Genomic DNA, 49,195 nt, shown 5'->3' on the forward strand with positions numbered 1-49,195 from the left:
GACACCGGGACGGAAGCCCGGCCCGCGCCGGCGCGTCCCGCTGCCGCGCCCGGTGCCGGCGACACGGGCACCGAGGCCCGGCCGCTCCGGCCCGGGGTGGCCGAACCCACCGACGCGGAACCGGCGGCGGCACCGCCACGAGGCGGCACGGACGCCGAACCACCCACCGACGCACGACCACCGGCGGCCGGCGGTGTCACCGAGGCCCGGCCGGGGGGCGCTGCGGGCTGCTCCGAGGCGGACCAGCCGCCTGCACGAGAGTCACCTCCGGGTCGGCGGTACGCGTCGTCCGCACCCGGTCCGGGGTCGCCGTTCGGGCCCGGGTACTGGGCCCGACCGCGCGCAGAACTGGGATCGCCGTACGAGTTCATTCCTCACACCCTGCCGGTCGCGGTGGGGCGCGACTGCGCCGCCACCGGGTTGCCGTGAGTTGCTTCACCCGGGACGTCGGCACGAGGGTGCCGGCTCGCCAAGGTCATTGCAGTATCAATCGGGCCAATCGGACCAACGAGTGGTCGGCCGTCCCGGGTCATGTGCACGGCCCCGGAGCCGGTCGAACCAACTGAGATCACCGTTGCGCCTCTCGCCTCCGCCGACCCGCGCCCTGGGCGCTCGCCGCGTCCTGCTCGCTGTCGCCAGCACCGTCACCGTCGCCCGTGAGACCGTCCCGGCCGAGCAGGTACTGCTCGACGAGATGGTTCCAGTCACAGCCGAGGCACACCTCCACCACGAAGACCTGGAACTCACGTAGCGTCATCGCCAGCACGGGCAGCTCGGTAAGTGTCCGGGCCTGTCCGGCGGACTGCTTGAGTTCGTCCCCGTAAATGTAGTGGACGAGAGTCAGATTCTCGCTGCGACAGATGGGGCAGCGGCGATCGGTCGGTTCGCCGTGGAACCTGGCAGCGTTCTTCAGGTACGGCGACGCGTCGCACACGTCGTACGTGCCGACCCGGCCGGCGAGGAGCTCACGCAGCACCGCTCGCTTCTGAAGCGAGTAGTCGACGACCTGGCGCTGCGTACGCATGCGGAGAAGGGTACGCGGTCCGGCTCGACGAGGCGACCACGGTCACGATCCGTGACGACAGCACCCCGGAACGGGGGTTTGCCCTGGCCCACGCGACCCGCTAACGTGCGATGTATCGGTCCGATACATCGCGGCGGTTACCGCTTCGCGCCGGAGGGTAAAGAGAGGGTGGCTCGTGCTCGAATTCGCCATCCTCGGCCTCCTGCAGGAGTCTCCGATGCACGGCTATGAGCTGCGCAAGGAGCTGACCGCCAAACTCGGCGCGATCCGGGCGGCGATCAGCTACGGCTCGCTCTACCCGACCCTGCGCAGGTTGCAGGCGGCGGGATGGATCACCGAAGCCGCCGAGACGCCCGCCACCGCCGAGGAGGTTCCCGCGCTGACCAGCCGACGAGGTCGGGTGGTCTACAAAATCACCGCGGACGGCAAGGAACGCTTCGCCCAGCTGATCGCACAGGCCGGGCCCGAGACCTACGACGACACGGGTTTCGGTGTGCACTTCGCGTTCTTCGCCCGGACCGACCAGGCGACCCGCCTCCGCATTCTGGAGGGTCGCCGCCGCAAGATCGAGGAACGTCGCGAAGGGCTTCGCGACGTGCTGGGCCGGGCGGCCGAGCGCCTCGACGCTTACACCCTGGAACTGCAGCGCCACGGCCTTGACGCCTGTGAGCGTGAGGTCCGCTGGCTGGAGGAGCTCATCGCCAACGAGCGCTCCGGCCGAGCCCCGACGGTCCCGCACGTGGGGACGGCCGGTGGCCGACGAGAAGACAACAGCCCGCCTCCACCTGGAGAGACCAGGAAAGAGCGGCCGTGACAGAAAAGAAGGAGGCAGACGCTATGGGCTCCGTCCGCGTCGCCATCGTCGGTGTGGGTAACTGCGCCTCGTCCCTGGTTCAGGGCGTCGAGTACTACCGGAACGCCAACCCGAACGACCGCGTCCCGGGTCTCATGCACGTCGCCTTCGGCGACTACCACGTCAACGCCGTGGAGTTCGTCGCGGCATTCGACGTGGACGCCAAGAAGGTGGGCATGGACCTCGCGGAGGCGATCGTCGCCAGCGAGAACAACACCATCAAGCTCTGCGACGTACCGCCGACCGGCGTGTCCGTGCAGCGCGGTCCGACCTTCGACGGTCTGGGCCAGTACTACCGCGAGATCGTCGAGGAGTCCGACGCCACCCCCGTGGACGTGGCGCAGGCGCTGCGTGACGCGCAGGTCGACGTCGTCGTCTGCTACCTCCCGGTCGGCTCCGAGCAGGCCGCCAAGTTCTACGCCCAGGCCGCGATCGACGCCGGTTGCGCGTTCGTCAACGCCCTGCCGGTCTTCATCGCCTCCGACCCGGAGTGGGCCCAGAAGTTCACCGACGCTGGCCTGCCGATCGTCGGTGACGACATCAAGAGCCAGGTCGGTGCCACGATCGTGCACCGCGCCCTCGCGAAGCTCTTCGAGGACCGCGGCGTCGAGCTGCTGCGCACGTACCAGCTCAACTTCGGCGGCAACATGGACTTCATGAACATGCTGGAGCGCAAGCGGCTGGTCTCGAAGAAGATCTCGAAGACCCAGTCGGTCACCTCGCAGATCCCGCACGAGATGAGCAAGAGCGACGTGCACATCGGCCCGTCGGACCACGTGCCGTGGCTGGACGACCGCAAGTGGGCGTACATCCGCCTGGAGGGCCGCTCGTTCGGCGACACCCCGCTCAACGCCGAGCTCAAGCTCGAGGTGTGGGACTCGCCGAACTCGGCCGGCGTCATCATCGACGCGGTCCGCGCCGCGAAGATCGCCCTGGACCGGAAGATCGGCGGACCGATCCTGTCGGCCTCGTCGTACTTCATGAAGTCCCCGCCGGTGCAGTACGCCGACCACGACGCCCACCAGGCCGTGGAGGAGTTCATCGCCGGCGAGGTCGAGCGCTGACTGGCTGAAACACCAGCAGCACCGGCGAGGGCCGGGTCCGCACGGACCCGGCCCTCGCCGTGCACCAGGTTCGCCACCGGGGTACGCGACAGATCAGTGATTCCCACCACCGTTTGCGGGACGGCAGACGATCAGAGCTGCGTCCGACAATTTGCGGCATGACACAGACACCGGGCACGGCAATGCACGTGCACAACCCGGAACGACCGCCTCGACCCCGGATCGTCGCCGTCTCCTGTCTGCTGCTGGCGCTGGCCGCCGTCGCGCAGTTGGCTCTGCTGCCGCTCACCTACTGGTATCAGGAGTTCTTCCATACGGCCGCCGCGTCCTTCGAACCCGAGGGCGGGGTGGCCTTCGCGGCCGTGGGCAGCACCGCCGAACTGGCGGCTGACCTGCTGACCGCGGTGCTGGCGATCGGACTCCTCGCGCTGAGCGTCGCCAACGCCGTCGGCGTGAACGGCGCCCGGATCGCCTCGTGGGTGGCGGCACCCCTTCTCGCGTGCTGCACGACCGTTGGGCTGATCCGGACACCGCGACCGCTCTCGTTCCTGTACTCCTCAGCGGACCTGGACCGGATCGCCGCCCTGGCCAAGGACCGCATGCCGGAGTGGTTGGAACCGCTGCTGCTCACCCTGGGCCTGGCCGTGCCGGTGGCGCTACTCGCCGCGCTGGCGCTGCTGGCCCTGCCGCCGGCCAACGACTTCTTCCGGCGACGGCAGCTGGTCGAGCCCGGCTACCCCGCTGCCACCGTGCCGATGGAATCCACGGATTGAAGCGATCGGCCGACCGGGCTCGCCATCCCGAAGAGGGTGACGCACTGGTCGGGACCGTTCAGGACCAGGCGTGTCGCAGGGCTACTCCCGCCTCCAGCTCCAGCAGCTTGACCTTGCGGGGCAGGCCCCCGCCGAACCCGACCAGCTTGCCGCCCGCGCCGACGATCCGGTGACACGGCACGAGCACCGGGATCGGGTTGCGGTTGCAGGCCACGCCCACCGCCCGTGCCGCGCCGGGATCGCCGACCAGGCGCGCCACCTCGCCGTACGTCAGGGTCTCGCCGTACGGAATGCGGGTCATCTCCCGCCAGACCGCCCGTTCGAACTCGGAGCCGCCCGGCGCCGACACGGGCACGGTGAACCCGGTCAGCTCACCGGCGAAGTACGCCCGCAGCTCGGCGACGGCACGCCGGGCGGCGGCGTCGGCGGGCTCGTCGGCCCCTGACTCCACCCTGCCGAAGTGCGCCGCACGGACCCCCTCCGCGTCAGTGCCGACGGAGAACTCTCCGATCGGCGAGTCGAGCACAGTCCACCTCATCCCGACATTGTCCCGCGCGGCGACCGGCTGCTCTACCGGCGGCCGTACGGGTCGGGCGACTTCGTGCTCGCCGACACGGCGGGTCGTGAGCTGGTCCGCCAGCCACTGCCCGAACAGTTGGTCCAGTTGGAGGTGAGCGTGGCGCCACGCCGAGCCGTTCGGCCGGTCGCCGCCTTTGCACGACGTCGATACCGTGCGGGTCGTGGCCACGGGGACGCTCATCTTTCTGATCATCGGTGGGGCGGGTGTCGGGGTGCTGGCGCTCGCCCTGCTCGGCAGCGAGCTGCTGCACTTCGGGCACGCCGACGTGGACGGACCCATCTCCACCGAGACGGTCGCGGGATTCGCCGGCGCGTTCGGGTTCGGCGGGGCGATCGTCAACGAGCTGCTCGGCGCGCGTACCCCCGCGCTGATCGCGGGCGCGGTGGCCGGCGGCCTGCTCGCGGCCGTGCCCACGGCCTGGTTGGCGTCGCGGCTCAGTCGGGCGGCGCGCAACATGCGCACGGACCCCACGCCCACCCGCGACGATCTGGTCGGCGCGCTCGGCCTGGTCGTGACCCCGGTGCCGGTGAACGGGTACGGCGAGGTGCGGGTACGCGTGGCCGGCCAGCCGGTCAAGCTCAACGCCCGCGCCGACCAGCCGATCCCGGTCGGCGCGCAGATCTTCGTCGTACAGGCGCTCAGCGAGACCAGCGTCCACGTCGAAACCTACTGATCACCTCCTCGCAGACGGGACTTCCCCTCCATGCCCCTGTTGATAGCTGTCGGCGGCGCGGTTCTCCTCGCGCTCGTCCTGGTGTTCTTCGTTCTCTCTCGGATCAAGGTGGCCGGGCCGAACGAGGCGTTCATCGTCACCGGCCGCAAGGGCCGCACCACGCAGACCGCCGACGGTGCCCGGTCGACCGACAACTCCGGGCAGAAGGTGGTGCTGGGCGCCTCGGTCTTCGTGCTTCCGGTGGTGCAGAAGCTCCAGTCGCTCGACCTTTCCAGCCGCCGGATCGACGTCGGCATCCGGGGCGCGGTCAGCAAGCAGGGCATCCGCGCCGACCTGCACGGCGTGGCGATCGTCAAGGTCGGCGGGACCGAGGACGCGATCCGGGCGGCGGCACAGCGGTTCCTGCACCAGCAGGCCGAGATCGACAACTTCACCCGGGAGGTGCTGGCCGGCGCGCTGCGCTCGATCGTCGGCCGGCTCACCGTCGAGGAGGTCATCCGGGACCGGGCGGCGTTCGCCAGCGCGGTCGCCGAGGAGGCCGAGCACTCGATGACCAACCAGGGGCTGGTGCTGGACACCTTCCAGCTCCAGGACATCCTCGCCGAGGGCTCGTACCTGCAGGATCTGGGCCGGCCCGAGGCGGCCCGGGTGCTCAAGGACGCGGCGATCGCCGAGGCGCGGGCCCGGCAGCAGGCCGAACAGGAGCGGCTGCTCGCCGAGGAGGCCATCGCCGAGGCGAACCGGAACCTGGCCCTCAAGCAGGCAGGCATCCAGGCCGAGATCGACGCGGCGAAGGCCAAGTCGGCCGCGGCCGGGCCGCTCGCCCAGGCGGAACGGGACCAGGCGATCCTCTCCGAGCAGCAGAAGGTGGCCGAGCGCAACGCCGAACTCAAGCAGCGTCAGCTGGACACCGAGGTGCGCAAGCCGGCCGACGCCGCCCGGTACAAGGTGGAGCAGGAGGCCGAGGCGGCCCGCAACGCGGCGGTGCTGAACGCCGACGCGCGGCGGCAGGCCACCATCGCCGCCGCGCAGGCCGAAGCCGAGCAGGCGCGGCTCACCGGTGAGGGCGAGCGGGCCCGGCGGGCGGCGCTGGCCGAGGCGAACGCGATCGAGGGCGCCAAGGAGGGCGAGGCCGAGCAGCGGCGGCGCTCCGCGATCGCCGAGGCGGTCGAGCGCGAGGGTACGGCCGAGGCGGCGGCGATCCTGGCGAAGGGCGAGGCCGAGGCCGACGCGATGGCCCGCAAGGCCGAGGCGTTCGCGGCGTACGGAGAGGCAGCGGTGCTGGACCTGCTGGTCAAGGTGCTGCCGCAGGTGGTCGAGGCGGCGAGCGCTCCGATCGGGGCGATCGACAAGATGACTGTCATCTCGACCGATGGCGCGTCGTCGCTGACGAAGTCGGTGGCCGGCAACGTCGCCCAGGGGCTTCAGCTCGGCAGCGACCTGACCGGCATCGACCTGGCCGGCCTGCTGGCGAAGCTGGGTTCGGCGTCCACTCCCGGCAACGGCACGTCGACCGGCAAGGGCGCGGTCTCCGTGGACGGGACGGCCGTCGAGACGCGCTGACGCGGTACGCCGACGGGCGTCACTCCCTGCTCGGGGGTGGCGCCCGTCCGCGTGGTGATCCACTCGGCTTCCTGGAAATCGGGCCGTCCGCAGTGCCCGGACACCGCGACTTCACGAAAACCGAGTCGATCTTCGCGCGGCTCGCAGCGCCTGGCTAGCAGCGCGCGGCTCGTACCGCTAGGTGATCATGCCCTCGGCGCGGGCCCAGCGCAGCAGCTCGGCCTCGGCGGCGTCGCGGTCCAGCGGGCCGTGCTCCAGGCGCTGCTCCTTGAGGTGTTTCCAGGCCCGCCCCACCACCGGCCCCGGCGGTACGCCGAGCAGCTCCATGATCGCGTTGCCGTCCAGGTCGGGGCGGACCCGGGCCAGGTCCTCCTCGGCGGCGATCCGGGCGATCCGATCCTCCAGCGCGTCGTAGTCGGCGGCGAGCTGGGCGGCCTTGCGGCGGTTGCGGGTGGTGCAGTCCGAGCGGGTCAGCTTGTGCAGCCGGGGCAGCAGGTCACCGGCGTCGGCGACGTAGCGGCGCACCGCCGAGTCGGTCCACTCGCCTCGCCCGTACCCGTAGAAGCGCAGGTGCAGCGCGACCAGCGCGGTCACCTTCGCGGTGATCTCCTTGGGGTAGCGCATGGCCTTCATCCGGGCCTTGGTCAGCCGGGCGCCGACCACCTCGTGGTGGTGGAAGCTGACCCGGCCATCGGACCCGACGGCCTTGGTCGCCGGCTTGCCCACGTCATGCATGAGGGCGGCCATCCGCAGGATGAAGTCGCAGCCCTCCTCCTCGAAGGAGACCGCGTTCTCGACGACGGTAAGCGTGTGCTCGTAGACGTCCTTGTGCTGGGCGTGCTCGTCGATCTCCAGCTTCAGGCCGGTCAGCTCGGGCAGGAACCGCTCGGCCAGCCCGGTGTCGACAAGCAGCCGCAGCCCGGTGATCGGGTCGACGCCGCAGAGCAGCTTGGTGAACTCGTCCCGCACCCGCTCGGCCGTGATCCGGTCCAGGTCGGCGGCCATCTCGGTCATCGCCGTGTGCACGTCCGGATGCACGGCGAAGCGCAGTTGCGCGGCGAACCGGGCCGCCCGCAGCATCCGCAGGGGGTCGTCGCCGAACGACTCACCCGGGGTGCTCGGAGTACGGATGACCTTGGCCGAGAGATCGTCCAGCCCACCGTGCGGATCGGTGAAGCGGTGCTCCGGCAGGCTGACGGCCATCGCGTTGATGGTGAAGTCCCGCCGCTTCAGGTCCTCGTCGAGGCTGGTGCCGTACACCACCACCGGGTTGCGGCTGACCTGGTCGTACGACTCGGCGCGGAAGGTGGTGACCTCCAGCCGGAGGCCGTCGCGCTGGAGACCGATGGTGCCGAACTCCCGGCCGGTCTCCCAGATCGACTCGGCCCAGCCCTTGACGATCCGCAGGGTCTCGTCGGGGTGGGCGTCGGTGCAGAAGTCCAGGTCGTCGCCGAGCCGGCCGAGCAGGGCGTCCCGCACCGAACCGCCCACCAGGTGCAACTCGTGACCGGCGCGGACGAAGCGGCGGCCCAACTCGTCGGCGACCGGTGAGACCCGGAGCAGTTCGGCGACGGCGTTGCGCTGCGCGGCGGTGAGTTCGCGGCGGTCGGCGGCGTGAGGAGCGGAGGCTTCGGACATGGGATCGCCAGCTTATCGGGCCGAGGTGTGATCCGATCCGCCGGGCGCGGGTAACGGGCAGAGGTTGACTATGGTCTGTGACGTGCGGGTCGGTGCCCGGCTCGACGTACCCCTGGGAGGCTGGAGATGAGCGGCGGGCTCTACCGCAGCGCGAACGCCGCGCGGGACGGCGGTGCGGGAGCCGACGTCCGCCCCTCCGACGGCGCCACGTTCATTTCCGCCGAGCCACTGAACCAGCCGGCCATGGAGTCGACCGCGCCGCCGCAGGAGCAGGTGGGCGAGGCGAGCGCGGCCGCCAACAGCGCCGTGATGGCGGTCGGCAGCCTGGTCAGTCGGGGTACGGGCTTCCTGCGCAACCTGGTCATCGCGGCGGCGCTCGGCGGCGCGCTTGTCGGTGACGCGTACACCACCGCGCAGATCCTGCCCGGGATGGTCTACGAGTTCCTGCTCGGCGGCGTGCTCACCAGTGTGCTGATTCCGGTGCTGGTGCGCCGCCGCAAGGTCGACGTCGACGGCGGCCAGGCGTACGCCCAACGGCTGCTCACCCTGGCGGTGCTCGCCCTGGGCGTCGCGGCGCTGCTCGCGGTCGCCTTCGCCTCGACGCTCACCTGGCTCTACGGCAGCGGCCCGTCGAGTGGCGATTACTCGCAGCTGGTGACGGGGCTGGCCCGCCTCATGCTGCCGATGATCTTCTTCTCCGGGTTGAGCGCGCTGATCAGCGCGGTGCTCAACACCCGGGGGCACTTCGCCGCGCCGATGTGGGCGCCGATCCTGAACAACCTCGTGGTGATCGGGACGGCGGGTCTCTACATCGCGATCTTCGGCGCGACGATCGTCAAGCCGGAGGAGATGACCACCGGGCGGATCCTGCTGATCGGCGGCGGAACCCTGCTCGGCGTCGCCGTCCAGGCGGCGGGTCTGCTGCCGGCGCTGCGCAGGGTCGGCTTCCGCTGGAAGCTGCGTTTCGACTTCCGCGCGCTCGGCCTGCGCGAGCTGGGCCGGCTCGGGGCGTGGATGATCTGCTACGTCGCCGTGAGCCAGGTCGGCCTCATCGTGCTGTTCAACCTGCTGAACCGGGCCGGCAAGGAGAACGCCGCCGGCCCGCTGATCTACAACAACGTCTTCCTGCTGCTGATGACCGCGCACGGCATCATCGCCGTCTCGATCATCACCGCGCTGATGCCCCGGATGAGCGCCGCCGCCGCCGACGGCCGGTACGCCGACGTCGCCGCCGACCTGTCGCGCGGCACCCGCACGGTCACGGCGGTGCTCGCCCCGATCGCGGTCTGCTACGCCGTCCTCGCCACCCCTATCGCGTTCACGCTGTTCCGTTTCGGCGCGTTCAACGCCACCAACGCCACCGCCACCTCCGTCGTGCTGCTCGCCGCCGCTCTGGCGCTGGTCCCGTTCGCGGTGAGTCAGCTCTTCACCTTCGCCTTCTACGCCCTGCCGGACACCCGCACCCCCGCGCTTATCAACATCCCCGTGGTGGCGCTGCGGATCGGCGTGCAGGTCGTGCTCTTCGTGGCCTTCTCCGCCAGCTTCGCCGGCGCCGGGATGATGATCGGCAACGCGGTCTCCTATGTGGCGGCGGCGGTCGGCTCCGCCTGGCTGCTGCGCCCCCGGGTCGGGCGTATCGGCCTCGGCGAGATCATGCGTACCGCCGGTCGGGTCCTGGCCGCGGCGCTCGGCGCGGCGCTTGTCGGCCTGCTCGTGGTCAAGCTGCTGCCCGGCGACGACACGCCGACCCGACTGCAGGCCATCGTCCAGCTCGTGATCGGTGGCGCGGTGATCGTCGGGACGTATCTGGGTCTCGCCATGGTGCTGCGGATCGGCGAGATCACCGAGGTGGTCGGCATGGTCCGCCGTCGCCTCGGTCGCTGAGGGCGAGCATCCCGGTGCCAGAAGTCCTGGCCGCACGGAACGTGACCGCGGATCACCAGGTTGGGGATGCACCTGTGGATAACTCCGCGATTCGCCGGTCAGCAACCAGATCGGCCTGTGGATAACCAACCGTACGGATGAGCGTGCCTGTCCGATCGGGGGGAACGCGGCCGCTGGCGGAAGCGCCACGCGGGCTCGGCCCCAACGTCGGTCACTTGCAGTGAAGCCGTAGATTGAGCTAGTACATGTGCCAGCAACGTGGCTGACAACGGTCGTAACCGGACGACTTCCCCGACTCCCGGCACCCCGCCGGGTACGGCAAGAAGATGACATGTCGGGGAGACGGGCAACCCGGGTAAGGTCGCTCTCGACGGGTACGGCAGGCGCCGACGCTGCGCGTCGACACCGGTTGGCCGGTTCCTTCGACGGCAGAGCGGGAAGCCACATGCCCAGCAGTGCGGGTCCATCGATCGACACGATCACCGAGGGAGGACGGGTGACCCAGGTCGGCGAGGGTCAGGAGGCGGACGAGAGCGCTCCGCCGGTCATGACCTTCGGTGCTCCCACGGCCGGTGAAATCCTCGCCGAGCGTTACGAGCTGGTCGAGCACATCAACAACGACAGCGCGGGTCGGCTGGTCTGGCGCGGGGTCGACGTCATCCTGCGCCGCCCCGTCGCGGTGGTGCTGCGCTACCCGGGTGGCGACTCCGCCACCGAGATGCTCCAGGCCGCTGTCGCGGCCAGCCGGGTCATCCACCCCAACCTGGTCGGCGTCTACGACGCGATCGACGAGGCCGAGCGGGCGTACGTGGTCCGTGAGTGGGTGGACGGGCAGTCGTTGCGCGACCTGGCCGCCGACGGTCCGCTGGACCCGGCGCGGGCCACCGCGATCGGCAACGCCGTCGCGAGCGCGCTCGCCGCGGTGCACGCCACCGGAATGGTGCACGGCAACGTCCACCCCGGCACCGTCATGATCAGCGACGAGGGTCGCGTGGTCCTGGCCGACGCGCGCACCGACGGCGACGACAGCCAGGAGAGCGACATCCGTGCGGTCGGCGGCGTCCTCTACTTCGCCCTGACCGGTCACTGGCCGCACGCCGAGGCGCCGCTGCGCGGCGCCACCGCCGGCCACGGTCGGGCCGCCATCCCCGACGCGGTCCGCGACGCCGGGGGTGCCCTCGCGGCACCCCGCCAGGTTCGGGCCGGGGTGCCCGCATACCTGGACGACCTCACCATGGACCTGCTCGACGCCGAGATCGCGCCGCCGTCGTCCGACGTGCTGGCAGCCGAGTTGGCCCGGCTGGACGTGCCCGCCGAGGAGGAGCACTACCTCGACAACGGCGGGCCGCTGCGGTTCGCCGCCGACACCGAGGAAGAGCCGTCACCGCTGGCCGCGGCCGGTGGTCGCAAGGTCGCCATCGGCATCGCCGGCCTGCTGGCGGTCGCCCTGGTCGGTCTGCTCATCGGGATCAGCGCGCTCGGCGGCGACGACAAGGACCCGCAGGACACCGCCGGGGCGACGCCCACCGCCAGCGCTCCGGCCGGCGACGCCACCCCGGCCGCCGCCACGGTCCGCAACCTCCGCGTGCAGGACATCCGGATCATCGATCCGGACAGCGGCAAGCGCGACGAGCTCGGCGACTCCGACAAGATCATCGACGGTGACAACGACAAGGGTTGGGAGACCGACCGCTACCCGAACGCCACGTACGGGAACCTCAAGACCGGCATGGGTGTCTGGCTCGACCTGGGCTCGCCGCACACGGTCAAGTCGGTGCAGGCCGTACTGTCCGGCCGGGGCGCCACCGCGAAGCTGCTCGCCGGCACGGCCAGCTATCCGAAAACCTCCAACGGCGACAAGCAGATGGTGGCGAACTACAAGACCGAGATCGGTGTTCTCAAGGAGCACGACGGCACCACGATGACCTTCAACGGCTTCAACGCCGACCAGAAGTACCGCTACCTGCTGCTCTGGTTCACCGAGCTGCCGGCCATCGGCGACGAGGACGGTTTCCGGCTCGGCGTGCAGGAGATTACGGTCCAGGGTTCGTGATCCGGGCAGCACGATCCGGGCGCCGCATCCGCTGGACGTGGTGATGGACGGGCGCGACGCGGCAACGGACCTTGAGCTGCTGCGCGCCCACGTCACCGGCGACCGGGACGCCTTCGCGGTGCTGTTCCACAGGCACCGAGACCGGCTCTGGGCGGTGGCCCTGCGGACGCTCGGTGACCGCGAGGAGGCCGCCGACGCCCTGCAGGACGCCCTGCTGTCGGCACACCGGGCGGCCGGCCGCTTCCGTGGCGACTCCGCCGTCACCACGTGGCTGCACCGCATCGTCGTGAACGCGTGTCTGGACCGGATCCGACGCCGGCAGGCGCACCCCACCGTGCCGCTGCCCGACGGCAACCGGTCCGGCGACGGATCGGGCACCGGCGGTGTCGAGCCCGCCGCGCCCGTGCAGGACCACGACACCGCGCTCGTCGTCCGGGCGGCGCTCGCCGCGCTGCCGATCGAGCAGCGGGCCGCCCTGGTGCTGGTGGACGTACAGGGCTACCCGGTGGCCGAGGTGGCCCGCATCCTCGGTGTCGCCGAGGGGACGGTGAAGAGTCGGTGCGCCCGGGGTCGGGCCCGGTTGGCGGTGCTGCTCGGGCATCTTCGACCGGCGACGCCGCCGCATCCGGCCCCGGCCGGCCGGAACGCGGACGTGCCCGGCGTCACCTCGGGGAACCCACGCCCGACCGAGGGCGTCGGATCGGGGTCGGTTCGCTACCGGCAGGACGCCAACCAGGAGGACGCGTGACGAACGAGGGGTTCAGGGAGGTCGACACCGACCTGCTCGCTGACTACCTCGGCGGCGCGTTGGACGGCACACCGGAGCAGGCGGAGATCGCCCGGCTGGTCGACGCGGATCCGGCCTGGGCCGAGGCGTACACGCTGCTGGCTCCCGCGGTGACGCAGGTCCGCGCCGAGCTGGCCCGCTGGGCCGAGCCCTCCCCGGAGCTGCCCCCCGCCGTCGCCGAACGGATCGCCGCCGCGCTGGCCTCGGCCGACGCCCCGCCGACCGACGCTCCGGCCGCGCTCACCCGCGCCACCGGTTCGCCCGAGCCGGCCGCTCCCGCGACGCCCGTCGGTGTCCCGGCACAGGGTGGCCGTCGCCCCGGCAGCTCCGCACCGACCGAGTCGGGGCGCGGCGGAGCCACCGGCCCGGGTCGCCGGCAGCGCCGCTGGGTGCGGAACGCCGCTCCGGTGGCCGCCGCGGCGGTCGCCGTCGTCGCGGTCGGTCTGGGCCTGCGCCAACTGTCGACGAACACGGCGGACAGCGGCGCGATGGAGCGTCCGGCGAGCGCACCCGGAGATGTCGCAGCGGCCGGGGCGGCCGTCCGCACCTCCGGGCCGGCGCTGCACAGCGGAACTGACTACACCCCGCAGACCCTCGGTCAGACGGGCAGCGCCACGTCCAGCCGGCCGTCTCCGCTGCGGGGAGCCACCAGCGATGCCCCCCGCCAGCAGCCCGGCGTGGATGCCGAAGGAGGGCGACGGCCCTCCCCGGACGGGTCGGACCAGTTGGCGCGGCTGAGCAGCGAGGGGGCGTTGACCGCCTGTCTGACGGCCGTGGCGGCGGAGCACGGCTCGGCCCCGCTGATCGTTGAAGTGATCGACTACGCGCAGTTCCAGGGCGAGCAGGCGCTTGTCATCCGGTTCACCGACCCGACCGGGGCCCGCTGGGCCTGGGTGAGCGGCCCCGAGTGTGGGGTACCCGGGTCCGGCTCGGACAGCCGGTATTCGGCGCGGGTAGGGTGAATCCGCGGTCATCGGTGCGATGAGCGTCCACGTGACCTGACCCACCGGATGCCCGGCTCGGGAATCCCCGCTTCGTACGATGACGTTCTGGAAGTCAGCTGCCGGCACCCCCCAGGCGTCGGCACTCGGATCAGCATCGGTGCGCGCGCCGACGCCGAACACACACAACTCGGGAGACGGCAGTGGACGAGGTCCGCAACCTGATCATCATCGGCTCCGGCCCCGCCGGTTACACGGCGGCGGTGTATGCGGCGCGCGCCAACCTGAAGCCGCTGATCATTGAGGGCGTGCAGTCCGGTGGCGCGCTGATGACCACGACCGAGGTGGAGAACTTCCCCGGCTTCGCCGACGGCATCCTCGGCCCCGAGCTGATGGACAACATGCGCAAGCAGGCCGAGCGGTTCGGCGCGGAGTTCCTCACCGACGACGTGACCCGGGTCGAGCTGGTCGACACCGGCGACTCCGGCGCCGGCGCGGTGAGCACGGTGTGGGTGGGCGAGACCGCCTACCGGGCCCGCTCCGTCATCCTCTCCACCGGTTCGGCCTGGCGTCCGCTGGGCGTGCCGGGCGAGCAGGAATACCTCGGCCACGGTGTCTCCTCGTGTGCCACCTGTGACGGCTTCTTCTTCCGCAACCAGCACATCGTGGTCGTCGGCGGCGGTGACTCGGCGATGGAGGAGGCCAGCTTCCTCACCCGCTTCGCCGACTCGGTGACCATCATCCACCGGCGCGACTCGTTCCGGGCCAGCAAGATCATGGCCGACCGGGCGCTGAGCAACGAGAAGATCAAGGTCGAGTGGAACAGCACCGTCGAAGAGGTCCTGGGCGCCGACGGCAAGGTCACCGGCGTACGGGTCCGCAACGTGCACACCGGTGACACCAAGGTGCTGGACGTGACAGGCGTGTTCGTGGCCATCGGTCACGACCCCCGCAGTGAGCTGTTCCAGGGCCAGGTCGAGCTGGACGACGAGGGGTACGTGAAGGTCCAGGCCCCCGGCACCCGGACGAACGTGCCCGGTGTCTTCGCCGCCGGTGACCTGGTCGACCACACCTACCGCCAGGCGATCACCGCGGCCGGCACCGGCTGTGCCGCCGCGCTCGACGCCGAGCGGTTCATCGCGACGCTCAGCTGAAACAGGAAACACATCCCGGAGGAGGGCAATAGTGGGAAATACCAAGGCGGTCACGGACGCGAGTTTCGTCGCTGACGTGCTGCAGGCCGACAAGCCGGTGCTGGTGGACTTCTGGGCCGAGTGGTGCGGGCCGTGCCGCAAGGTGTCGCCGCTGCTCGAGGAGATCGCGGGCGAGATGGGTGACCAGGTCACCATCGTCAAGCTCAACATCGACGAGAACCCGGAGACCGCCCGGGCCTACCGGGTCATGTCGGTGCCGACCCTCACCGTCTTCAAGAACGGCCAGCCCGTGCAGTCGATCGCCGGCGCCAAGCCGAAGGGCGAGCTGGTCCGGCTCATCGAGTCGGCCCTCTGATCCGCACGGACACCACCGAACCCCGTACCCGCTCGTCGGGTGCGGGGTTCGCTGTCTCCCCGGCCGGCACGAGCGGAGTTTTTCCAGGCCGAGCCACCTGGCCGCCCCGGAACGCATAGCCTCAAGCCGGGGCCGCCCGGCCAGCCAGACTCGTGCAGAGGGGGTCGTGCGTGCGTCCGATCCGAGCCGGAGACCGGGGACCCGCGGTCACCGAGATCCGTACCATCCTCACCGGCCTCGACCTGCTCGCCGCCGCCGGTCCGCACACCGACGAGTTCGACCTGGAAACCGAACGCGCGGTCCGGGCGTTCCAGCAGTCCCGTGGGCTCAGCGTGGACGGTCGGGTCGGCTCCGAGACCTGGGGCGCGTTGGACGCCGCCCGCTGGCGGCTGGGCGCCCGCACCCTCTACCACGCGGTCCCCGAGCCGCTCACCGGAGAGGACGTCCGGTCGCTGCAGGAACGCCTCCTGGAGATGGGGTACGACGTCGGCCGCGCCGACGCCATCTACGGCATCCGGACCTCCCGCGCGGTGGCCCAGTTCCAGCGCGAGGTCGGGCTCACCCCCGACGGCTCCTGCGGGCCGCACACGATGGACGCGCTGCGCCGGATCGGTCGCAAGGTCGTCGGCGGCCGCCCCCAGTGGCTTCGCGAGTCCGACGCGATCCGCCAGTCCGGGCCGGCGCTGGTCGGCAAGACGGTGGTCATCGACCCCGGACACGGCGGCACCGACCCGGGCATGGTGGTGCCGGACGGGCCGCTGCGCTGGACGGAGGCGGACCTCGTCCACGACCTGGCGAGCCGGCTGGAGGGGCGCCTCGCCGCGTCCGGGGTGCGGGTCCAGCTCACCCGTGGCCCGGCGCCCGACAAGTGCCTGCCGGACACCGACCGGGCGCTCCTGGCGAACTCACTCGGGGCCGACGTGTTCATCTCGCTGCACCTGGACGGGCACGCCAACCCGGACGCGGAAGGGGTGGCGACCTACCACTACGGCACCGACAACGGGGTGACCTCGGCGACCGGTGAGCGGCTGGCGGGGCTGGTGCAGCGGGAGATCGTGGCGCGGACCGGGCTGCGGGACTGCCGTACGCACGCCAAGGCGTGGGATCTGCTGCGGCTGACGAGGATGCCGGCGGTCCGCGTCGAGGTCGGCTACCTCACCTCGCCCGTGGACCGCGCCCGGCTCGTCGACCCCCGGTTCCGGGACCGGGTGGTGGAGGCGATCGTTGCCGCGGTGCAGCGGATGTACTACCCCGTCGAACGGGACGTGCCGACCGGCTCGCTCGACGTCAGTGAGCTGCGTACGGTGGTGACCGCCGGCACGGTGGTCGACTGAGGCCGCCCTCAACCACCAGTCGAGCGGGTGGCCGGGGCGGGGCGGACGGGCCGGAGCAGGGTCTCCGGGCTCATCGACCCGAGCAGCTTCTCCAACGCGTACTCGACGTCGGACTTCCAGCTCAGCGCGGTACGCAGCTCAAGGCGCAGCCGGGGGAACCGGGGATGCGGACGTACCGTCTTGAAGCCGACGGAGAGGAAGAAGTCGGCAGGTGCCACACACCCGCCGGCCGGGTCGTCCGCGTCACCGAACTTGGCGTCGCCGAACGCCTCGATCGCCTTGATCCCCCGCTTGGTCAGGTCCCGGGCGACACCCTGCACCAGCATCCGGCCCAACCCGCCGCCGGAGAACGCGGCGACCACGTTGGCGGTCATCAACAGGGCGGCGTCCGCGGAGACCGGCGACGTCGGGAAGGCCATCGAGCGGGGGACGTAGGCGGGCGGCGCGTACATCACGAAGCCGGCCGGCATGCCGTCGACGTACGCGAGCTTGCCGCAGGAGCCCCACTCCAGCAGGGTCTGGGAGACCCACGCCTCCTTCTCCAGGCCCGGGTCACCGGCGGCGCAGGCCCGGTCGGCGGAGACCGGATCCAGCTCCCAGTAGACGCACTGGCGGCAGGGGCGCGGAAGATCCTCCAGCGTGTCGAGGGTCAGGCTGACCAGACGTCGCGACATATGGCGCATCCCCACAATAGGCTCGGTCGTGAGGCCGGCATGGAACGACAGTGCCGCCTTCCTGCCCCCGACGAGCGATCGTACGCCGCCGATCGACCGTGCGGGAGGGGACGCGCGAATGCCCACCACACCGGGGACGGTCCGCCATGTGGTCGATCCGTTCCGGCACGGCGGCAGCCTGGTCCGGGGCGACTAGGATCGGCAATCGGTGTCTCGCCGCCATGGTCACGAGCGTGCGGGGTACCCGGGGCGGGAGCCACCCGAGCAGCGATCGAGGTGAGGTCATGACCGGCACGACACTCGACGACTACACCGACCGGTACGCCCGGCGGGTACGCGGGATGACCGCCTCCGAGATCCGAGCACTCTTCGCGGTGGCAAGTCGACCCGAGGTCGTCTCCCTCGCCGGCGGCGCCCCGTACATCGCCGCGCTGCCGCTCGACGCGGTCGGCGAGATGCTGGGTCGGCTCGGCTCCGAGCACGGCACGACCACCCTGCAGTACGGCATCGGGCAGGGCACCCTGGAGCTGCGCGAACGGATCTGCGAGGTGATGTCGCTCTCCGGGATCGACGCCGCGTGCGGCGCCTCACCGGAGGACGTGGTGGTCACAGTGGGCGGGCAGCAGGCCCTCGACCTGGTGGCCCGGCTCTTCCTCGACCCCGGTGACGTGGTGCTCGCGGAGGGCCCGACGTACGTCGGCGCGCTCGGGGTGTTCCAGGCCGCCCAGGCGCAGGTGGTGCACGTGCCCATGGACGCCGACGGGCTGATCCCCGAGGCGTTGGAGACGGCCATCGCCGACCTCGCCCGGGCCGGCCGGCGGGTCAAGTTCCTCTACACCATCCCCACCTACCAGAACCCGGCCGGCGTGACGCTCAGCGAGGAGCGCCGGGAACGCGTCCTCGACATCTGCGAGCGCGCGGGCCTGCTCGTGATCGAGGACGACCCGTACGGCCAGCTCGGTTTCGAGGGTGAGGCCCCGGCCCCGCTGCGGGCCCGGCGGCGCGAAGGCGTCTTCTACCTCAGCACCTTCTCCAAGACGTTCGCCCCCGGCCTGCGGGTCGGTTGGATCCTGGCGCCCCACGCGGTCCGCGACAAGCTGGTCATCGCCAGCGAGGCGCAGATCCTCTGCCCCAGCGGTTTCGCGCAGGCCGCCGTGGCCACCTACCTCGGCACCATGCCGTGGCGGCAACAGCTCAAGGTCTACCGCGAGGTCTACCGCGAACGTCGTGACGCGCTGCTCGACGCGCTGGCCGATCTGATGCCCGAGGGCACCAGCTGGACGACGCCGGCCGGTGGCCTCTTCGTCTGGGCCACCCTGCCGGAAGGGCTCGACTCGAAGGCCATGATGCCGCGCGCCATCGCCGCCAGGGTCGCCTACGTGCCCGGCACCGGCTTCTACGCCGACGGCACGGGCACCGACGCCATGCGGCTGAACTTCAGCTTCCCGCCTCCGGAGCGGATCCGCGAAGGTGTCCGCCGACTGGCCGGCGTCATGGAGCAGGAGATCGCGACGCGACGCGTCTTCGGCGCCGTGGGTGGTGCCGCCGGGCGGCGGGGCCGGCCCGGCTCCGACGTGCCGGGTCCCGACTTGGCATGATGCCGGCATGGGTACGACCGCTGCCGAGCGCTTCTCCGTGACCGATTCCGCCGTCGCGGCCGACCTGCGCGTGCTGGTGCTCGCCGGCGGGCTCTCCTACGAACGGGACGTGTCGCTGCGCTCCGGTCGCCGGGTGCTCGACGCCCTGCGTGCCGTCGGCGTCGAGGCCGAGCTGCGGGACGCCGACGTGGCACTCCTGCCCGCCCTCGCGGCCGACCCGCCGGACGCGGTCGTGATCGCCCTGCACGGCGCCACCGGGGAGGACGGCTCGCTGCGGGGAGTGCTGGACCTGTGCGGCATCCCGTACGTCGGCTGCGACGCCCGAGCCTCCCGACTCGCCTGGGACAAGCCCTCCGCCAAGGCGGTCCTGCGCGAGGCCGGCATTCCCACGCCCGACTGGGTGGCCCTGCCGCACGACCGCTTCTCCGAACTGGGTGCGGTCGCCGTGCTGGACCGGATCGCCGACCGGCTCGGCCTTCCGCTCATGGTCAAGCCGGCGCAGGGCGGCTCCGGCCTGGGCGCCGCGGTGGTCCGGGACGCCGCCTCACTTCCGGCCGCGATGGTCGGCTGCTTCGCGTACGACTCCACGGCTCTGGTGGAGCGGTACGTGCCCGGCATGGACGTGGCGGTCTCCGTGATCGACCTCGGGGACGGCCCGCAGGCGCTGCCGCCGGTCGAGATCGTGCCGCGCAACGGCGTGTACGACTACGCCGCCCGCTACACCGCCGGTCGGACCACGTGGCACGCTCCGGCCCGGCTGGAGCCGGACGTGGCCGCCTCGGTGGCCGATGTGGCCCTCGCGGCGCACACCGCGCTCGGCCTGCGGGACCTGTCCCGGGTCGACGTGATCGTGGACGCCGCCGGCCAGCCGCACGTGCTGGAGGTCAACGTCTCGCCCGGCATGACGGAGACGTCGCTGCTGCCGCTGGCCGTCCAGGCCGCCGGCCTGGACTTCGGCCGCCTCCTCGGCTCACTGGTCAACCGGGCCGCCGCCCGCGTCACAGCCTGACCCTGGCCTCATCGGATCCGGCGCAGTCGACGTGTGCCGCACGTGCGGGCCTCTCACCGATCCACGGACGGACCGGCGGTCAGCGTGGCGCACGTACGTCGGGTGGGGTGCGCCCGTCGTCGGTGACGGCGGTGGGGGCGCTGCGGGGGGACGGAATGACCGGGCCGGGATCATCGTGTGCCGGGTCGAGGGCGCCCTCGGGGGCCGTCGTGGATGCGGCCACGCGTTCGGCCGCCGGACTGTCGGAAGGCGTTGACGCGGCAGCGGACGCCGGCACGGCGTCGGGTGCCGGCTCGCCGAGGCCGCCGGCGGGCACTGCTTCCCGGTTGGTGTCGACGGCCCGGCTCTGCGGACCGTCGCCAGCGTCTCCGCCCTCGCCGTGGCCGTCGCCGTCGCCGTCATCGCCCTTGGTGGCGTCGGTGGCGTCGATGGTGGGGACGGTGGCCGGGGTGTCCTCGACTGCTGGCTCCGGGATCTCCTCGGCCGCCTCGATGACCGACACCGCCTCTTCCTGGGCGGCTGCGGCATGCGCCGCCGCCGCGGCCGACTGGGCCAGCAGGCTCGACGGCGCCTGCCACTGAATGCGGGGCGGCTCGGCCAGCGGCCGGCCACCGAACTCGGCGAGCCAGGCGGCGACGAGCGCCAAATTTTCCCGCCACTGCTCCTCGGAGATCGGCGGCAGGATCGAGTCCCACAGGGACAGGAAGGTCCCTCGCAACTGAAGCCGCCCGTACGGTCGGGCGAGGAACCACATGTGCAGGTGGGCGGAGCCGTCGCCCCATCGGTTGACGTGCACCCGCGCCACACCGTCCAGTGACCGGATGGCCCGCTCCAGACGTACCGTCATCACGCCCAGCTCGGCGGCGAGCAGATTCGGTAGGTCACCCAGGTCGAGGTGGGTCCGCGATTCCAGGATGAGCACCATCGGCAGGCCGGTCGGCCGGTCCATGGCGCGGACCCGCCACCGCTCTCCCACCCAGATGTAGGCGTCGTCGGGCGCGTTGCAGGCTGTGCATTCCCGGAGGCCCTCGCCCTTGCGTGGCGGTTCGACCGGGACCGGGTCGTCGAGCTGCTTCACGTGGAGGTCGCCCTCGAAGGGAAACGAGGGCCATTGGGTGAAGTCCGGGACTGAGGGAGGGGTGTCGTGCACGACGCTGACCCTAACCGAGTCTGGCACCGCTGTCCCTACCTGTTCGACCGGTCCCGACCCTCCCGATCAGCGTTCGTCGTCGATCGCTGTGCCGGTCATCACTGGCCGCCAGAGTGATATCCACAGGCTGCCGCGAACGCGAACACAGGCCGTCATCCACAGGCTGACACCCGCTTTCACGCGGGGTTTCACGTGAAACGGGGGGTGCCTGTGGACAACGGGTGTGGATAACTTTTCGGCCCCTCAGTCGTTGCTGCCGAGCTACGCCAGCGAGGCGTTGGGTCGGGCGTCCCGAGATCGTCGCGACCGGGAGGGCGGCCCTTGGCTGGTGTGCCCAGGTACCGGCGGTCGCTGCCTTGAGGTCGCCGTTTCACGTGAAACGGGGTGGCCGAATCAAGGTCCCTGCGACGGATCGTTCCGGGCTGAGGAGCAGGAGTCTCCGTACGCCCCCTCAGTGCGTCGCTGCCGGCTCGGAGGCAACGAGGGGTGCCTCGGGTCGACCTGACGCCCTGTGAGCGTCCTCGTCGCCCTTGGAGGTCATCCGCAGCGCCGTCGGTCCTCGCCGGTTCCGCGCTCCGAAGGGCTCGCCGGGTTTCGCGCCGAGCCCGCTCCCGGTTCGGCGCGGTCGGCCCTCGCTGACTTCACGCCCTCGTGCTGACTTCGCACCGCCTTTGCCCGACCGGACCTCGCTGGCTCCGCCCGGCCGGGCGTCACTGGTTCTCCACGAATCGACCCTCGCCGACTGTGTACGTCCGGGCCTCACTGGCTTTGTGCGTCGTCCACCCTCACCTACGCGGCCACTCCCACCGCCTTAACCATGGCCGCACCCTCGACGACTCTGCGGTCAAGCCCCGTGGGTCCCGCGTGGTCGGTCCTCGCGGTCCCTGGCCTCTCGACTACCAAGGTCTCGCCAGTGGACCAGCAAGGCGTGACCATCCCGCCCTACTGAACTCTCGCCGGCCGCGGCGAACGGCACCGGCTCATCTGCCCACCATCAGGTGGCACCTGCGGCGGCCCGGCAGCCAAGCCCGAGGACCGGCCAGCCGAGAGCAGGCTGGCCGCTGACCGTTGAGCGTGCGGTGCCGTTTCACGTGAAACGCGGGCGGGTGCGGAACGGCCGCGCATCCCGAGGGGGAGGCGCGGCCGTGGAGGGAGACGGGACGGTCAGTCCTGCGCCTCCCCTTCCTGCTGCACGCCGATGATGCCGACGATCCGCTCCAGGTCGTCCACCGTGGCGAACTCGATGGTGATCTTGCCCTTGCTCCGGCCGATGTCCACCTTCACCCGGGTGTCGAAGCGGTCCGACAACCGGTCGGCGAGATCCGTCAGGGCGGGCGCGTGCGGCTTCGGTCGCCGCTTGGCGGCCTGGCCCTTCGCGGGACCGTCGTTCAGGGTGAGAGCCACGATCTCCTCGGTCGCCCGCACCGACAGCCCTTCGGCCACGATCCGCAAGGCCAACTGCTCCTGGGCCTCCGAGTCGTCGAGGCTCAACAGTGCGCGGGCGTGACCGGCCGACAGGATGCCCGCGGCGACCCGGCGCTGCACCTGGGCCGGCAGGTTCAGGAGTCGGATCGTGTTGGAGATCTGCGGCCGGCTACGACCGATCCGGCGGGCCAACTCCTCGTGGGTGGCCCCGAACTCCTCCAGCAACTGCTGATACGCGGCGGCCTCTTCCAACGGGTTCAGGTTGGCCCGATGGATGTTCTCCAGCAGGGCGTCGCGGAGCATGGCGTCGTCGCGGGTGTCCCGGACGATCGCGGGAATGTTCTCCCGGCCCACCGCCTGGGCGGCCCGCCAACGGCGCTCGCCCATCACCAGTTCGTACTTCTCGTCGTCGAGCTGGCGCACGACGATCGGCTGAAGGAAACCGACCTCCTGGATCGAGGTCTTCAGTTCCTCCAGCGCCTCCTCGTCGAAGACCTGGCGGGGCTGCTTCGGGTTCGGGACGATCGCGTCGACCGGGATCTCCGCGAACCGGGCGCCCGGCACGGGACTGAGCGTGGGCTCGCTCTGCTGGACGGTCGGTACGACGGGCGCCGTCGACAGGGTCCCCGACGTCACACCGCCATCGTCGACGTCAACGTGCCCGTTCTCCGGCTCGGCCGTCACGGTGCCGGCGGCACCCGGCACCGGCCCGGTCGGGATGAGGGCCCCCAGGCCCCGTCCCAGACCGCCCCGAGGACGGTTCTTCATGCCACGCCTCCCAGCGACTTGTCCCCACTACGCATTCCGGCCCACCGGCTCCTTGACGCCCCGCTCGGCGATCTCCTGGGCAGCCTCGAAGTAACTCGTGGCACCCCGCGAACCGGGATCGTAGGTCATCACCGACTGGCCGTAGCTGGGTGCCTCGGAGACGCGCACGTTACGGGGGATGACCGCCTGGAGGACCTTGTCGCCGAAGTGGTTCCGGACGTCCTGCTCGACGGCGTCCGCGAGGCGGGTACGCCGGTCGTACATGGTGAGCAGGATGGTGGACACGTCGAGCTTCGGGTTGAGGTGTTGCCGCACCAGGTTGATGTTGTTGATCAACTGGTTGAGCCCTTCCAGGGCGTAGTACTCGCACTGGATCGGGATCAGCACCTCCTGCGCGGCGACCAGGGCGTTGACCGTGAGCAGGCCGAGCGAGGGCGGGCAGTCGATGAAGACGTAGTCGAACTGACCCGGGTAGGCGGCGATCGCGCGGTCGAGGCGCGACTCCCGCGCCACCACCGACACCAGCTCGATCTCCGCGCCGGCGAGGTCGATCGTGGCGGGTACGCACCACAGGTTCGGGATGCCCTCGACCGCCTGCGCCACCTCGGAGAGCGGCACGCTGTTGATCAGGCAGTCGTAGACGTCGGGGATGCCGGTGTGGTGCGGCACGTTGAGGCCGGTCGAAGCATTGCCCTGCGGGTCGAGATCGACAACGAGCACCCGGTTGCCATGCAGGGCGAGTGCCACCGCGAGGTTGACCGTGGTCGTGGTCTTACCCACGCCGCCCTTCTGGTTGGCGACGCACATGACCCGGGTCCGGTCCGGTCGAGGCATGGTCACCTCGCCACTGGGATTCAGGATCTGCACGGCGCGCATCGCCTCCATAGCCAACGGTGGGTCATCCTCTTCGCGCGTCGGGGTTTCACGTGAAACGTACGTGGGATCGGCCGCTACCGCGGCCAGCGACTCGGTCGACGCGACAGGTGCGTCCGGGACCACCGGTGCCGCGTCGCGTGCCGCCGTGGCGGTCGGCTGGTGCGGCACTGCCGGCTCGAAGCGAACCGCGGCCGCCGTGTTCCGCCGACCGAGCGTGTGCCGCACCTCGGCGACATTGACGGGTCGACTCGGTACGTCCGATGCTCGACGACCAGCCGTCGACTCGGGCGCCTCCGACCCGGCGGGGTGAGCCGCCGGTTCGTCCCGCGCTGCCGCCGGATCGGTGTCCGCCGGGTGGATAGACGCACCGGTGGCACCGGGCGACCAGCCGGGGTAGTCGGTTTCACGTGAAACAGGGTCGCTGGTTGACCCGGTCACGCGTGGATCGTCGTACCTGCCGTCGTCATGCACCTGTCATCCCTGCCCGCTTCGGATGGTCGGTCCGCGCCCCGGTCAACTTGGCCACACCCGCGCTCGCACCCCGGAGCGTACGGCCCCTTGGGAGCGGTCGGAGTCCGCGACGTCCGTCGGCCGCTCCACATTATCGACGCGCGGTCAGCCTACGGCGGACGGGCGCGGCCGGTCCACGTCGGGTTCTCATTCCCTCGTCCATCCGTACCGGTACAACGAGGCAACCCTCCGACCGGACGCCCGATGGCGTGCTGGTCAGCGGCGGCGGGCCCGCCCGCCGCGGGACCGCCTGGGGGCGGCCGGCCGGGCCGGACCGACCATGCGCTCGCGGACGATCTCCACCACCGTCGTGGGCGGGTCGATCACCCCGACACCACAGAGGTGTACGGCGGCCTCGCCGCCACCGAACCGCGCCACGACGTCGGCGTGTTCCTCGATCTCCGCAGCGGCGGACGATCCCTTGAGCGCCAACAGCCGCCCACCCCGCACGGCGAGCGGGAGACACCAGGTCGCCAACCGGTCCAGCGGTGCGACCGCGCGGGCCGTCACCACGTCGCCGCTGATCGGTTCCCGGCCACTCGACCCGCTGGCGGCCTCGTCGGCCCGGCCGCGGAACACCCGTACCGACCTGGTCAGGCCGAGTCGCTCCACGACCTCGATCAGGAACGACGTCCGCCGGGCCAGCGGCTCGATCAGGGTGACAGTCAGGTCGGGGCGCGCGATGGCCAGCACCAGACCGGGCAGACCGGCGCCGGAGCCCACGTCGAGCACGTTCGCACCGGTCGGAATGCGCTCGATCACCGCGGCACAGTTGAGGAGGTGGCGGTCCCAGATCCGGGGCGCCTCGCGCGGGCCGATCAGACCGCGGACCACGCCGTCGGTGGCCAGGATTTCGGCGTACGCGGCGGCCAGGTCGAGCCGGTCACCGAAGAGGGTCAGTGCGGCCGGGGCCAGCTCGGGCGGCAGCGCGACGTCCGACGGCGACGGTGTGCCGTCGGACGAGACGGCCGGGGACGGCGAACCGTCGGCGGGGGACGCCGGGGACGAACCGTCGGCGGGGAGAGCCGAGGACTGGCTGCCGTCGTACCCCGTCGGGTCGGTGTCGGTGCCCGGGGTGGTGGGCCGGACAGCGGACGGCCCGGACGGCGTGCCGCCCGGGCCGGTCACGGCGTCAGCCGTGGTGTCGTCGTGGGTCACCCGGTCAGTCCGCCGGCCGCACGACGATGCGGCGGTTGGGCTCGACGCCCTCCGACTCGCTCTCCACGCCGGACATGACGTTGACCACGTCGTGGACGCACTTGCGCTCGAACGCGGACATCGCCTCCAGGCGCACCGGCTCGCCGTACTCCTTGACCTTCTCGACCGCGTTCTTGGCGACTGCCGCGAGTTCCTTGCGGCGGTTCGCCCGGTAGCCGCCGACGTCGAGCAGCAGGCGGCTCGGCGTACCGGTCTGCCGGAAGATGGCGAGCCGGGTCAGCTCCTGGAGCGCCTCAAGGGTGGCGCCGCGCTGGCCGACCAGATTCTGCAGCCGGGCACCGACGACCTCGACCACCGGACGGCCGCCGGCGACCAGCTCGTCGATGTCGCCGTCGTAGTCGAGGATGTCGAGCAGCCCTTCGACGTAGTCGGCCGCGATCTCGCTCTGCCGGAACAGGTCGGACTCGCCCACGGCCTTCTTCTCACGACCACCGGCGGTGGCTTCGGTGACGTCGCCGTCGGCCTCGGTCTCGTCGACCTCGGTGTCGTCGTCGCCGTCCACCGCGAGCGTCGCGGTCTCCTCCTCGTCCAGGGACTGCTCGGCGCGGGGGATGCTGGTCTCGGTCACGGTCTCATCTCCGTACTCGCTCGGCCGGACCGTCGGGTCCGCTGGTTTCCCGGGGGCCGGCGGGAGGTCGCCGGTGCCCACGGGCACGTCTGTACGGGCAGTGTCGCCCGTGACCGCGTCGTGCGCGGTCGGTTCCGCCCGGCGCCGGCCGTACGGCGGCTGGCGGTGCGGGGCGGGCCGCCGCCGGTTGCCCGACGACGGCCCGACGGGGGTCAGCCCTGCCGCTTGGCGGGGCGGCTCTTCTTCGGGTTGGCCGGCTTGGCGCCCGGCTTCGGGCCCGCCACCTTCGGCGCGGTCGCCTTGACCGGGGCCGCGGGGGCGGCCTTGCCGCGCCCGAACAGGCCGCCCGCCTTGGCGGGCTGCACCGGGCTGCGGGTGGCCGCGGGGGCGGTGGCCTTCTTCGCGGTCACCGGCGGCGGGAACTTCCGCAGCACCCACTGCTGCTGGGCGAGGGTGAAGAGGTTGTTCGTCACCCAGTAGATGATCACGCCGATCGGGAAGATCGAGCCGGAGATCAGCAGCGACGCGGGGATGCCGTAGAGCATCAGCCGCTGGATCATCCGCTGCTGCGGGTCCTCCGCCCAGCCGGTCTTGAGGATCATCTGACGGCTGGTCAGGTAGGTGGTCGCGATCATGACCAGGACCAGGACACCGGCGATGACCTTGACCGTGGTGCCGTTGGCGCCGAGGCGGGCCAGATCCTCCGCGGTGGATCCGAACTTGCCGGAGAGCGGGGCGGTGAAGAGCTTGGCGTTCGAGGCGCTGTTGAACTGGTCGACGGTCCAGCCGTAGATCGTCTTCTTGTCTTCCGGCTTGAACGGGTCGAGGCGGCGCAGCACGTGGAAGAGGCCGAGGAAGACGGGGATCTGGAGGAACATCGGAAGGCAGCCCATGAGCGGGTTGGCCTTTTCCTTCCGGTAGAGCTCCATCATTTCTTTCTGGAGCGTCTCCCGGTCACCCTTGTGCTTCTCCTGCAGCTCCTTGACCTTGGGCTGCAGTGCCTGCATCGCCCGCTGGGACTTGATCTGCTTGACGAAGACCGGGAAGAGGATCACCCGGACGGAGACCACCAGGAAGACGATGGCCAGGATCCAGGCGAAGTTGGTGCCGATCACCGCGTCGACGGGCACCCCGATGGCGTCCCAGGCGGAGTGCCAGGTCAGCAGGATCCACGAAATCGCGAAGTAGATCCAGTCGAGACTCAATTCGGTGCTCCAGTCACATCGGCACGGCGGCGACCGCCCGGCTCCGGCACCGGGTCATGTCCACCAGGGTGGAAGGGGTGGCAGCGCAACAGCCGCCGGACCGCCAGCGCGGCTCCCCGGAGCGCGCCGTGCCGGGCCACCGCCTCCTGGGCGTACGCACTGCACGACGGGTAGAACCGACAGCGGGCCGGCAGTGCCGGACTTATCCACCGACGGTACGCGATGATGGGCGCGATCAGCACCCTGGCACCTGTTGACGTCGGGCGTGTGGCGGTCGGGTCGGTGCTCATCGGGACCGCCTCTCCCGGGGCGCCCGGGCAACCGCGATGGCGGAGTCCAGGTCCGTGGCGAGTCGGCTGTACGACGCCTCGGCCGAGGCGGGCAGCGCCCGGACGACGAGGGTGCTGCCGAGGGGCAGCGCGGACAGCCGCTCCCGGACCAGCGCCCGCAGTCGACGCTTGACCTTGTTGCGGACCACCGCGTTGCCGACGGCCTTGGATACGACGAAGCCGGCGCGGGCCGGGACGGAGGGCTGCTCCGCAACGGTGTCCCGCGCCGGCTCCGGCGAGGTCGTTGTGCTGGCTCCGGTGGTCGGCGGCACGGTCAGGTGGACCACGATCGCGCCTCGGCCGACGCGTCGGCCACCGCGAACCGCTGCGGCGAAGTCAGTGCTACGCCGCAGTCGCTGTGCGGCGGCCAGCACGACTGCCCACGTCCCCCGGACCGGCCCGGTCGGCTCAGGCCGACAGGGTGGTGCGACCCTTGGCGCGGCGGCTCGAGAGGATGGCACGGCCGGCACGGGTGCGCATGCGCAGCCGGAAGCCGTGGGTCTTCGCGCGCCGGCGGTTGTTCGGCTGGTAGGTGCGCTTGCTCACGTCAGGCTCTCCGTTTTCGTACGCGCCCCGCGCGACGGGATCGCCGGGGTCGTGGGGTGGTCCAGGCCACCTCGACGGTGACCACGATTCGGTGCTGCCCTGCGGAGCCGAACCTCGGCGGTGCGGGGATGCGACCGCGGACAGCAAGCACCCATCACCCTAGCAGAGGACGAGAGAGCAGCCGCTCCAGCCTACGCAGGGGTGCAATGACCGTCAAACACCCACAGCGGGGGACATCGGGACGCGCCCGGGACCGAAGGGGCGGTTTTCGCTGATGCCGACAAGGCCGCTGCCGCGTCGCCGGTTGATGGGGCAGGGACAACGCTGTTACCGTGCCCGATTGCGGTGAGCGTCGGAAGCTCCGGTCGTCGCGCGCAGGCAAGACCGGACACGCTGGTGAATCGTTCGGCACGGTGAACCCGCTTCAGCGCACGTCCAGGCAGGGGGCAGGTCCCACCCGCGCCCGGCGGGCGGCCACAATCGGTCGGTACACAGGCTGTGGATAACCTGTGGACGACCGCTGGTCAGCTGTCCGGGTGGGTGATGTTCCACCCGCGCACGCGGCGGGCCCGGGACGGCCCGCTGGCAGACAGCGGCGGCCGGGAGCAGAGGCGAGGGGGTGGCACGACGGTGGCCGGTACGACCGACCTTGCCGCGGTGTGGTTGGCGGCGACCGACGAGCTCGCCGACGAGATCATCTCCGCCCAGCAGCGTGCCTATCTCCGGTTGACCCGACTCCGGGCGATCGTCGAGGACACCGCGCTGCTCTCCGTACCGGACGCGTTCACCCGGGACGTGATCGAGTCCCGGCTCCGCCCGGCGATCACCGAGGCGCTGACCCGCCGGCTCGGCCGGCCGATCCAGGTGGCCGTGACCGTGCGGGTGGCCGAGGACGCCACCGGACGCCCGGCCGGCACCGTCTACCGCAGTACCCCGGAGCCGGGGCTGCTGGACGTCGAGGGTCCGCCGTCCGGCCCGCTCGGCGACGAGTACACCGGGCGCCCCCCGGCCGACGAGTACACCGGGCGACCCGCCGCCGACGAGGCCATCGGTGAGCAGCAGCGCCCACCCGCGACCGCCGTACCGCCGGCGCCGGCGGGTCCGCCTCCCGCGTCGGCCGTCGACGGACACCGGTCCGGCCTGATCCCGGCCAGCCGGGACGGGCAGGAGGCCCTCTTCAGCGCGGCCTTCGTCGAGCCGATGCGATCGCCCCGACCGGCGCCCGAGCGGCGCGGGTACGACGAACAGGCGGCCCGCCTCGACCCGCCAGGCCCCGACACCCGGCCCTACGAGCCCCGCTACCGCGAGGACGCCGCGTCACCCCGGGACCAGCACGTGATCCGTTCGCTGCCCCGCGACGGTGCGACGGACAGCGGTCCGGGGCGCAGTGCGGTGGACCACCGGGCGGGCGGCCGCGACGACCGCCGGCTGCCCGGCACCGACACCGGCGGCAACCGGCTGAACCCGAAGTACATGTTCGAGACGTTCGTCATCGGCTCGTCGAACAGGTTCGCCCACGCGGCGAGCGTGGCGGTGGCCGAGTCGCCGGCGAAGGCGTACAACCCGCTGTTCATCTACGGGCACTCCGGGTTGGGCAAGACGCACCTGCTGCACGCCATCGGGCACTACGCCACGACGCTCGGCAACGCCCGATCGGTGCGGTACGTCTCGACCGAGGAGTTCACCAACGACTTCATCAACTCGCTCCGGGACGACAAGACCAGCGCGTTCCAGCGGCGCTACCGCGACGTCGACATCCTGCTGATCGACGACATCCAGTTCCTGGAGAACCGCGAGCGTACGCAGGAGGAGTTCTTCCACACCTTCAACACCCTGCACAACGCCAACAAGCAGATCGTGATCACCTCGGACCGGTCGCCGCGTCAGCTCGCCACCCTGGAGGACCGGATGCGAACCCGGTTCGAGTGGGGACTGCTGGCCGACATCCAGCCGCCGGACCTGGAGACCCGGATCGCGATCCTGCAGAAGAAGGCGGCGCAGGAGCGGATGTACGCCCCGCCGGACGTGCTGGAGTTCATCGCCTCCCGGGTGTCGAACTCGATCCGGGAACTGGAAGGCGCGCTGATCCGGGTGACGGCGTTCGCCAGCCTGACCCGGTCGACAGTCGAACTGTCCCTGGCCGAGGAGGTGCTCCGGGACTTCATGCCCGACGGCGCCGGGCCGGAGATCAACGCCGACCAGATCATGGCCTCCACTGCCGACTACTTCGGGGTGAGCCTGGAGGACCTGCGTGGCCAGTCCCGCTCCCGGGTGCTTGTCAACGCCCGTCAGGTGGCCATGTACCTCTGTCGGGAGCTGACCGAGTTGTCGCTGCCACGGATCGGGCAGGCGTTCGGCGGCCGGGACCACACCACTGTCATGCACGCGGACCGCAAGATCCGCCAGCAGATGGCCGAGCGGCGCTCGCTGTACAACCAGATCGCCGAGCTGACGAACCGGATCAAGCAGAACACCTGAGCCGTACGCCACACGACACAGCGGACACGCCCGGCCGGATCTTCGGCCGGGCGTTCTTTTTTCGTCTCCGACGGGCCTCGGCTCGACTCGCACGGTGGCTCCGACGGGCCTCGGTTCGCCTCCTGGAGTGGCTTCGGCTTGACCCTCGACATGGTGCAGACCACAGGATCAACGCCGTGTCCACCTCGATACTCACTCGTTGTCCACAGCTCGTTATCCACCGTCGGTGGATAACTACGGTCCGTCCTCCGCCAGTTACCCACAGGCTGTGGAGAAACCCTGTGTACGACGCTGTGGACGGCTGGGGACAACGACGAGGTTGTCCACCGATGACCGTCGACCTGTGTACGAGCTGTTGAAGGTTCTGGGGACAACGGCAATGTGATCTTCTCCGTCGTCCACAGGCATGGGGAGAAAGTCGGTGGATTACCGGTGGACAACCGGTGGACAACGGTGGACAACTGGCCGCCGTCGCCGGGCTGTGGACACACGAGGCGGTTGTACCCCCGGTTCTCCACAGCCAACTCACCGGTGGATAACCTGTCTGACCTGCGCAAACCCGAGTTCTCCACAGTTTGCACAGGTGCGATGAAGACGATGGGTTATCTCTTCTAAGAGAACAAAAACCAATCATCACCGTTGGGCTTTCTGTGGATCGTGCCGAACGCTGCCGGACAGGCCGGTCAGCATCGACACGATCCACGGGGTCGGGCGCACAGCCGATATCCCCGCGCCCTAAGGTGCGATGGGTACCCGCACGGTCGGGCGGGACGGTAGGCAGCGGTCGGCATGAGAGAGTTGTCGCTGACGTCGACGCGGAGGCATTGATGAAGTTCCGAGTGGAGCGCGACGCGCTCGCCGAGGCCGTGGCCTGGACCGCGAAGAGCCTGCCGAACCGGCCATCCGTACCGGTGCTCGCCGGGGTGATGCTCCGCGTCACCGACGGCAACCTGCGGGTCTCCGGTTTCGACTACGAGGTCTCCAGTCAGGTGACAGTCGAGGTGCAGGGTGACGCCGACGGAGCGGCGCTGGTCTCCGGCCGCCTGCTCGCCGAGATCACCAAGGCGCTGCCGGCCAAGCCGGTCGACATCGCCGCGGTCGGCGCCCACCTCGAGCTGGTCTGCGGCAGCGCCCGGTTCACCCTGCCCACCATGCCGGTGGAGGACTACCCCGCCCTGCCCGAGATGCCGCAGAGCGCCGGCACCGTCGACGCCGCGGCGTTCGCCACCGCCGTCTCCCAGGTGGCCATCGCCGCCGGCCGTGACGAGACGCTGCCGATGATGACCGGCGTCCGCGTCGAGCTCTCCGGCAGCACGCTGTCGATGCTCGCCACCGACCGCTACCGGCTGGCGCTGCGCGAGATCCAGTGGTCGCCAGACCGACCCCGACGTCAGCATCAACGCCCTGGTCCCGGCCCGCACCCTGAACGACACCGCCAAGGCGCTCGGCCCGCTGGGCGGCGAGGTCACCCTCGCCCTCGCCCAGGGCGCGGCCGGCGAGGGCATGGTCGGCCTCGCCGGTGGCACCCGTCGCACCACCAGCCGGCTGCTCGACGGCGCCAACTACCCGCCGGTGCGCTCGCTCTTCCCGGCCACCCACAACGCCGAGGCCCGGGTGTCGGTCAGCACCCTGATCGAGGTCGTCAAGCGGGTCGCCCTGGTCGCCGAGCGCACCACCCCGGTGCTGCTCAGCTTCAGCGCCGACGGGCTGGTGGTCGAGGCCGGCGGCTCCGAGGAGGCACGGGCCAGCGAGGCGATGGAGGCCACCTTCACCGGTGACGCGCTGACCATCGGCTTCAACCCGCAGTACCTCATCGACGGCCTGGCAAACCTGGGCGCACAGACCGCCGTGCTGTCGTTCGTCGACGCCTTCAAACCCGCGGTGATCTCACCCGCCGGCGAGGATGGCGAGGCCATTCCGGGGTATCGGTACCTCATCATGCCGATCCGCGTGTCTCGCTGATCGCGCCCAGCAACACCCAGAACCACGGAGGTAGGAACAGATGCAGCTCGGCCTGGTAGGACTCGGCCGGATGGGCGGCAACATGCGCGAGCGGTTGCGGGCTGCCGGCCACGAGGTGGTCGGGTTCGATCACAACCCGCAGCTGAGCGACGCGGCGAGCCTCGCCGAGCTGGCGCAGAAGCTCGAATCGCCGCGCGCCGTCTGGGTCATGGTGCCCGCCGGCGTCACCGACGCCACGATCGACGAACTCGCCGAGGTGCTCGGCGACGGCGACCTCATCATCGACGGCGGCAACTCGCGCTTCAGCGATGACGCTCCGCGGGCCGAGCGGTTGCACGAGCGTGGCATCGGCTACCTGGACGTCGGCGTCTCCGGCGGCGTCTGGGGCCGGCAGAACGGCTACGGGCTGATGGTCGGCGGCGCCCAGGAACACGTGGACCGGCTCATGCCGATCTTCCAGGCGCTCAAGCCGGAGGGCGAGTTCGGTTTCGTGCACGCGGGCCCCGTCGGCGCCGGCCACTACTCGAAGATGGTGCACAACGGCATCGAGTACGGCCTCATGCACGCCTACGCCGAGGGCTACGAGCTGATGGCCGCGTCGGAGCTGGTGACGAACGTGCCGGGCGTCATCAAGTCCTGGCGCGAGGGCACAGTGGTGCGCTCCTGGCTGCTCGACCTGCTGGACCGCGCCCTCGACGAGGACCCGGAGCTGGCCGACCTGAGCGGCTACACCGAGGACACCGGCGAGGGTCGCTGGACCGTCGACGAGGCGGTCCGGCTCGCCGTGCCGCTGAACGTCATCACCGCCTCCCTGTTCGCCCGGTTCGCCTCCCGGCAGGACGACTCACCCGCCATGAAGGCCGTCTCCGCGCTGCGCCAGCAGTTCGGTGGCCACGCCGTCCACAAGCGCTGAGCGGTATCCACACCCTGTGTACGTCCACCGGCTGGAACTGGTCGACTTCCGCTCGTACGAGCGGGTCGCCGTCGACCTCCAGCCGGGGGCGAACGTCCTGATCGGCGCCAACGGCGTCGGCAAGACCAACCTCGTCGAGGCGCTCGGGTACGTGGCGACCCTGGATTCGCACCGGGTCGCCACGGACGCGCCGCTGGTCCGGATGGGCGCCTCCTCGGCAGTGATCCGCTGCGCGGTGGTCCACGACGGTCGGGAACTCCTCGTCGAGCTGGAGATCGTGCCGGGCCGGGCCAACCGGGCCCGGCTGGGCCGCTCCCCGGCTCGGCGAGCGCGGGACGTGCTCGGCGCCCTGCGACTGGTGCTCTTCGCGCCGGAGGACCTGGAGCTGGTCCGCGGCGATCCGGCCGAGCGTCGCCGCTACCTGGACGACCTCCTGGTCAACAGGCAACCCCGCTACGCGGGCGTACGGGCCGACTACGAACGGGTCGTCAAGCAGCGCAACGCTCTGCTGCGCACCGCGTACCTCGCCCGCAAGACCGGCGGCTCCCGGGGCGGCGACCTCGGCACCCTCGCCGTCTGGGACACCCACCTGGCCCAGCACGGCGCGGAGCTGCTCGCCGGGCGGCTGGAACTGGTCGCCGCGCTCACCCCGCACGTCGCCAAGGCGTACGACGCGGTGGCCGCCGGGCGGGGCGCGGCCGGTATCGCCTACCGGCCGTCGATCGAGCTGGCCGAGCCGACGACCGACCGGGCCACGCTTGCCGAGGCGCTGACCACCGCGCTCGCCGCCTCCCGTACCGCCGAGATCGAACGGGGGACCACCCTCGTCGGCCCGCACCGTGACGAGCTGGCCCTGTCCCTCGGTCCGCTCCCCGCCAAGGGGTACGCCAGCCACGGCGAGTCCTGGTCCTTCGCGCTCGCGCTGCGGCTGGCCGGATACGACCTGCTGCGCGCCGACGGTATCGAGCCGGTCCTGGTGCTCGACGACGTCTTCGCCGAGCTGGACACCGGGCGCCGTGAGCGGCTGGCGGAGCTGGTCGGCGGGGCGAGTCAGCTGCTGGTCACCTGCGCCGTGGACGACGACGTGCCGGCCGCGCTGCGCGGCACCCGCTATCAGGTCGGCGAGGGGACGGTACGCCGTGTCGGATGAACCGGACGCCAGGCGGAAAGGCGCCAACCGCACCGGCAGTGGCCGGAAGGCCAGTGACGCCGCGACCGCGCGTACCGCAGGGGCGGAGGCGACCGGACGCGGCGCCGGCGGTCCGGGGGCGGGCGTGAGCGGTCCGGGGGCGACAACTGGCGGCGCGGGCGTGAGCGGCGCGGGCGGTGTCGACGGCGGCGGGCCGGCGGAGGGTGCGTCGGGGCCGGAGCTGGCCCGGGCGGTGCTCGACGCGGCGTTGTCCCGGCGGCAGGCGGCGGCGCGCACCCGGCGTGCCACCGGCGGTGGCGCGGGCACCGACGGCGCCGGCGGCTCGGGGCGGCGGCTGCGTGGCTACTCCGGCCCCGGCCCCGACCCGCGCGATCCGCAGCCCCTCAGCGCGGTGCTGAACCGGCTCGTCAAGGCGCGCGGCTGGCAGCAGCCCGCCGCCGAGGCGACCGTGTTCGGCGCCTGGGAGCGGGTGGTCGGCGCGGAGGTCGCCCAGCACAGCAGGCCGGTCAAGCTGGAGAACGGCGAGTTGACGGTGGAGGCGCGCTCGACGGCCTGGGCGACCCAGCTGCGGCTGCTCGCCGGTTCGCTGCTCAAGCAGATCGCCCAGGAGGTCGGTCACAACGTGGTGCGCAAGCTGCACATCCACGGCCCGGCCGCGCCGTCCTGGCAGAAGGGGCCGCGCCGGGTGCGCGGTCGAGGGCCGCGCGACACGTACGGCTGAGCCGGACCCCGCTCTACCGCCGCCGGTCGGCGTCGCGGGCCGCACGCTTGCGGTCGCGCTGCTCCTGGGTGTAGCGCTTGCGCTCGGCCAGGTCGCGTTTCCACGCCTCCCGGGCCGCCGTCGACCCGCCCTGCACCGCGCCCTGGACGCCGTCGGCCGGACCGGCGAGGTGTCGGAAGGCCCACCGCAGGAGTCGACCGCCCTCGCCCGGGGCTCTGGTGGTCGCGCCGTCCTCGCTCATCTGCCGCCCTCTCACCCATGTCACACCGAAAGGTTGGTGTGGCAATGATTGGTACACCAACGATCGTTACGATAGTCAGCATGCAGGGAGAGAGCAACCGATGAGCGACCAACCGGAGGGCGTCGACCCGTTGGCGTTGGAACAGCAGGTCTGCTTCGCCCTGTCGGTCGCGGCACGCAGCGTGGTGGCCGTCTACCGGCCGCTGCTGGAACCGATGGGGCTGACCCACCCGCAGTACCTGGTGATGCTGGCGCTCTGGCAGCACGCGCCGCTGTCCGGCCGCGACCTCAGTCGCCTGTTGCAGCTCGATCCGGGCACCCTGTCACCCCTGCTCAAGCGGCTCGAAGCGGCCGGCTACCTGCGCCGCGAGCGCGACGCCGCCGACGAGCGCAGCCTCGCCGTCACCCTCACCGCAACCGGCGCGGCGCTGCGCGCCCAGGCCGAGCGGATCCCGGCCGCGATCGTGCAACGCCTCGGGCTGCCCGTCGAGGACCTGCAGCACCTGCACGCGGTGCTCACGCAGGTGATCGCGGCGGCCAACCGGCCCGGCGGCGACCAGGCCGCCCCGCAGAGCGGGACGGCCGCTCAGGCGTCGGCGTAGACGGCGAAGCCGCGCTCGGCGCAGCGCCGGTAGAACGCCGCCAGTACGCCCAGCTCCGCACAGGTGAAGTTCCACTGCGGGGCATCACCGCGCTCGTCGCGCAGCGCGTCGAGTCGGGTCTCCAGCCAGCGCAGTTGCTGCTCGGCCAACCGGCCGTCACCGAGCAGCGAGCGCAGCACGGTGCTCACCGACTCGAAGGTGACCGCCTCGCCGTTCGCGCGGTGCGCGGCCACGAACCGTTCGATGCCGCTCGCGATCCAGGAGCAGCCGTCCGGGTCGATCACCGGGTCCTCGTCCTCGGCGGCGGCGTCTGTGGCATACAACACACCTTCGAGGCCGAGCAGGAGATCCACCAGCTCGGTGTACGCGGTCGCCCGGACGGTGCCGGTCTTCGCGATCAGCTCGGCCAGCGCCGCCGTCGGCGCGGAGATCCGCGGCACGTCGACGATCTCGCCGAAGTCGACGAACTCGGCCGGCGCCACCGGATCGTAGAAGCGGCCGGTCCGCGGCCAGTGCACCGCGACGTTGTCCAGCCCCATCTGTCACCTCTTAGAGAGCACGTGTCGGGTCGATCGGGTCGATCGTCCCGGTTCCGGCAGCTAAAGATCAAGGCCGCTTCCGGGGCGCCGCAAACGTACGGCACGGACGGTCCGGCCGCGACCCCCGACCCGCCCGAGCGCGGGTCAACCCGTTCGGGGGCGGCGCGTCCGATCGGAGCCTGGCGTGTGGGGGGAGTCGTGGGTAACGGGGTTCTGCCGGCTATGGACATCTCAGCCGCCCCGTTGAGGGTGCCGAGTGGTGGTTCTGTCCTCCGCGCACAGTAGGATTGACAGCGAGACGAAGACCCGGTGCGGGGCGAGGGACGGGGCCGGTGGCCCCAGGATCATTCTCCACTCCGGGTCGAGCCGATCGCGATCCGCGGGCAACCGCGGCGACCGGCGCGTTCGACCCGCTGTCCGGAGGTCTCCGGCACCGGTCCACGCGCCGACGTCGCGTCCTGTCCGCCGAACCCGCGCCCGACGCGCCCTCCCGGCGCCGACGACGCGAGAAAGTGGCCGAGGGTGGCAGCGCAGGACAAGCAGGAGTACGGCGCAGAGTCGATCACCGTTCTCGAGGGGCTGGAGGCCGTCCGCAAGCGGCCCGGTATGTACATCGGGTCCACCGGTGAGCGCGGTCTGCACCACCTCGTCTGGGAGGTCGTCGACAACGCGGTCGACGAGGCGCTGGCCGGATACTGCGACACCATCGACGTGGTGCTGCTCGCCGACGGCGGAGTGCGGGTCACCGACAACGGCCGTGGTTTCCCGGTCGACCTGCACCCGAAGCTCAAGAAGCCGGGCGTCGAGGTCGCGCTGACCATCCTGCACGCGGGCGGCAAGTTCGACGGCAAGGCGTACGCGGTGTCCGGCGGTCTGCACGGCGTCGGCGTCTCCGTGGTGAACGCGCTCTCCACCAAGATGTTCGTCGAGATCCACAAGTCCGGCTCCGTGTGGCGGCAGCACTACACCAACTCCAAGCCGAGCCCGCTGGAGAAGGGCGAGACCACCGACCGCACCGGTTCGGCGGTGTCCTTCTGGCCCGACCCCGACGTCTTCGAGACCGTCGACTTCGACTTCCAGACCATCTACCGGCGCCTGCAGGAGATGGCCTTCCTCAACCGTGCCCTGCGCATCCACCTGCTCGACGAGCGGGTGGCCGAGGAGGAGGACGGCCGGCAGCGCGAGGTCACCTTCTACTACGAGGGCGGCATCGCCGACTTCGTCCGGCACCTCAACGCCTCCAAGAACCCGATCCACAAGACGGTGGTCGAGTTCGGCGCCGAGGAGGAGGGCATGTCGCTCGAGATCGCCATGCAGTGGAACGAGTCGTACGGCGAGTCGGTCTACACCTTCGCCAACACGATCAACACCCACGAGGGCGGCACCCACGAGGAGGGCTTCCGGTCCGCGCTGACAAGCGTGGTCAACCGGTACGGCACCGACAAGAAGCTGCTCAAGGGCGACGAGAAGCTCTCCGGCGAGGACATCCGAGAAGGTCTCGCGGCGATCATCTCGGTCAAGCTGGCCAACCCGCAGTTCGAGGGCCAGACCAAGACCAAGCTCGGCAACACCCCGGTGAAGAGCTTCGTGCAGCGGGTCTGCAACGACCGGCTGGTCGACTGGTTCGACCGTAACCCGGCCGAAGCCAAGATGATCATCACGAAGGCCTCCCAGGCGGCACGGGCCCGGATCGCCGCCCAGCAGGCGCGCAAGCTGGCCCGGCGCAAGTCGCTGCTGGAGTCCGGCTCGATGCCGGGCAAGCTGGCCGACTGCCAGTCCACCGACCCGCGCGAGTCCGAGGTGTTCATCGTCGAGGGTGACTCGGCCGGTGGTTCGGCCAAGCAGGGCCGCGACCCGCGGACGCAGGCGATCCTGCCGATCCGCGGCAAGATCCTCAACGTGGAGAAGGCCCGGATCGACCGGGTGCTGAAGAACAACGAGGTCCAGGCGCTGATCACCGCGCTGGGCACCGGCATCCACGACGACTTCGACATGGAGAAGCTGCGGTACCACAAGGTGGTGCTGATGGCCGACGCCGACGTCGACGGCCAGCACATCCAGACGCTGCTGCTCACCCTGCTGTTCCGCTTCATGCGTCCGCTTGTCGAGATGGGCCACGTCTACCTGGCCGCCCCGCCGCTCTACAAGATCAAGTGGAACAAGAAGGGCGACGACGCCCAGTACGCCTACTCCGACCGCGAGCGGGACGGGCTCATCGCGCTGCGCCAGCAGAAGAAGCCGAACGCCAAGCCGGACGACATCCAGCGCTTCAAGGGCCTCGGCGAGATGAACTATCCCGAGCTGTGGGAAACCACTATGAACCCGGCGACGCGTACCCTGCGTCAGGTCACGCTCGACGACGCTGCAACCGCAGACGAGTTGTTCAGCGTCCTGATGGGTGAGGACGTTGAAGCGCGCCGGTCGTTCATCCAGCGCAACGCCAAGGACGTGCGGTTCCTGGATATCTGACGGACCTCGGCGGGCCGGTCGGGCAGCACCCGACCGGCCCGCCGGTCCACAGAGTTATCCACAGCTTGGTCGGTATCCACAGCCGTTATCCACAGCACGAAAACGACTCTGAGTCTGATAAGGGTATACAGTGACCGATTCCCCCGAGTCCACACCGAACGAGCCCGAGGTTCCCGCCGAGGCACTCGCCGCCGTGGTCGCGCACGACCGGATCGAGCCGGTCGGGCTCGAGGTGGAGATGCAGCGCTCCTACCTCGACTACGCGATGAGCGTGATCGTCGGGCGCGCGCTGCCGGACGTCCGGGACGGGCTCAAGCCGGTCCACCGCAAGATCCTCTACGCCATGTTCGACTCCGGCTACCGGCCGGACCGCGGCTACGTGAAGTGCTCCCGGGTCGTCGGCGACGTGATGGGTCAGTTCCACCCGCACGGCGACTCGGCCATCTACGACGCGCTGGTCCGGATGGCGCAGCCCTGGTCGCTGCGCTACCCGCTCGTCGACGGCAACGGCAACTTCGGCTCGCCGGGTAACGATCCGGCCGCCGCGATGCGGTACACCGAGTGCAAGCTCGACCCGCTCGCCATGGAGATGCTGCGGGACATCGACGAGGACACCGTCGACCTGCAGGACAACTACGACGGCCGGGCCAAGGAGCCCACGATCCTGCCGTCGCGGATCCCCAACCTGCTGGTGAACGGCTCCGAGGGCATCGCGGTCGGCATGGCCACCAAGATCCCGCCGCACAACCTGCGGGAGATCGGCGCGGCGGTGCAGTGGTGCCTGGAGCACCCGGAGGAGGACGAGGAGACCACCCTCGAAGCCCTGCTCGGCATCGTCAAGGGTCCGGACTTCCCGACCCACGGCCTGATCGTTGGCACCACCGCCATCCAGGACGCGTACCGCACCGGCCGTGGCTCGATCCGGATGCGTGCCGTGGTGGAGGTCGAGGAGGACAAGCGGGGCCGCCCCTGCCTGGTCGTCAGCCGAGCTGCCCTACCAGGTCAACCCGGACAACCTCGCCGAGCGGATCGCCGAGCTGATCAAGGAGGGCAAGCTCGCCGGGATCGCCGACATCCGCGACGAGTCCTCCGGCCGTACCGGCATGCGGATCGTGCTGGTGCTCAAGCGCGACGCGGTCGCCAAGGTCGTGCTGAACAACCTCTACAAGCACACCCAGCTCCAGGAGACGTTCGGCGCCAACATGCTGGCCCTGGTCGACGGGGTGCCGCGCACGCTCAACCTGGCCCAGTTCATCCGCTACTACGTCGAGCACCAGATCGACGTGATCCGCCGGCGGACCGCCTTCCGACTGCGCAAGGCCGAGGAGCGAGCGCACATCCTGCGCGGCCTGGGCAAGGCGCTGGACGCGCTGGACGAGGTGATCGCGCTGATCCGGCGGTCGCCGACCGTGGACGACGCCCGCCAGGGCCTGATCCGGCTGCTGGAGATCGACGAGATCCAGGCGACCGCGATCCTGGACATGCAGCTTCGCCGGCTCGCCGCGCTGGAGCGGCAGCGGATCGTGGACGACCTGGCCAAGCTCGAGATCGAGATCGCCGACCTCAAGGACATCCTCGCCAAGCCGGAGCGGCAGCGGAAGATCGTCTCGGACGAGCTGGGCGAGATCGTCGCCAAGTGGGGCGACGACCGCCGGACGCAGATCATCCCGTTCGACGGCGAGGTCTCCATGGAGGACCTCATCGCCCGCGAGGACGTGGTCGTCACGATCACCCGCACCGGGTACGCCAAGCGGACCAAGGTCGATCTGTACCGCTCGCAGCGGCGCGGCGGCAAGGGCGTCAGTGGCGCCACGCTGCGGCAGGACGACATCGTCAGCCACTTCTTCGTGTGCTCGACGCACGACTGGATCCTGTTCTTCACGAACAAGGGCCGGGTGTACCGGGCCAAGGCGTACGAGTTGCCGGAGGTCAGTAGGGTAGCCAAGGGCCAACACGTGGCCAATCTGCTCGCCTTCCTACCCGACGAGCAGATCGCGCAGATCATCGAAATCCCGAACTACCAGGTAGCCCCCTATCTGGTACTGGCCACGAAGAACGGCCTGGTGAAGAAGACGCGGCTCGAGGAGTTCGACTCCAACCGTTCCGGCGGAATCATCGCGATCAACCTGCGCGATGAGGACGAGCTGGTCGGTGCTGCGCTGGTGGCGCCGGAGAACGACCTGCTGCTGGTCTCCAAGAAGGCGCAGGCGATCCGGTTCAACGCCTCCGACGAGGCGCTGCGGCCGATGGGTCGTGCCACCTCGGGCGTGATCGGCATGCGCTTCACGGACGACGACGTCCTGCTCGCCATGGAGGTCGTTCGGGACGGTTTGGACGTCCTGGTGGCCACGAACGGGGGATACGCGAAACGTACCCCGATCGAGGAATACCCGGTGCAGGGCCGGGGAGGTAAGGGCGTGCTGACTGCGAAGATCACCGAACGGCGCGGTGGTCTGGTCGGTGCCGTGGTGATCGACCCAGACGACGAGTTGTTCGCGATCACCAGCAACGGTGGTGTCATCCGGACTCCGGTGAAGCCTGTACGCCGTACGCGTGACCGGAACACAATGGGGGTCAAGCTGATGGACCTCCCGGACGGCGTGACTATCGTGGCGATTGCTCGCAATGCCGACGAGCCTGACGAACAGGACTAGTTGAATGACGGAGACACAGGCGAAGTCGGGGAACACGGGGACCTCGGCCAACCCGGTCGACGAGGAGGCCGCCAAGGGCGGCACACCAGCGACCGGCCGCGCGGCCGTGGGCCGGGCCACGGTTCCCGCCGACGCGCCTGCCCCGAAATTCACCCGGGCTCCCGGCATGACACCTCCGCCGGAGCAGCCCGGCGAGGACGGGGGATCGGGCGACGCCAAGGCCGAGACGTCGGCTGTCGAGGCACCGACGTCCGCCGGGGTGGCCCCCACGGCGGCCGCCCCGACCCCGGCTCGACCGACGACCACCCAGCCGATCAACACCCGACCCGGTCAGGCGACATCGACCGGGTCCACCGGCACCCAACCCCGGATCATGCCGGGCATGTCCCAGCCGGACTCGGGGCGTACGGCCGGCGGTCGCCCCGCGAGCGGTGGTGGCCTGCCGCCGGGGATCGGCAACACGTCGGCCGTCGGGGCCGCCCGGGTCGGTGAGGCGGTGCGCGCCGCGCGGAGCTCGGTCAGCTCGGCGGCGTCCCGCGGACCGCGCCGGGCCCGGCTGAACCTCAAGCGGATCGACCCCTGGTCCGTGATGAAGTTCGCGTTCGCCGTCTCGGTGGTGCTGTTCATCGTCGTGGTGGTCGCCACGTCGGTGCTCTACCTGGCGCTGGACGCGATGGGTGTGTTCCAGAGCGTCAACGACAGCCTCAGCGACCTGGTCAACGCCGGCGGTGGGCAGAGCACCAACGGCTTCCAGATCACCACCAAGGGCGTGATCCTCAGCTCGGCGCTGATCGGCCTGGTCAACGTGGTGCTGTTCACCGCGCTGGCCACGCTGGGAGCGTTCGTCTACAACGTCTGCGCCGACCTCGTCGCGGGATCGAGCTGACGCTCGCCGAGCGGGACTGAGTGTGACCGGGGCGCCGGGGGCACCGCGGAATGCGGTCGCTCCGGCGCCCCGTACTCGGGAGGTTTTGCAGGCGGCGACGGCCGGCCCGCAGGTTCGGACCCCGATTTGGGGCCGGCGGAGCGGATGGGTTAATCTTGCTCGTCGCAACGCGGGGCTATAGCTCAGTCGGTTAGAGCGCAGAGCTGATAACTCTGAGGTCGATGGTTCGATTCCATCTAGCCCCACCGCACATCGTCCGGCGCTAGTCGAGCACGAGGGGTCGCCCCATGTTCAAGAAGCTGCTGATCCTGGCCGGCGTCGTCGGCGTCGCTGCCGTCGTCTTCAACAAGGTCAAGGCCGCCAACGACGAGCGTGCCCTGTGGCACGAGGCGACCACCGCGCCCGACCTGCGCTGACGTCCGGCCGGCGGCGCGCGCGTCGCCGCCGCAGCCGCTCACGGGGCCTAGCTCAACTGGCAGAGCACTGCCTTTGCAAGGCAGGGGTTAGGGTTCGAGTCCCCTGGGCTCCACAAGCACTTTCCCCGGATGATCTCGGTCCGAGTGCAGCCATCCGTACAGCCAAGCCGGTCACGCCGTCCCCTCCTGGCCGAGAATCCGGTCAATGGCCGAGGCAGCCTGACGAGCCCGCGCCGGCAGAACGTGGCCGTAGGTGTCGGCCGTCATCCGGATCGTGGAGTGCCCGAGCAGCTCCATCACCGTCCGCAGCTCCTCGCCCTGGTCGAGCAGGAACGTGGCGAAGGCGTGCCGCAGGTCGTGCAGGTGCAGCCAGTCCAGCCCGGCCGCTACGCGGAGCTGCTCGAAGCGCCGCTTGACGTTCCGTGGCTCCATCGCAGTGCCGATCGTGCTGGCGAAGACCAGGCCCAGATCCGACCACACCTCACCGGCCGCGAGCCGTTCCTTGGCCTGACGCACCCGCTGTGCCTCCAACGCCCGAACGGCCAGAGCCGACAGCGGCAGCGGACGGGCCGATCGGTGCGTCTTCGGTGGCACGAACACCAACCCGTGATCCGTTCGCTGGAGCGTCTGCCGAACGAACAGCGCCTTCCCCGGCAGGTCGACATCCGACCACCGCAGGCCCAGCAGCTCAGCCCGCCGCAGTCCGGTCGCCAGCGCCAGGATGAACAGCGATTCCAGCCGGTCCCCGGTCAGCGCCGACAGCAGGGATTTGGCTTCCTCGGGGGTCAGAGCGCGCCGCTCGGTTCTGCCGAGGGCCGGAGGCTTGGCTGCCTTGGCGACGTTGCGGGGGACCAAGTCCATCCGCTCAGCGTCGGCCAGGGCGACGCGCAGCACCGCGTGCACCTTGATGATGCTGGCCGGTGCGAGCTTCGATCCAACCGAGGTCGACCACCGCAGCCCACACGCCCGGCCGCTGCTCGTACACCGAGCCCTCGCCATGAGAACGCCGACGCCGGCCCGTCATGCCGCGAACTCCTCATCAGCCGCCAGGAACTCATCCAGCGCAGACAGCGGAATCAGCCGAGCACGACCCGCCTTGATCGAACGCAGTCGACCCGATCGCATCAGGACGTACACGGTGTCCCGACAGACGCCGAGCAGGGCCGCAGCCTCAGCCGGGCGGACGCTCTTCTTCGGCAGTGCGGCGCAGGTCAACCACGGGTGCCGGCATCCGGGGTTGACTAGGTCGTGTACCTTCGCCGCAGTTATGACCAGCGACCGCGACGCAACGCCCAGCGAGGTGGCTACGTCGGCGTGGAAAGGCAACATCGGCTGTCTCGCGGCCGTCGTCATGCTGTGCGCCTTCTGCGCCGGAGCGACGTTTGTGCTCGGCTCGGCGATGGACGTCCGGCAACGCCTCGTTCCGTGGTTTGCCGAGCTAGCTTGCCAGACCTCCGGCTGCGGCCGGCTCTCTATGGCCACGATCGGCTGGAGTGTGCGGGCGACTTCTGTTGGTGTCGTGACCGTGCTCGCGCTCGTGTATCGGCGGCGTCGATGGCTCTTCTATGTTCTCCTGCTTCCAGCTGTTGGGCTGGTTGGTCCAAGCCTGTTGCTCTCGGACGTCACTTACAAGACTGGCCACGAGCCGTGGATTAGAGACCTTGTGGCCGAGGTTCCGAACGGAGACGCCCTAGTGGTCGGGATTCACTGCGGGACGTGGGCTGGATGGTTGGCGCTCTTGACTGTGTTGCTCGCGAGCGCCCGCGTGAAGCGTGGTTCGCCACGCAACGTTTGGGCGTGGCAGCTCGTCCGCCTTGCGGCGCCCCTCATGATGCTGCCTGCCCTGGTGATCGCGGTGGTCCTAGCGTAGTTCCGAGCCGAGAGCGCAGGGCGTTGGCGATGCAGGTTGTCAAGTGTCCGGCTATCTGACCGGACTGCCGAGGTTAGGCCGTCAAGCCCATGGCCTGTCGGAGATCGACAATTCCCAAGCTGACAGTCTGGGAGCCACGCGTGGGAGCCACTGGGGCGGACTGGACCGGACGGGACGGGACCGATCGAGTTGCCGAGCGCTTGAGGAGCAGGACCAGGCGGACGGCATCGGACGGCCTAGACGTGGTCTTGGGAATCTCCGGATCAGAGGGTGGCTGTACAGCCACCCGTACAGCCAAGCCCACTGACGGACACGGTCCGAAATCGACGGCGGGCGACACGGCGAGCAGTTCAGCGGCAGTAACCGACGCCGACCGACAGTGGTCTTGATCTTTGCAAGGCAGGGGTTAGGGGTTCGAGTCCCCTGGGCTCCACAAGCAATTTCCCCGGTTGCTCTCGGTCCGAGTACAGCCACGCCGGTCACGCCGTCCCCTTAGCTCCATCACCGTCCGCAGTTCCTCGCCCTGGTCGAGCATGAACGAGACGAAGGCGTGGCTCAACGCGTCGCGGGGCTGTCGTCGAGCGTGCCAACGCGCAGTTGTACCTGATCGTCCTGCCACTCCTGCCGAGACCCGGGCGGCGGCATCTCCACTCCGGCAATGCCGGCGGGGGACGAGAACTCCCTGCGCAGCTGATCGATCAGTTGCTCGGCCTTCTGTCGCACCGACGGAGAGTTGTCAGGGTCGTCGAGGCTCAACCCCAGCACGGCTGCACCATCGTCGGTGATCGTGATCATTGCCCATGCGTATTCAGGGCTACGCAGGTACAGCGTCAGCGCCTCGCGGCCGCTCCAGCGGAGGTCGGCCAAGGCTGAGGCGTCGGCGTCGGTCGGCGTGCCAGTGATGTAGGTGCGCGTGAAGGCGGACAGCCGTTCGTCACCGGGGTCGTCGGTGTTGACGTAGTGGTCGATGAACACCTGGAACACCTCGGGGAAGCGTTGCGGCATCCACACGTAGACGTCCCAGCAAAACGACATCTGCTCAGCGTAGGTGGGACCCATGGCGTTGTAGGAGTGTCCTGCGGGAGCCGGCGCTCAGCTGCCGCGGTGACGGCCCGTATGTAGTCCGCAAGAGGTCAGCGGACGGCGGTTGGCTCGGCGGCTCAGACCGGACGGTGCGTGACGGTGATTCTCCTCACGAGTGCGCCTTGTCCGCCCGAGGCGGCCCCGAGGTCGAAGCTCCTCAAACACGCGCGTCCGGCCCGACGAGGCGTCGAGCCGGACGCGTTGAGTGAGCTATGTCGCGAAGCGGGATCGGCGACGGCGTCCGATCAGGTAGCCCGCGCCGCCGAGGACCAGCAGCGCACCGCCGACGCGGTGGCGTGGCGCTCGGGGTTTACCTGGGCTGGGTCGCCGTGGGCTGGGACGCGCAGTCGAGCGCACGCGCCTCGTACAGGTCGTTGTTCAGGTAGGCCAGATAGGCGTCGACGGATGCCTGGTTGAGCGCCTTCTGCGCGGCTGCCCTCACGTTGACACCAGCGTTCGTCAACGTCCGGCCCACCGAGATCTGCAGAGCAATCGACCAGACTTCCTGCACGTCCGTCTTGAGGAATTCGCGGAGGTCAGCCGAGGGGTCGTTCAGCTGCCTCGTTATCTCGTCGGGCAGAACAGGCAGGGCGTCGGTCCTCGCGAAGTGCAGGATCTGGGCGGTCAACACCCGCACCTCCAGATCGGTGGCCGTGTCCAGGTCGATGGTGTAAAGCTCGCGGATGTCCTTGTAGACCTTGCGCTCGATCGTCTGGCAGGCCGCGTCCAGCCCGGGCGATTCGGCTTGCGCCGCCGCCGGTGCCGCCGGAACCAGCATGGCCAGCGCTATCAGAACGCCGGCCGGGATCTTACGTCGCATGTGAATGGTCCTCCCCGTTGCAGATCAGAACAGAGATAGTACTGGTGGTGGCGGTCCGGCGATGTCCCGTCCAATGTGGCCCTTCTGTTGAAGGCGGCCGATAAACCCCTTTCGGGGTTCACGACGGAGGGACATGATCTTCAGAATGGAACAGGGTCCGACTCCGGTCCGCATGCAGATCTACTGCCGGGTGGAGGTGCTCGTCACCGATCCCGCCGCTGTCACCGCTCACGCGGTGGCCGACCTGCGGGCGGCCGACATCGACTGGTCCACCGAGGAGGACGACCTGGCCACGGCCGTCGAGGAGCTGCGGGCCGATCTCCCCACCTCGTTGGCGGGTGTGGTGGACCTCGGCCGGCTCGCCGACGGCATTCCGGGGGTGGAGTTTCGTGGCGGCCTCTGCTGGGCGGAATCGGAGCCGCCGCGGGATCCGTTCCGCGAGACGAGCCAGCCGCAGGACAGGCGGAATGGCGGGGACCTACCGGGGTAGGAGAAACGGCAACACTCCCCCGGAAGTGAGGTGTCATACCAATGCCTACCGCACGCGAGATCATGACGAACGACGTGACCTGTGTCCGCGAGCAGGACGACCTCAAGTCGGCCGCCAAGCGGATGGCCGAACTGGGGGTCGGGTCACTGCCGATCTGCGGCGACGACAACCGCCTCAAGGGCATGCTTACCGATCGCGACATCGTGGTGAAGGTGCTCGCCGAGGGTCGTGACCCGGCGAACGTCACCGCAGGCGAGCTGGCTCAGGGTGAGGCGGTGACAATCGGCGCGGACGACGACGCGGGCGAGATCCTGCGGACCATGGGCAAGCACAAGGTTCGCCGACTGCCGGTGATCGACGGTCACGAGCTGGTCGGCATCGTGGCCGTGGCCGACGTGGCACGGTCCCTGCCGGAGCGCCCGGTCGGTGACCTCATCGAGGCGATCTCCGAGCACAGCTGACCGTCGCGCCCTCTCGTCGATCGCCGCCCCCGGCTCTCCGGTGGGCGGCGATCACTGCGTCGCCCCGGCTTCGCTCGATCGACGAGATCTGCCGGCGGGTCGGCTGGCGGGTCGGCGACCTGCCCAGGGCGAGGTCGCTCATCGGCCCTATGACTCTCAGGTATGAATATGACTCTGAGGTATATGCGTCACCGCCCCAGCCCCTCGGCCGACCGTTCAGGCGGGCGGCGTGCGGGCGGGCGGCGTGAGGGGCGCGGTCTCGCCACGGGCGATGGTGCGTACCTGCCGGACCCAGCCGCGACGGCGAGCCTCGTCGACGAAGTGCGCCAGCGGGGAGCGGAAGACCGGGTAGTCGTCGTAGTGGATCGGCACCGTCAGCTTCGGGCGGATCAACTCCACCAGGTCGGCGCCCTGCCGGGCGTCCATCGTGAGCAGGATTCCAGCGATCTTCGTGCCGCCGAGGTGGATCAGCATCGCGTCGATGTCCGGGTAGCGCTCGGGGATGTCGGAGAGCAGCGGCCGGTTGAGGGTGTCGCCGGTGACGTACAGCCGGAACTCGCGCCGCCCGGCACGTTCCACGTCGATCATCGTGCCCATCACGTCGGGCAGCAGCCGGTCCAGGGCGCCCGGGCCGTGCTTGCCGGGCATCGAGGTCAGCCGCACGGTCGTACCGTCGCGGTGCAGCTCCCGTGACGACCAGGTCGGCAGGCCCTCGGCGGCGCGGAAGCCCCAGCGGCGCAGCTTGCGTTCGGCGGCGGGCGTGGTGACGATGGGCAGCTCCCGGTCCAGCTCCCGGCGAGCCACCCGGTCGAAGTGGTCGCCGTGCAGATGGGACAGGACCACGGCGTCCAGGTGGGGAAGCTGGGCGATCCCCAGCGCCGGGTCCGTG

44 protein-coding genes, 2 tRNA genes and 4 pseudogenes are annotated in these 49,195 nt (G+C 70.5%); 29 read left to right on the forward strand and 21 right to left on the reverse strand.

The features are described from left to right. Together MILUP08_RS37510 and MILUP08_RS00955 are read right to left on the reverse strand one after the other, a co-directional pair. A pseudogene (locus MILUP08_RS37510) lies at nt 1–371 on the reverse strand (transglycosylase domain-containing protein); the annotation flags it as partial. 197 nt (nt 372–568) lie between these two features. Beyond that, nucleotides 569–1,024 carry a DUF5318 domain-containing protein gene (locus MILUP08_RS00955; protein WP_007453847.1) on the reverse strand — a complete coding sequence of 152 codons (456 nt, stop codon included), beginning with the start codon at nt 1,022–1,024 and terminating at the stop codon, nt 569–571. A gap of 175 nt (nt 1,025–1,199) precedes the next feature. Here MILUP08_RS00955 and MILUP08_RS00960 point away from each other — a divergent pair, with 175 nt between their 5' ends. The 3 genes from MILUP08_RS00960 (at nt 1,200) to MILUP08_RS00970 (ending at nt 3,714) form a co-directional block, all read left to right on the forward strand. Beyond that, nucleotides 1,200–1,838, forward strand: coding sequence for a PadR family transcriptional regulator (locus tag MILUP08_RS00960; protein WP_007453849.1), 639 nt, complete (start codon nt 1,200–1,202; stop codon nt 1,836–1,838). A gap of 23 nt (nt 1,839–1,861) precedes the next feature. After that, complete coding sequence (locus MILUP08_RS00965; protein ID WP_007453851.1) at nt 1,862–2,941, forward strand: inositol-3-phosphate synthase; 1,080 nt, start codon at nt 1,862–1,864, stop codon at nt 2,939–2,941. 158 nt (nt 2,942–3,099) lie between these two features. Further along, a complete protein-coding gene (locus tag MILUP08_RS00970) occupies nt 3,100–3,714 on the forward strand; it encodes a hypothetical protein (RefSeq protein ID WP_007453853.1) in 615 nt (204 codons plus the stop codon). Nucleotides 3,715–3,772: 58 nt separating this feature from the next. Here the strand turns inward: MILUP08_RS00970 and MILUP08_RS00975 are convergent, their stop codons facing one another. Next, nucleotides 3,773–4,252: a methylated-DNA--[protein]-cysteine S-methyltransferase gene (locus MILUP08_RS00975; RefSeq protein ID WP_007453855.1), complete on the reverse strand. Its 480-nt coding sequence runs from the start codon at nt 4,250–4,252 to the stop codon at nt 3,773–3,775. A 193-nt stretch (nt 4,253–4,445) separates the two neighbouring features. On the opposite strand from MILUP08_RS00975, the gene MILUP08_RS00980 reads away from it, so the two are divergent. Both MILUP08_RS00980 and MILUP08_RS00985 read left to right on the forward strand, forming a co-directional pair. Continuing rightward, on the forward strand, nt 4,446–4,967 hold the full coding sequence (locus tag MILUP08_RS00980) for a hypothetical protein (protein WP_007453857.1): 522 nt from the start codon (nt 4,446–4,448) through the stop codon (nt 4,965–4,967). Between the two features lie 30 nt (nt 4,968–4,997). After that, nucleotides 4,998–6,530 (forward strand): flotillin family protein, encoded by a 1,533-nt coding sequence (locus MILUP08_RS00985; protein ID WP_007453859.1) that lies wholly within the window; start codon nt 4,998–5,000, stop codon nt 6,528–6,530. 177 nt (nt 6,531–6,707) lie between these two features. Here the strand turns inward: MILUP08_RS00985 and MILUP08_RS00990 are convergent, their stop codons facing one another. Continuing rightward, entirely contained in the window at nt 6,708–8,168 is a 1,461-nt protein-coding gene (locus MILUP08_RS00990; protein ID WP_007453861.1) for a CCA tRNA nucleotidyltransferase, read from the reverse strand. Nucleotides 8,169–8,294: 126 nt separating this feature from the next. Here MILUP08_RS00990 and murJ point away from each other — a divergent pair, with 126 nt between their 5' ends. From murJ to MILUP08_RS01025, 7 genes are all read left to right on the forward strand, one after another. Beyond that, nucleotides 8,295–10,052: a murein biosynthesis integral membrane protein MurJ gene (gene murJ / locus MILUP08_RS00995; protein WP_007453862.1), complete on the forward strand. Its 1,758-nt coding sequence runs from the start codon at nt 8,295–8,297 to the stop codon at nt 10,050–10,052. A gap of 445 nt (nt 10,053–10,497) precedes the next feature. Continuing rightward, entirely contained in the window at nt 10,498–12,105 is a 1,608-nt protein-coding gene (locus tag MILUP08_RS01000) for a protein kinase family protein (protein ID WP_007453864.1), read from the forward strand. A 43-nt stretch (nt 12,106–12,148) separates the two neighbouring features. Next, on the forward strand, nt 12,149–12,853 hold the full coding sequence (gene sigM, locus MILUP08_RS01005; RefSeq protein ID WP_007453866.1) for an RNA polymerase sigma factor SigM: 705 nt from the start codon (nt 12,149–12,151) through the stop codon (nt 12,851–12,853). Beyond that, nucleotides 12,850–13,854 carry a hypothetical protein gene (locus MILUP08_RS01010; RefSeq protein WP_007453869.1) on the forward strand — a complete coding sequence of 335 codons (1,005 nt, stop codon included), beginning with the start codon at nt 12,850–12,852 and terminating at the stop codon, nt 13,852–13,854. The genes sigM and MILUP08_RS01010 overlap by 4 nt, the downstream gene beginning before the upstream one ends. A gap of 182 nt (nt 13,855–14,036) precedes the next feature. Continuing rightward, nucleotides 14,037–14,987 carry a thioredoxin-disulfide reductase gene (trxB, locus tag MILUP08_RS01015; protein WP_007453871.1) on the forward strand — a complete coding sequence of 317 codons (951 nt, stop codon included), beginning with the start codon at nt 14,037–14,039 and terminating at the stop codon, nt 14,985–14,987. Nucleotides 14,988–15,018: 31 nt separating this feature from the next. Beyond that, nucleotides 15,019–15,342, forward strand: coding sequence for a thioredoxin (gene trxA / locus MILUP08_RS01020; protein WP_007453873.1), 324 nt, complete (start codon nt 15,019–15,021; stop codon nt 15,340–15,342). A 170-nt stretch (nt 15,343–15,512) separates the two neighbouring features. Next, nucleotides 15,513–16,676 carry an N-acetylmuramoyl-L-alanine amidase gene (locus tag MILUP08_RS01025; protein ID WP_007453875.1) on the forward strand — a complete coding sequence of 388 codons (1,164 nt, stop codon included), beginning with the start codon at nt 15,513–15,515 and terminating at the stop codon, nt 16,674–16,676. 8 nt (nt 16,677–16,684) lie between these two features. On the opposite strand, the gene MILUP08_RS01030 is transcribed toward MILUP08_RS01025, so the two are convergent. Next, on the reverse strand, nt 16,685–17,350 hold the full coding sequence (locus MILUP08_RS01030; RefSeq protein ID WP_007453878.1) for a hypothetical protein: 666 nt from the start codon (nt 17,348–17,350) through the stop codon (nt 16,685–16,687). A gap of 284 nt (nt 17,351–17,634) precedes the next feature. Between MILUP08_RS01030 and MILUP08_RS01035 the strand changes: the two genes are divergently transcribed. Both MILUP08_RS01035 and MILUP08_RS01040 read left to right on the forward strand, forming a co-directional pair. Next, entirely contained in the window at nt 17,635–18,948 is a 1,314-nt protein-coding gene (locus MILUP08_RS01035) for an aminotransferase-like domain-containing protein (RefSeq protein ID WP_007453880.1), read from the forward strand. Nucleotides 18,949–18,955: 7 nt separating this feature from the next. Beyond that, on the forward strand, nt 18,956–19,957 hold the full coding sequence (locus tag MILUP08_RS01040) for a D-alanine--D-alanine ligase family protein (protein WP_007453883.1): 1,002 nt from the start codon (nt 18,956–18,958) through the stop codon (nt 19,955–19,957). Nucleotides 19,958–20,036: 79 nt separating this feature from the next. On the opposite strand, the gene MILUP08_RS36455 is transcribed toward MILUP08_RS01040, so the two are convergent. The 9 genes from MILUP08_RS36455 to rpmH form a co-directional block, all read right to left on the reverse strand. Beyond that, entirely contained in the window at nt 20,037–21,107 is a 1,071-nt protein-coding gene (locus MILUP08_RS36455) for a hypothetical protein (RefSeq protein WP_007453886.1), read from the reverse strand. A 1,164-nt stretch (nt 21,108–22,271) separates the two neighbouring features. Further along, nucleotides 22,272–23,300 carry a ParB/RepB/Spo0J family partition protein gene (locus tag MILUP08_RS01050; protein WP_007453889.1) on the reverse strand — a complete coding sequence of 343 codons (1,029 nt, stop codon included), beginning with the start codon at nt 23,298–23,300 and terminating at the stop codon, nt 22,272–22,274. A 27-nt stretch (nt 23,301–23,327) separates the two neighbouring features. Then, nucleotides 23,328–24,401, reverse strand: a complete 1,074-nt coding sequence (locus tag MILUP08_RS35730; RefSeq protein WP_420329255.1) for a ParA family protein — start codon at nt 24,399–24,401, stop codon at nt 23,328–23,330. Nucleotides 24,402–24,902: 501 nt separating this feature from the next. Further along, entirely contained in the window at nt 24,903–25,844 is a 942-nt protein-coding gene (gene rsmG / locus MILUP08_RS01060) for a 16S rRNA (guanine(527)-N(7))-methyltransferase RsmG (RefSeq protein ID WP_007453894.1), read from the reverse strand. Between the two features lie 4 nt (nt 25,845–25,848). Further along, the gene (locus MILUP08_RS01065) at nt 25,849–26,472 is read right to left on the reverse strand and encodes a Jag family protein (RefSeq protein WP_007453896.1); all 624 of its coding nucleotides are present in this window, start codon (nt 26,470–26,472) and stop codon (nt 25,849–25,851) included. Nucleotides 26,473–26,684: 212 nt separating this feature from the next. Then, on the reverse strand, nt 26,685–27,677 hold the full coding sequence (yidC, locus tag MILUP08_RS01070) for a membrane protein insertase YidC (protein ID WP_007453897.1): 993 nt from the start codon (nt 27,675–27,677) through the stop codon (nt 26,685–26,687). Then, nucleotides 27,674–27,967, reverse strand: coding sequence for a membrane protein insertion efficiency factor YidD (yidD, locus tag MILUP08_RS34285; RefSeq protein WP_007453899.1), 294 nt, complete (start codon nt 27,965–27,967; stop codon nt 27,674–27,676). The genes yidC and yidD overlap by 4 nt, the downstream gene beginning before the upstream one ends. Further along, a complete protein-coding gene (rnpA, locus tag MILUP08_RS01075) occupies nt 27,964–28,380 on the reverse strand; it encodes a ribonuclease P protein component (protein WP_007453902.1) in 417 nt (138 codons plus the stop codon). The genes yidD and rnpA overlap by 4 nt, the downstream gene beginning before the upstream one ends. Nucleotides 28,381–28,414: 34 nt before the next feature. Further along, complete coding sequence (rpmH, locus tag MILUP08_RS01080; RefSeq protein ID WP_007453904.1) at nt 28,415–28,552, reverse strand: 50S ribosomal protein L34; 138 nt, start codon at nt 28,550–28,552, stop codon at nt 28,415–28,417. Between the two features lie 630 nt (nt 28,553–29,182). Here rpmH and dnaA point away from each other — a divergent pair. The 5 genes and pseudogenes from dnaA to MILUP08_RS01105 all read left to right on the forward strand — a co-directional run bounded on the left by dnaA (nt 29,183) and on the right by MILUP08_RS01105 (nt 35,776). Further along, the gene (gene dnaA, locus MILUP08_RS01085; RefSeq protein ID WP_007453906.1) at nt 29,183–31,030 is read left to right on the forward strand and encodes a chromosomal replication initiator protein DnaA; all 1,848 of its coding nucleotides are present in this window, start codon (nt 29,183–29,185) and stop codon (nt 31,028–31,030) included. Nucleotides 31,031–31,857: 827 nt separating this feature from the next. After that, a pseudogene (dnaN, locus tag MILUP08_RS01090) lies at nt 31,858–32,992 on the forward strand (DNA polymerase III subunit beta). Nucleotides 32,993–33,032: 40 nt separating this feature from the next. Continuing rightward, complete coding sequence (gene gnd, locus MILUP08_RS01095) at nt 33,033–33,905, forward strand: phosphogluconate dehydrogenase (NAD(+)-dependent, decarboxylating) (protein WP_007453914.1); 873 nt, start codon at nt 33,033–33,035, stop codon at nt 33,903–33,905. Between the two features lie 16 nt (nt 33,906–33,921). Next, nucleotides 33,922–35,055, forward strand: a complete 1,134-nt coding sequence (recF, locus tag MILUP08_RS01100; RefSeq protein WP_007453916.1) for a DNA replication/repair protein RecF — start codon at nt 33,922–33,924, stop codon at nt 35,053–35,055. A 124-nt stretch (nt 35,056–35,179) separates the two neighbouring features. Next, nucleotides 35,180–35,776, forward strand: coding sequence for a DciA family protein (locus MILUP08_RS01105; protein WP_039905117.1), 597 nt, complete (start codon nt 35,180–35,182; stop codon nt 35,774–35,776). Nucleotides 35,777–35,789: 13 nt separating this feature from the next. On the opposite strand, the gene MILUP08_RS01110 is transcribed toward MILUP08_RS01105, so the two are convergent. Next, on the reverse strand, nt 35,790–36,041 hold the full coding sequence (locus MILUP08_RS01110; RefSeq protein ID WP_237747006.1) for a hypothetical protein: 252 nt from the start codon (nt 36,039–36,041) through the stop codon (nt 35,790–35,792). A 76-nt stretch (nt 36,042–36,117) separates the two neighbouring features. Between MILUP08_RS01110 and MILUP08_RS01115 the strand changes: the two genes are divergently transcribed. Beyond that, nucleotides 36,118–36,618, forward strand: a complete 501-nt coding sequence (locus MILUP08_RS01115) for a MarR family winged helix-turn-helix transcriptional regulator (protein ID WP_007453922.1) — start codon at nt 36,118–36,120, stop codon at nt 36,616–36,618. Here MILUP08_RS01115 and MILUP08_RS01120 read toward each other — a convergent pair. Beyond that, a complete protein-coding gene (locus MILUP08_RS01120) occupies nt 36,603–37,157 on the reverse strand; it encodes a hypothetical protein (RefSeq protein WP_007453924.1) in 555 nt (184 codons plus the stop codon). The two genes, MILUP08_RS01115 and MILUP08_RS01120, sit on opposite strands and share 16 nt — an antisense overlap. A gap of 522 nt (nt 37,158–37,679) precedes the next feature. On the opposite strand from MILUP08_RS01120, the gene gyrB reads away from it, so the two are divergent. The 6 genes and pseudogenes from gyrB to MILUP08_RS01145 all read left to right on the forward strand — a co-directional run bounded on the left by gyrB (nt 37,680) and on the right by MILUP08_RS01145 (nt 43,695). After that, on the forward strand, nt 37,680–39,626 hold the full coding sequence (gene gyrB, locus MILUP08_RS01125; RefSeq protein WP_007453925.1) for a DNA topoisomerase (ATP-hydrolyzing) subunit B: 1,947 nt from the start codon (nt 37,680–37,682) through the stop codon (nt 39,624–39,626). A gap of 130 nt (nt 39,627–39,756) precedes the next feature. Beyond that, nucleotides 39,757–42,280 (forward strand): annotated as a pseudogene (gyrA, locus tag MILUP08_RS01130) (DNA gyrase subunit A). Nucleotides 42,281–42,284: 4 nt separating this feature from the next. Next, nucleotides 42,285–43,186: pseudogene (locus MILUP08_RS01135) on the forward strand (DUF3566 domain-containing protein). 151 nt (nt 43,187–43,337) lie between these two features. Next, nucleotides 43,338–43,411: transfer RNA gene (locus MILUP08_RS01140), tRNA-Ile, on the forward strand. A 42-nt stretch (nt 43,412–43,453) separates the two neighbouring features. Continuing rightward, complete coding sequence (locus tag MILUP08_RS36460) at nt 43,454–43,582, forward strand: DLW-39 family protein (RefSeq protein WP_007453934.1); 129 nt, start codon at nt 43,454–43,456, stop codon at nt 43,580–43,582. 42 nt (nt 43,583–43,624) lie between these two features. Continuing rightward, nucleotides 43,625–43,695, forward strand: a tRNA-Ala gene (locus tag MILUP08_RS01145). 58 nt (nt 43,696–43,753) lie between these two features. Here MILUP08_RS01145 and MILUP08_RS01150 read toward each other — a convergent pair. Beyond that, on the reverse strand, nt 43,754–44,476 hold the full coding sequence (locus MILUP08_RS01150; RefSeq protein ID WP_007453935.1) for a tyrosine-type recombinase/integrase: 723 nt from the start codon (nt 44,474–44,476) through the stop codon (nt 43,754–43,756). A 126-nt stretch (nt 44,477–44,602) separates the two neighbouring features. Then, the gene (locus MILUP08_RS37045) at nt 44,603–44,935 is read right to left on the reverse strand and encodes a helix-turn-helix domain-containing protein (protein WP_007453937.1); all 333 of its coding nucleotides are present in this window, start codon (nt 44,933–44,935) and stop codon (nt 44,603–44,605) included. Between MILUP08_RS37045 and MILUP08_RS01155 the strand changes: the two genes are divergently transcribed. Further along, nucleotides 44,850–45,452 carry a hypothetical protein gene (locus MILUP08_RS01155; protein WP_039905043.1) on the forward strand — a complete coding sequence of 201 codons (603 nt, stop codon included), beginning with the start codon at nt 44,850–44,852 and terminating at the stop codon, nt 45,450–45,452. The genes MILUP08_RS37045 and MILUP08_RS01155 overlap by 86 nt on opposite strands. Nucleotides 45,453–46,007: 555 nt before the next feature. Here the strand turns inward: MILUP08_RS01155 and MILUP08_RS01160 are convergent. Beyond that, nucleotides 46,008–46,487 carry a hypothetical protein gene (locus tag MILUP08_RS01160; protein WP_144056839.1) on the reverse strand — a complete coding sequence of 160 codons (480 nt, stop codon included), beginning with the start codon at nt 46,485–46,487 and terminating at the stop codon, nt 46,008–46,010. Nucleotides 46,488–46,845: 358 nt separating this feature from the next. Continuing rightward, on the reverse strand, nt 46,846–47,355 hold the full coding sequence (locus tag MILUP08_RS01165; RefSeq protein WP_007453942.1) for a hypothetical protein: 510 nt from the start codon (nt 47,353–47,355) through the stop codon (nt 46,846–46,848). Between the two features lie 145 nt (nt 47,356–47,500). Between MILUP08_RS01165 and MILUP08_RS01170 the strand changes: the two genes are divergently transcribed. Both MILUP08_RS01170 and MILUP08_RS01175 read left to right on the forward strand, forming a co-directional pair. Next, complete coding sequence (locus tag MILUP08_RS01170; protein ID WP_193376556.1) at nt 47,501–47,845, forward strand: hypothetical protein; 345 nt, start codon at nt 47,501–47,503, stop codon at nt 47,843–47,845. A 41-nt stretch (nt 47,846–47,886) separates the two neighbouring features. Then, nucleotides 47,887–48,306: a CBS domain-containing protein gene (locus MILUP08_RS01175; RefSeq protein ID WP_007453944.1), complete on the forward strand. Its 420-nt coding sequence runs from the start codon at nt 47,887–47,889 to the stop codon at nt 48,304–48,306. A 216-nt stretch (nt 48,307–48,522) separates the two neighbouring features. Here MILUP08_RS01175 and MILUP08_RS01180 read toward each other — a convergent pair. Beyond that, a partial coding sequence (locus MILUP08_RS01180) for an MBL fold metallo-hydrolase (RefSeq protein WP_039905046.1) occupies nt 48,523–49,195 on the reverse strand: 673 nt, incomplete at its 5' end.

It is taken from the genome of Micromonospora lupini str. Lupac 08 (assembly GCF_000297395.2).
GTDB lineage: Bacteria > Actinomycetota > Actinomycetes > Mycobacteriales > Micromonosporaceae > Micromonospora > Micromonospora lupini.

Bases quoted from the DNA above. Each gene is read 5' to 3' on its own strand.
- MILUP08_RS01120 (WP_007453924.1), bottom strand. From the start codon at position 37,157: ATGGGGCTGGACAACGTCGCGGTGCACTGGCCGCGGACCGGCCGCTTC.
- MILUP08_RS01160 (WP_144056839.1), bottom strand. From the start codon at position 46,487: ATGTCGTTTTGCTGGGACGTCTACGTGTGGATGCCGCAACGCTTCCCC.
- MILUP08_RS00985 (WP_007453859.1), top strand. From the start codon at position 4,998: ATGCCCCTGTTGATAGCTGTCGGCGGCGCGGTTCTCCTCGCGCTCGTC.
- gnd (WP_007453914.1), top strand. From the start codon at position 33,033: ATGCAGCTCGGCCTGGTAGGACTCGGCCGGATGGGCGGCAACATGCGC.
- MILUP08_RS01155 (WP_039905043.1), top strand. From the start codon at position 44,850: ATGACCAGCGACCGCGACGCAACGCCCAGCGAGGTGGCTACGTCGGCG.
- MILUP08_RS01050 (WP_007453889.1), bottom strand. From the start codon at position 23,300: ATGAAGAACCGTCCTCGGGGCGGTCTGGGACGGGGCCTGGGGGCCCTC.
- MILUP08_RS00955 (WP_007453847.1), bottom strand. From the start codon at position 1,024: ATGCGTACGCAGCGCCAGGTCGTCGACTACTCGCTTCAGAAGCGAGCG.
- MILUP08_RS37045 (WP_007453937.1), bottom strand. From the start codon at position 44,935: ATGACGACGGCCGCGAGACAGCCGATGTTGCCTTTCCACGCCGACGTA.
- murJ (WP_007453862.1), top strand. From the start codon at position 8,295: ATGAGCGGCGGGCTCTACCGCAGCGCGAACGCCGCGCGGGACGGCGGT.
- MILUP08_RS01170 (WP_193376556.1), top strand. From the start codon at position 47,501: ATGGAACAGGGTCCGACTCCGGTCCGCATGCAGATCTACTGCCGGGTG.
- MILUP08_RS00970 (WP_007453853.1), top strand. From the start codon at position 3,100: ATGACACAGACACCGGGCACGGCAATGCACGTGCACAACCCGGAACGA.
- MILUP08_RS00965 (WP_007453851.1), top strand. From the start codon at position 1,862: ATGGGCTCCGTCCGCGTCGCCATCGTCGGTGTGGGTAACTGCGCCTCG.
- MILUP08_RS00975 (WP_007453855.1), bottom strand. From the start codon at position 4,252: ATGAGGTGGACTGTGCTCGACTCGCCGATCGGAGAGTTCTCCGTCGGC.
- MILUP08_RS00990 (WP_007453861.1), bottom strand. From the start codon at position 8,168: ATGTCCGAAGCCTCCGCTCCTCACGCCGCCGACCGCCGCGAACTCACC.
- MILUP08_RS01040 (WP_007453883.1), top strand. From the start codon at position 18,956: ATGGGTACGACCGCTGCCGAGCGCTTCTCCGTGACCGATTCCGCCGTC.
- MILUP08_RS01165 (WP_007453942.1), bottom strand. From the start codon at position 47,355: ATGCGACGTAAGATCCCGGCCGGCGTTCTGATAGCGCTGGCCATGCTG.
- MILUP08_RS01000 (WP_007453864.1), top strand. From the start codon at position 10,498: ATGCCCAGCAGTGCGGGTCCATCGATCGACACGATCACCGAGGGAGGA.
- sigM (WP_007453866.1), top strand. From the start codon at position 12,149: ATGGACGGGCGCGACGCGGCAACGGACCTTGAGCTGCTGCGCGCCCAC.
- MILUP08_RS01030 (WP_007453878.1), bottom strand. From the start codon at position 17,350: ATGTCGCGACGTCTGGTCAGCCTGACCCTCGACACGCTGGAGGATCTT.
- yidD (WP_007453899.1), bottom strand. From the start codon at position 27,967: ATGAGCACCGACCCGACCGCCACACGCCCGACGTCAACAGGTGCCAGG.
- MILUP08_RS01175 (WP_007453944.1), top strand. From the start codon at position 47,887: ATGCCTACCGCACGCGAGATCATGACGAACGACGTGACCTGTGTCCGC.
- MILUP08_RS01035 (WP_007453880.1), top strand. From the start codon at position 17,635: ATGACCGGCACGACACTCGACGACTACACCGACCGGTACGCCCGGCGG.
- MILUP08_RS01115 (WP_007453922.1), top strand. From the start codon at position 36,118: ATGAGCGACCAACCGGAGGGCGTCGACCCGTTGGCGTTGGAACAGCAG.
- MILUP08_RS36460 (WP_007453934.1), top strand. From the start codon at position 43,454: ATGTTCAAGAAGCTGCTGATCCTGGCCGGCGTCGTCGGCGTCGCTGCC.